At 61.8% G+C, this 55879-nt stretch carries 54 protein-coding genes and 1 tRNA gene (2 of these 55 only partly in view); 33 read left to right on the top strand and 22 right to left on the bottom strand.

Annotation, left to right across the window (positions count from 1 at the left end; all coding sequences use genetic code 11):
- Window positions 1-381: the 3' portion of a nucleotide exchange factor GrpE gene (locus tag DQW77_RS01095; RefSeq protein ID WP_113256307.1), read on the top strand. The gene continues 180 nt to the left of window position 1, outside the view; 381 of the gene's 561 nt are visible here — the last part of the coding sequence; the start codon falls outside the window, past its left edge; the stop codon is at window positions 379-381.
- A 13-nt stretch (window positions 382-394) separates the two neighbouring features.
- Here the strand turns inward: DQW77_RS01095 and mutS are convergent, their stop codons facing one another.
- The gene (mutS, locus tag DQW77_RS01090; protein WP_113256385.1) at window positions 395-3031 is read right to left on the bottom strand and encodes a DNA mismatch repair protein MutS; all 2637 of its coding nucleotides are present in this window, start codon (window positions 3029-3031) and stop codon (window positions 395-397) included.
- A gap of 161 nt (window positions 3032-3192) precedes the next feature.
- Between mutS and DQW77_RS01085 the strand changes: the two genes are divergently transcribed.
- Both DQW77_RS01085 and DQW77_RS01080 read left to right on the top strand, forming a co-directional pair.
- A complete protein-coding gene (locus tag DQW77_RS01085) occupies window positions 3193-5448 on the top strand; it encodes an NADP-dependent malic enzyme (protein WP_113256306.1) in 2256 nt (751 codons plus the stop codon).
- Between the two features lie 31 nt (window positions 5449-5479).
- Window positions 5480-6355, top strand: a complete 876-nt coding sequence (locus DQW77_RS01080) for a ribokinase (protein WP_113256305.1) — start codon at window positions 5480-5482, stop codon at window positions 6353-6355.
- Here DQW77_RS01080 and msrA read toward each other — a convergent pair whose 3' ends face one another.
- Window positions 6356-7018, bottom strand: a complete 663-nt coding sequence (gene msrA / locus DQW77_RS01075) for a peptide-methionine (S)-S-oxide reductase MsrA (protein WP_113256304.1) — start codon at window positions 7016-7018, stop codon at window positions 6356-6358.
- 145 nt (window positions 7019-7163) lie between these two features.
- On the opposite strand from msrA, the gene DQW77_RS01070 reads away from it, so the two are divergent.
- Entirely contained in the window at window positions 7164-8072 is a 909-nt protein-coding gene (locus DQW77_RS01070; protein WP_113256303.1) for a D-amino acid aminotransferase, read from the top strand.
- Entirely contained in the window at window positions 8072-8845 is a 774-nt protein-coding gene (locus DQW77_RS01065) for an HAD family hydrolase (RefSeq protein WP_113256302.1), read from the top strand. The genes DQW77_RS01070 and DQW77_RS01065 overlap by 1 nt, the downstream gene beginning before the upstream one ends.
- On the opposite strand, the gene DQW77_RS01060 is transcribed toward DQW77_RS01065, so the two are convergent.
- Entirely contained in the window at window positions 8781-10007 is a 1227-nt protein-coding gene (locus DQW77_RS01060) for an argininosuccinate synthase (RefSeq protein WP_113256301.1), read from the bottom strand. The two genes, DQW77_RS01065 and DQW77_RS01060, sit on opposite strands and share 65 nt — an antisense overlap.
- A gap of 104 nt (window positions 10008-10111) precedes the next feature.
- Here DQW77_RS01060 and ilvA point away from each other — a divergent pair, with 104 nt between their 5' ends.
- The gene (gene ilvA, locus DQW77_RS01055; RefSeq protein ID WP_113256300.1) at window positions 10112-11350 is read left to right on the top strand and encodes a threonine ammonia-lyase IlvA; all 1239 of its coding nucleotides are present in this window, start codon (window positions 10112-10114) and stop codon (window positions 11348-11350) included.
- 2 nt (window positions 11351-11352) lie between these two features.
- Here ilvA and DQW77_RS01050 read toward each other — a convergent pair whose 3' ends face one another.
- Window positions 11353-11688 carry an Hpt domain-containing protein gene (locus DQW77_RS01050; protein ID WP_258523628.1) on the bottom strand — a complete coding sequence of 112 codons (336 nt, stop codon included), beginning with the start codon at window positions 11686-11688 and terminating at the stop codon, window positions 11353-11355.
- A 181-nt stretch (window positions 11689-11869) separates the two neighbouring features.
- Between DQW77_RS01050 and DQW77_RS01045 the strand changes: the two genes are divergently transcribed.
- The gene (locus DQW77_RS01045; RefSeq protein WP_181711171.1) at window positions 11870-13084 is read left to right on the top strand and encodes a SpoIIE family protein phosphatase; all 1215 of its coding nucleotides are present in this window, start codon (window positions 11870-11872) and stop codon (window positions 13082-13084) included.
- On the opposite strand, the gene DQW77_RS01040 is transcribed toward DQW77_RS01045, so the two are convergent.
- The gene (locus DQW77_RS01040) at window positions 13071-13514 is read right to left on the bottom strand and encodes an NUDIX hydrolase (protein WP_113256383.1); all 444 of its coding nucleotides are present in this window, start codon (window positions 13512-13514) and stop codon (window positions 13071-13073) included. The genes DQW77_RS01045 and DQW77_RS01040 overlap by 14 nt on opposite strands.
- Window positions 13515-13599: 85 nt before the next feature.
- Between DQW77_RS01040 and DQW77_RS01035 the strand changes: the two genes are divergently transcribed.
- The 5 genes from DQW77_RS01035 (at window position 13600) to DQW77_RS01015 (ending at window position 18142) form a co-directional block, all read left to right on the top strand.
- A complete protein-coding gene (locus DQW77_RS01035; protein ID WP_113256298.1) occupies window positions 13600-14616 on the top strand; it encodes an Hsp33 family molecular chaperone HslO in 1017 nt (338 codons plus the stop codon).
- Complete coding sequence (locus DQW77_RS01030) at window positions 14609-15205, top strand: CoA pyrophosphatase (RefSeq protein WP_113256382.1); 597 nt, start codon at window positions 14609-14611, stop codon at window positions 15203-15205. Before DQW77_RS01035 ends, DQW77_RS01030 begins: the two co-directional genes overlap by 8 nt.
- Entirely contained in the window at window positions 15202-16347 is a 1146-nt protein-coding gene (locus DQW77_RS01025; RefSeq protein ID WP_113256297.1) for a CCA tRNA nucleotidyltransferase, read from the top strand. The genes DQW77_RS01030 and DQW77_RS01025 overlap by 4 nt, the downstream gene beginning before the upstream one ends.
- Window positions 16344-17567, top strand: coding sequence for a class I SAM-dependent RNA methyltransferase (locus tag DQW77_RS01020; protein ID WP_113256296.1), 1224 nt, complete (start codon window positions 16344-16346; stop codon window positions 17565-17567). The genes DQW77_RS01025 and DQW77_RS01020 overlap by 4 nt, the downstream gene beginning before the upstream one ends.
- Window positions 17568-17647: 80 nt before the next feature.
- Window positions 17648-18142, top strand: a complete 495-nt coding sequence (locus DQW77_RS01015) for a murein L,D-transpeptidase family protein (protein ID WP_113256295.1) — start codon at window positions 17648-17650, stop codon at window positions 18140-18142.
- Here DQW77_RS01015 and DQW77_RS01010 read toward each other — a convergent pair.
- Window positions 18139-18660 (bottom strand): CAP domain-containing protein, encoded by a 522-nt coding sequence (locus tag DQW77_RS01010; protein ID WP_113256294.1) that lies wholly within the window; start codon window positions 18658-18660, stop codon window positions 18139-18141. The two genes, DQW77_RS01015 and DQW77_RS01010, sit on opposite strands and share 4 nt — an antisense overlap.
- 174 nt (window positions 18661-18834) lie before the next feature.
- Between DQW77_RS01010 and DQW77_RS01005 the strand changes: the two genes are divergently transcribed.
- Window positions 18835-19437, top strand: a complete 603-nt coding sequence (locus tag DQW77_RS01005) for a L,D-transpeptidase (protein ID WP_113256293.1) — start codon at window positions 18835-18837, stop codon at window positions 19435-19437.
- A 141-nt stretch (window positions 19438-19578) separates the two neighbouring features.
- A complete protein-coding gene (locus DQW77_RS01000; protein WP_113256381.1) occupies window positions 19579-19767 on the top strand; it encodes a hypothetical protein in 189 nt (62 codons plus the stop codon).
- Window positions 19768-19845: 78 nt separating this feature from the next.
- On the opposite strand, the gene hemH is transcribed toward DQW77_RS01000, so the two are convergent.
- Window positions 19846-20910, bottom strand: a complete 1065-nt coding sequence (gene hemH, locus DQW77_RS00995; protein WP_113256292.1) for a ferrochelatase — start codon at window positions 20908-20910, stop codon at window positions 19846-19848.
- A 59-nt stretch (window positions 20911-20969) separates the two neighbouring features.
- Window positions 20970-21791 carry a methyltransferase domain-containing protein gene (locus tag DQW77_RS00990; RefSeq protein ID WP_113256291.1) on the bottom strand — a complete coding sequence of 274 codons (822 nt, stop codon included), beginning with the start codon at window positions 21789-21791 and terminating at the stop codon, window positions 20970-20972.
- Window positions 21792-21809: 18 nt separating this feature from the next.
- Between DQW77_RS00990 and DQW77_RS00985 the strand changes: the two genes are divergently transcribed.
- Genes DQW77_RS00985 through DQW77_RS00970 form a run of 4 tightly spaced genes read left to right on the top strand, consistent with a single transcriptional unit; the run spans window position 21810 to window position 24125 of the window.
- Window positions 21810-22547 (top strand): ComF family protein, encoded by a 738-nt coding sequence (locus tag DQW77_RS00985; protein WP_113256290.1) that lies wholly within the window; start codon window positions 21810-21812, stop codon window positions 22545-22547.
- Window positions 22548-22585: 38 nt separating this feature from the next.
- Entirely contained in the window at window positions 22586-22843 is a 258-nt protein-coding gene (gene grxC / locus DQW77_RS00980; RefSeq protein ID WP_113256289.1) for a glutaredoxin 3, read from the top strand.
- A gap of 2 nt (window positions 22844-22845) precedes the next feature.
- Entirely contained in the window at window positions 22846-23679 is an 834-nt protein-coding gene (locus DQW77_RS00975; protein ID WP_113256288.1) for a carbon-nitrogen hydrolase family protein, read from the top strand.
- Window positions 23676-24125, top strand: coding sequence for a MarR family winged helix-turn-helix transcriptional regulator (locus tag DQW77_RS00970; protein WP_113256287.1), 450 nt, complete (start codon window positions 23676-23678; stop codon window positions 24123-24125). Before DQW77_RS00975 ends, DQW77_RS00970 begins: the two co-directional genes overlap by 4 nt.
- A gap of 5 nt (window positions 24126-24130) precedes the next feature.
- Here the strand turns inward: DQW77_RS00970 and ubiG are convergent, their stop codons facing one another.
- Entirely contained in the window at window positions 24131-24880 is a 750-nt protein-coding gene (ubiG, locus tag DQW77_RS00965) for a bifunctional 2-polyprenyl-6-hydroxyphenol methylase/3-demethylubiquinol 3-O-methyltransferase UbiG (protein ID WP_113256286.1), read from the bottom strand.
- A 48-nt stretch (window positions 24881-24928) separates the two neighbouring features.
- Here ubiG and pip point away from each other — a divergent pair, with 48 nt between their 5' ends.
- Entirely contained in the window at window positions 24929-25900 is a 972-nt protein-coding gene (gene pip, locus DQW77_RS00960; RefSeq protein ID WP_113256285.1) for a prolyl aminopeptidase, read from the top strand.
- A gap of 270 nt (window positions 25901-26170) precedes the next feature.
- Window positions 26171-26512, top strand: a complete 342-nt coding sequence (locus tag DQW77_RS00955; protein ID WP_113256284.1) for a DUF2853 family protein — start codon at window positions 26171-26173, stop codon at window positions 26510-26512.
- A gap of 214 nt (window positions 26513-26726) precedes the next feature.
- On the opposite strand, the gene DQW77_RS00950 is transcribed toward DQW77_RS00955, so the two are convergent.
- The 3 genes from DQW77_RS00950 to tsaD are packed head-to-tail and all read right to left on the bottom strand — an operon-like array spanning window position 26727 to window position 29220.
- On the bottom strand, window positions 26727-27140 hold the full coding sequence (locus tag DQW77_RS00950; protein ID WP_113256283.1) for an EVE domain-containing protein: 414 nt from the start codon (window positions 27138-27140) through the stop codon (window positions 26727-26729).
- Window positions 27141-27163: 23 nt separating this feature from the next.
- The gene (locus DQW77_RS00945; RefSeq protein ID WP_113256282.1) at window positions 27164-28123 is read right to left on the bottom strand and encodes an NAD(P)H-dependent glycerol-3-phosphate dehydrogenase; all 960 of its coding nucleotides are present in this window, start codon (window positions 28121-28123) and stop codon (window positions 27164-27166) included.
- Complete coding sequence (tsaD, locus tag DQW77_RS00940; RefSeq protein ID WP_113256281.1) at window positions 28120-29220, bottom strand: tRNA (adenosine(37)-N6)-threonylcarbamoyltransferase complex transferase subunit TsaD; 1101 nt, start codon at window positions 29218-29220, stop codon at window positions 28120-28122. The genes DQW77_RS00945 and tsaD overlap by 4 nt, the downstream gene beginning before the upstream one ends.
- On the opposite strand from tsaD, the gene DQW77_RS00935 reads away from it, so the two are divergent.
- The 4 genes from DQW77_RS00935 to DQW77_RS00920 all read left to right on the top strand — a co-directional run bounded on the left by DQW77_RS00935 (window position 29111) and on the right by DQW77_RS00920 (window position 33200).
- On the top strand, window positions 29111-30028 hold the full coding sequence (locus DQW77_RS00935; protein WP_113256380.1) for a uroporphyrinogen-III synthase: 918 nt from the start codon (window positions 29111-29113) through the stop codon (window positions 30026-30028). The genes tsaD and DQW77_RS00935 overlap by 110 nt on opposite strands.
- Before the next feature lie 249 nt (window positions 30029-30277).
- Window positions 30278-31552 (top strand): COG4223 family protein, encoded by a 1275-nt coding sequence (locus tag DQW77_RS00930; RefSeq protein ID WP_113256280.1) that lies wholly within the window; start codon window positions 30278-30280, stop codon window positions 31550-31552.
- A 19-nt stretch (window positions 31553-31571) separates the two neighbouring features.
- Window positions 31572-33080, top strand: a complete 1509-nt coding sequence (locus DQW77_RS00925) for a heme biosynthesis protein HemY (RefSeq protein ID WP_113256279.1) — start codon at window positions 31572-31574, stop codon at window positions 33078-33080.
- A gap of 44 nt (window positions 33081-33124) precedes the next feature.
- Window positions 33125-33200: transfer RNA gene (locus tag DQW77_RS00920), tRNA-Thr, on the top strand.
- A 73-nt stretch (window positions 33201-33273) separates the two neighbouring features.
- Here DQW77_RS00920 and DQW77_RS00915 read toward each other — a convergent pair.
- Window positions 33274-34449: an MFS transporter gene (locus DQW77_RS00915; RefSeq protein WP_113256278.1), complete on the bottom strand. Its 1176-nt coding sequence runs from the start codon at window positions 34447-34449 to the stop codon at window positions 33274-33276.
- Window positions 34450-34774: 325 nt separating this feature from the next.
- On the opposite strand from DQW77_RS00915, the gene rimP reads away from it, so the two are divergent.
- The 4 genes from rimP to infB are packed head-to-tail and all read left to right on the top strand — an operon-like array spanning window position 34775 to window position 40125.
- Window positions 34775-35350 (top strand): ribosome maturation factor RimP, encoded by a 576-nt coding sequence (rimP, locus tag DQW77_RS00910; RefSeq protein WP_113256277.1) that lies wholly within the window; start codon window positions 34775-34777, stop codon window positions 35348-35350.
- Window positions 35351-35354: 4 nt separating this feature from the next.
- On the top strand, window positions 35355-36977 hold the full coding sequence (gene nusA, locus DQW77_RS00905; protein WP_113256276.1) for a transcription termination factor NusA: 1623 nt from the start codon (window positions 35355-35357) through the stop codon (window positions 36975-36977).
- A gap of 23 nt (window positions 36978-37000) precedes the next feature.
- Window positions 37001-37633 carry an RNA-binding protein gene (locus DQW77_RS00900; protein WP_113256275.1) on the top strand — a complete coding sequence of 211 codons (633 nt, stop codon included), beginning with the start codon at window positions 37001-37003 and terminating at the stop codon, window positions 37631-37633.
- Window positions 37630-40125, top strand: a complete 2496-nt coding sequence (infB, locus tag DQW77_RS00895; RefSeq protein ID WP_113256274.1) for a translation initiation factor IF-2 — start codon at window positions 37630-37632, stop codon at window positions 40123-40125. Before DQW77_RS00900 ends, infB begins: the two co-directional genes overlap by 4 nt.
- A 79-nt stretch (window positions 40126-40204) precedes the next feature.
- Here the strand turns inward: infB and DQW77_RS18435 are convergent, their stop codons facing one another.
- The 4 genes from DQW77_RS18435 to DQW77_RS00880 all read right to left on the bottom strand — a co-directional run bounded on the left by DQW77_RS18435 (window position 40205) and on the right by DQW77_RS00880 (window position 42957).
- On the bottom strand, window positions 40205-40339 hold the full coding sequence (locus DQW77_RS18435; RefSeq protein ID WP_258523627.1) for a hypothetical protein: 135 nt from the start codon (window positions 40337-40339) through the stop codon (window positions 40205-40207).
- Between the two features lie 127 nt (window positions 40340-40466).
- The gene (locus DQW77_RS00890; RefSeq protein ID WP_113256273.1) at window positions 40467-40865 is read right to left on the bottom strand and encodes a (deoxy)nucleoside triphosphate pyrophosphohydrolase; all 399 of its coding nucleotides are present in this window, start codon (window positions 40863-40865) and stop codon (window positions 40467-40469) included.
- Window positions 40862-42091 (bottom strand): bifunctional glutamate N-acetyltransferase/amino-acid acetyltransferase ArgJ, encoded by a 1230-nt coding sequence (gene argJ / locus DQW77_RS00885; protein WP_113256272.1) that lies wholly within the window; start codon window positions 42089-42091, stop codon window positions 40862-40864. The genes DQW77_RS00890 and argJ overlap by 4 nt, the downstream gene beginning before the upstream one ends.
- A gap of 2 nt (window positions 42092-42093) precedes the next feature.
- Window positions 42094-42957, bottom strand: coding sequence for a peptidylprolyl isomerase (locus DQW77_RS00880; RefSeq protein ID WP_113256271.1), 864 nt, complete (start codon window positions 42955-42957; stop codon window positions 42094-42096).
- Between the two features lie 189 nt (window positions 42958-43146).
- Here DQW77_RS00880 and secA point away from each other — a divergent pair, with 189 nt between their 5' ends.
- The 3 genes from secA to DQW77_RS00865 all read left to right on the top strand — a co-directional run bounded on the left by secA (window position 43147) and on the right by DQW77_RS00865 (window position 48617).
- Window positions 43147-45858 carry a preprotein translocase subunit SecA gene (gene secA / locus DQW77_RS00875; RefSeq protein ID WP_113256270.1) on the top strand — a complete coding sequence of 904 codons (2712 nt, stop codon included), beginning with the start codon at window positions 43147-43149 and terminating at the stop codon, window positions 45856-45858.
- Window positions 45859-45983: 125 nt separating this feature from the next.
- Complete coding sequence (locus DQW77_RS00870; RefSeq protein ID WP_258523626.1) at window positions 45984-47048, top strand: hypothetical protein; 1065 nt, start codon at window positions 45984-45986, stop codon at window positions 47046-47048.
- A 24-nt stretch (window positions 47049-47072) separates the two neighbouring features.
- On the top strand, window positions 47073-48617 hold the full coding sequence (locus tag DQW77_RS00865; RefSeq protein WP_113256269.1) for a substrate-binding domain-containing protein: 1545 nt from the start codon (window positions 47073-47075) through the stop codon (window positions 48615-48617).
- 26 nt (window positions 48618-48643) lie between these two features.
- Here DQW77_RS00865 and radC read toward each other — a convergent pair whose 3' ends face one another.
- The 3 genes from radC to dnaK all read right to left on the bottom strand — a co-directional run bounded on the left by radC (window position 48644) and on the right by dnaK (window position 52679).
- Window positions 48644-49405 carry a DNA repair protein RadC gene (radC, locus tag DQW77_RS00860; RefSeq protein WP_113256268.1) on the bottom strand — a complete coding sequence of 254 codons (762 nt, stop codon included), beginning with the start codon at window positions 49403-49405 and terminating at the stop codon, window positions 48644-48646.
- 119 nt (window positions 49406-49524) lie between these two features.
- Window positions 49525-50685: a molecular chaperone DnaJ gene (gene dnaJ, locus DQW77_RS00855; RefSeq protein ID WP_113256267.1), complete on the bottom strand. Its 1161-nt coding sequence runs from the start codon at window positions 50683-50685 to the stop codon at window positions 49525-49527.
- Between the two features lie 77 nt (window positions 50686-50762).
- The gene (gene dnaK, locus DQW77_RS00850; RefSeq protein WP_113256266.1) at window positions 50763-52679 is read right to left on the bottom strand and encodes a molecular chaperone DnaK; all 1917 of its coding nucleotides are present in this window, start codon (window positions 52677-52679) and stop codon (window positions 50763-50765) included.
- Window positions 52680-52886: 207 nt separating this feature from the next.
- On the opposite strand from dnaK, the gene DQW77_RS00845 reads away from it, so the two are divergent.
- The gene (locus DQW77_RS00845) at window positions 52887-53495 is read left to right on the top strand and encodes an alpha-ketoglutarate-dependent dioxygenase AlkB (protein ID WP_113256265.1); all 609 of its coding nucleotides are present in this window, start codon (window positions 52887-52889) and stop codon (window positions 53493-53495) included.
- A gap of 24 nt (window positions 53496-53519) precedes the next feature.
- Here the strand turns inward: DQW77_RS00845 and DQW77_RS00840 are convergent, their stop codons facing one another.
- Both DQW77_RS00840 and DQW77_RS00835 read right to left on the bottom strand, forming a co-directional pair.
- Complete coding sequence (locus tag DQW77_RS00840; RefSeq protein ID WP_113256264.1) at window positions 53520-54224, bottom strand: UTRA domain-containing protein; 705 nt, start codon at window positions 54222-54224, stop codon at window positions 53520-53522.
- Window positions 54221-55585 (bottom strand): formimidoylglutamate deiminase, encoded by a 1365-nt coding sequence (locus tag DQW77_RS00835; protein ID WP_113256263.1) that lies wholly within the window; start codon window positions 55583-55585, stop codon window positions 54221-54223. Before DQW77_RS00835 ends, DQW77_RS00840 begins: the two co-directional genes overlap by 4 nt.
- 81 nt (window positions 55586-55666) lie before the next feature.
- Between DQW77_RS00835 and hutI the strand changes: the two genes are divergently transcribed.
- On the top strand, window positions 55667-55879 hold the 5' end (the start) of the coding sequence (gene hutI, locus DQW77_RS00830; protein ID WP_181711166.1) for an imidazolonepropionase. It continues 981 nt past the right edge of the window; 213 of the gene's 1194 nt are visible here — the first part of the coding sequence; it begins with the start codon at window positions 55667-55669; its stop codon lies beyond the right edge, outside the window.

The following is a 55879-nucleotide window of genomic DNA, read 5'->3' as shown; positions in this document are numbered from 1 at the left end:
AAACGGTCCGAAAAGGATCGCCGCGAAGCCGAAAATTACGGTGGCTCGCGGTTGGCTCGCGACATGCTCCCGGTTTACGACAATCTCAAGCGTGCGCTTGAGGCCGCCACGGACGAGCAACGCGAGGTGTCGGCGGCCTTGATCGAGGGTGTGGATCTGACCATGCGGGAACTGATCAAGGTTTTCAGCAAACACGGTGTCACACCGATTTCACCACAGATCGGGGATCGTTTCGATCCCAAGGAACATGAAGCGATGTTCGAGGCGCCGGTGCCGGGAACCACGGCCGGAGAAATCATCCAGGTCTCCACCGAAGGTTTCATGCTTCATGACCGCATTTTGCGCCCCGCCCAGGTCGGCGTCTCGTCGAACAAGGAGTAGGCCGGCCCGGCGTTCACCCGGATGTGCGTTGAAGGGCCTTGAGTTCGTAGATCAGGTCGAGCGCTTCCCGCGGGCTGAGTTCATCCGGAAGGATGGCCGACAAACGTTCCTCCAGATCCGAGCGCGGTGATGGGGACGGTTGCGGTGGACCGCTCGGGGCAGCGGCAAAAAGCGGCAAGTCGTCGATCAATGCTTCGCGTGCAGTGCCGCCGCCTTCGCGTTCGCCCTTTTCCAGCGCATCCAGAACCACGCGGGCCCTGTCCACAACGGCCGCGGGCAGGCCCGCCAGCTTCGCAACCTGGACGCCGTAGCTTCTGTTGGCCGCCCCGCGCCGAACCTCGTGCAGGAAGATGATGTCTCCATCGTGTTCCTTGACGGTGACGGTGGCGTTCTCCACCCGGTCAAGGCGATCGCGGAGGCTCGTCAATTCGTGGTAATGGGTTGCGAAAAGCGCACGGCACCGGTTCACATCATGCAAATATTCCAACGTGGCCCAGGCTATCGAAAGCCCGTCATAGGTTGCCGTGCCGCGCCCGATCTCGTCAAGGATCACAAGTGCGTGATCGTCCGCCTGGTTTAGAATGGCGGCCGTCTCGACCATTTCCACCATGAAGGTGGATCGGCCCCGGGCCAGATCGTCGGACGCCCCGACCCGGCTGAACAACTGACTGACCAGACCGACACGGGCGGAGCGTGCAGGTACGAAACTCCCGCTTTGTGCCAGAAGGGCAATAAGGGCGTTCTGCCGCAGGAACGTGGATTTTCCTGACATGTTCGGCCCGGTCAGAAGCCAGATATCGGCCTCGCCGCCAAGGTCGGCATCGTTGGCGATGAAACCCGAAGCCCCCTGTGCGCGAAGCGACTGTTCAACCACCGGATGACGCCCCGCCTCGATTGTCAGGGCGCGGCTGCTGTCGACATCGGGTCGGCACCATCCTTCCTGGCGCCCGAGTTCTGCCCAGGCCGCCGCGAGATCGAGCTCGGACAGCGCCATGGCGACAGCGGCCAGTTCAGATTCAATCGCCAGCACGGCGTCACGCAATCGTTCATGAAGCCGCTTTTCGATATCCAGGGCCCGGCCGCCGGCGTTAAGAATCCTGGTTTCCAGCTCACTGAGTTCTCTGGTGGTGAAACGAAGTTGATTCGCCGTAGTCTGACGATGCCGGAATGTCTCGTTCAGGGGCTCCGACAACATTCTCTCGGCATGGGTCGACGTGACCTCGACGAAATAGCCGAGAACATTGTTGTGCTTGATCTTGAGAGACTGAATACCTGTTTCAGTCACGTAATCGCTTTGCATACCCGCAATCACACCGCGGCCCTCGTCACGCAATCGGCGCGCTTCGTCGAGATCCGTATCGTAACCTTCAGCTATGAATCCGCCGTCGCGGATCAAAATCGGGGGCTCCGCCACAAGAGCATCGTCCAGAAGTTCCAGAAGATCTGATTGTCCTGCCCCCGTCAGATCCCCGCACGTCGTCGAAAGCAACTCCGGCAGATCCGTGTAACCGCTCAGGAAACCCGCTGCCTCCGCGGCACCAACCAGTGCGGTGCGCACCGCCGCCAGATCCCGCGGCCCGCCCCGGTCAAGCCCCAGACGTGAAAGCGCGCGTTCGAGATCCGGAACACGACGTAGCGCCTGACGCAGGTCACCGCGCAAACGCTCGGCTCCGGCAAGGAAATCCACTGACTCGAGACGTGCGGAAACGATATCGAGATCCATGGACGGGCTGGAAATCCGGCGCTCCAGAAGCCGCCCCCCACCCGCCGTCAAGGTCCGGTCCACCGCTGCCAAAAGGGAGCCGGCCCGACCCCCGGACAGGGCTTGCGTCAATTCGAGGTTCCGCCGGGTGGCCGCATCTATCTGCATTACTTTCCCGGCCATTTCGCGGACCGGGGGGCGCAACCGCGGGAGGTGGCCCTTCTGAGTGATTTCCAGGTACTCGACGATTGCGCCCATCGCTGCCGTTTCCGCGCGGCCGAAATTTCCAAACGCATCGAGTGTCCCGACACCAAGCAGTTTTGTCAGCCGGTCCTCGCCGGCGGCGCTGTCGAATGCGGAACGGCCGAGCGGCGTCAGCGCGGCGCCGGATTCCGTCACGATATCCGGGAACGGTGCCTCCGCCCCGTCCGGGATGATGACCTCACTCGGCCGCAGGCGCGCAAGTTCGGGCCCAAGACGCGCGGGTGTGATCGGCATGACCCGGAAACTGCCGGTCGAGATATCGACCCACGCCAACGCATGATCCTCGCGTACCTGCGCGAAAGCGCAAAGATAGTTGTGTCGGCGCGCATCAAGTAGAGTTTCCTCGGTCAGTGTGCCGGGCGTGACGAGGCGGACAACCTCCCGGTTGACGACGGATTTTGACCCACGTTTCTTCGCCTCGGCCGGGTCTTCGGTCTGTTCGCACACGGCAACGCGAAACCCCTTGCGGATCAGGGTCAGAAGATAACCCTCTGCCGAATGCACGGGCACCCCGCACATCGCTATATCCTCGCCGTTGTGTTTGCCGCGCTTGGTGAGCGCGATATCCAGCGCCTCGCTTGCCGCGACCGCATCCTCGAAAAACAGCTCGTAGAAATCGCCCATCCGGTAGAACAAAAGCGCATCACGGTACTGCGCCTTGATCTCAAGGTATTGCGCCATCATGGGCGTCACGGCTGATTTTTCGGATGTCACGCGGCCTCCCTCGCTGCCAGCGGACATTACAAACCCTCCGGCTTGCGCGAAAGCCAAAACAGTGTTCCGGTTGAGGCCGTCATCATCCCCCGCTATGGAAAGTAACGACGCAGAACCGAAAGGGCCTTTTCATGGCGAATTCCCGCATCACCCCCGAAGAGGCGCTTGCCTTCCATCTGGAGCCTTCGCCCGGAAAGTGGGAGGTGCAGGCCACCGTGCCCATGACAACGCAGCGGGATCTTAGCCTTGCCTATTCCCCCGGTGTCGCGGTCCCCTGCGAAGCGATCGCGGAAACGCCCGAGGCCGCCTATGACTATACCAACAAGGGCAACCTTGTCGCCGTGATCTCGAACGGCACTGCCGTTCTGGGTCTGGGCAATCTCGGTGCGCTCGGGTCCAAGCCGGTGATGGAAGGCAAGGCGGTCCTGTTCAAGCGCTTCGCGGATGTGAATTCGATCGACATCGAACTTGATACCGAAGATCCCGAGGCGTTCATCAACGCCGTAAAGCTCATGGGGCCCACCTTCGGCGGAATCAACCTTGAGGATATCAAGGCGCCGGAATGTTTCATCATCGAGCAGCAGCTCAAGGAAGTGATGGATATCCCCGTCTTTCATGACGATCAGCATGGCACGGCGGTGATATGTGCGGCGGGTCTGATCAACGCGCTGCACCTGTCGGGCAAGAAGATCGAGGATGTGAAGATCGTGCTCAATGGTGCGGGCGCCGCCGGAATCGCCTGCATAGAACTCCTCAAAGCAATGGGTGCCCGGCACGAGAACTGCATTGCCTGCGACACCAAGGGCGTGATTTGGCAGGGTCGGACGGAGGGCATGAACCAGTGGAAATCCGCCCACGCGATCAAGACCGATCTGCGCACGCTCGAAGAGGCGATGAAGGACGCGGATGTTTTCCTCGGTGTTTCGGTCAAGGGAGCGGTGACCCGGGAAATGGTCGCTTCCATGGCCGAAGACCCGGTGATTTTCGCGATGGCCAACCCCGATCCCGAAATCACCCCGGAAGAGGCCCACGAGGTTCGTGCCGACGCCATCGTCGCCACTGGCCGATCCGATTACCCGAATCAGGTGAACAACGTCCTCGGATTTCCGTACCTGTTTCGCGGAGCGCTGGACGTTCATGCCCGTGCGATCAATGACGAGATGAAGATCGCCTGTGCCGAGGCGCTGGCGAAACTGGCGCGCGAGGATGTGCCGGACGAAGTCGCGATGGCGTATGGACGCAAACTCAGTTTCGGGCGTGACTACATCATTCCCACACCGTTCGACCCGAGGCTGATTCACACCATCCCGCCGTCCGTGGCGCGGGCCGGCATGGATACCGGCGCCGCGCGCCGCCCGATCGTGGACATGGACGCCTACGAAGTGGCGCTCAGGGCGAGGATGGACCCGACCGCCTCGATCCTGCGATCCATCAATGCTCGGGCGCGCAACGCGCAGGCCCGGATGATCTTTGCGGAGGGTGACGATCCACGCGTACTGCGTGCGGCGGTACAGTATCAGCGCCAGGGACTGGGAAAGGCACTGGTCGTCGGGCGCGACACCGACGTCAAGGCCAAGCTCGAGGCGGCCGGCCTGGGCGATGCGGTGCGCGAGTTGGAAATCGTCAATGCCGCCAACACGAGGCATCTGGATACCTACAAGGATCATCTTTATGCCCGCCTGCAACGCAAGGGTCATGACCGGCATGACATTCATCGTCTCGCGGCGCGTGACCGGCATGTATTTTCGGCTCTGATGCTGGCGCATGGTCACGGAGACGGGTTGGTTACCGGAGCAACACGGAAATCCGCGCATGTCATGGAATTGATCAACCACGTGTTCGATGCCGATGCAGAACATGGTGCCGCGGGCGTAACCGCCCTTATGCACAAGGGCCGGATCGTGATGATATCCGATACTCTGGTTCATGAATGGCCCGACGAGGAGAACCTTGCAAACATCGCACAACGTGCCGCGGATGTGGCCCGGCATCTGGGGTTGGAGCCGCGTGTGGCTTTCGTCAGTTTTTCCACCTTCGGTTATCCCCGGTCCGAACGTGCAGAGAAGATGCATCGCGCGCCCCAGGTCCTTGAGGCGCGTGGCGTGGATTTCGAATTCGAGGGCGAGATGACCGTTGATGTCGCCCTTAATACCCGGTCACAAGAGGCTTTTCCGTTTCAGCGGTTGTCCGGACCGGCCAATATATTGATCGTCCCGGCGCGGCACTCCGCGTCGATTTCGGTCAAGCTGATGCAGGAGATGGCCGGCGCCACAGTGATCGGCCCGATTCTTTCCGGTATCGACAAGCCGATCCAGATCTGCTCGTCCACCTCCACGGCAAGCGACATCCTGAACATGGCCGTTCTGGCAGCATGCAAGGTGGGATGAGATCGGACGAAATCCCTCGTGAGGCACAGGCATGATCCTGAACATCGGCTCTATAAACGCTGATTTCGTCTATTCCGTACCGCGGCTCCCGAAACCCGGCGAAACGCTGGCGGCGTCTGGCCGGGCTCTCTATCTGGGCGGTAAAGGGGCCAACATGTCAGTTGCCGCAGCACGCGCCGGGGCGCATGTCCTTCATCTTGGCGCGGTGGGCGCCGACGGCCGGTGGGCTGTTGAAAGGCTCCTGGAGTATGGTGTCGATACCCGCCATGTATCCGAGGTCGCGGAGCCCACCGCGCATGCCATCATCACGGTGGACCCGACCGGCGAGAACATGATTGTCATCTATCCCGGGGCCAACCATGCAATTCCGGAAACCGGTCTCAACCCGGCGTTCGCCCTCGCGAAGCCCGGCGATTGGTTCATAACCCAGAATGAAACCAATCTGCAGGAAGAGGCAGCCATCCGCGCCCGGTCTGCAGGGCTGCGCGTTGCCTATGCCGCCGCCCCGTTTTCTGCCGAGGCGGTCGAGTCCATGACACCGCACCTCGATCTTCTGGTGCTCAACGAGGTCGAGATGGAACAACTGCGTGATGCCACCGGAAAGCAGGCCGGGGATCTTGGTGTTGCGCAGGTCATCGTGACTCTCGGGAAGCGGGGGTGTCGCCTGCATGACCATGCCGACGGGTGGAAAGGACGCGATTTTCCCGCACCCCCTGTAGATCCTGTCGATACCACCGGCGCCGGCGACACATTCACCGGCTACCTGATGGCCGGGCTTGACCGGGGGCAACCGATCGCACAGGCAATCGGACTTGCCAACCAGGCCGCCGCGTTGATGGTCACGCGCCACGGCACCGCGGATGTCATCCCGGATCTGTCCGAGGTCCAGACCATGCGCCGGCCCTGATCAGCTGCCTGCGAAAGGCGCGGCATCCCCCCACAATTCGCGGACGCGGGCATCGCGCCCGCATCCCTTGCGATAGCGTTTGTAGGCGATCTTCTTTTTCACGAACAATCCGACAGATGATGCCAGGATGCGATCGTCGCTCTTGTAGTAATCCTGGTGATACTCACCAACCGGATAGAAAGTGACCGCATCGAGGATCGGTGTCACGATCTCCTGTCCGAGAGCCGCCATCGCGTCGGCCTTCGCAGCCTCCGCGACTCCGCGTTCTGTGGTATTATCAACGAAGACCGCCGATCTGTAACTCGGGCCACGGTCGCAGAACTGTCCGCCATCATCTGTGGGGTCAATGGACCTGAAGAACTTGTTGAGGAGTTCCCGGTAGCTCACGACATCCGGGTCATAGGGAATGCGGACTGCCTCGTAGTGGCCGGTGCCCTTGGCAGGGTAAGTCGGGTTCTCGGTATGGCCGCCGGTGAAACCCGAAACCACATCGCCCACGCCGGGCACGGACTCGAAATCCGCTTCAACGCACCAGAAACAGCCGCCGGCGACTATGAGTTCCCGGCTTTGGTCAGCGATTGCCTGTTGCGCCTTGGCCATGACACCAAGAAGGATCAGTAACGCCAGCAACCAGCTTTGGATATCTTTCCGGGTGATATGCATCGTCCTATTCCTCCGTTGCGTTGATGATGTCACGCCTTCCCTTCACCGCCAAGACAAGGCCGTGTGATGTCACGAAGCGTTGAACCCGGATTACATCTTGGCAAGGGATTTGCAGCCGCATAGCATCGGGTCGAAAGGAAAATACATGACGGACCGGCAAACCACCCACCAATCCGAAGAGGACAGGCGCAACGCAGATATTCTGATCTGGCTGAATGGTGGTCTTGTACCCCGGGACAAGGCGCTGATCAGTGTCTATGACAGCGGTTTCATGCTCGGGGACGGCGTGTGGGAGGGGCTTCGCCTTTATGACGGCACCTGGGCTTTCATTGACGAACATCTCGACCGTCTCTTCGAGGCGGCGAAAGCCATCGATCTGGATATCGGGTTGTCGAGAAGGGACCTGAAAACCGCAATATCAGAGACACAATCGGCCAATGGCATGACAACGGATGCCCATGCCCGTGTAATGGTCACCCGCGGGATCAAATCCCGCCCGTTCCAGCACCCTTCGCTGTCCCGTGAGGGCCCGACCGTGGCGATCATAATGGAACATTCAAGGCCGTTGATCGCCCGGCCCATTCGCCTGGCCACGGTTCCGCACATGCGCGGCCTGCCGATGACGCAGGATCCCAAGTTGAATTCACATTCCAAGCTCAATTGCATCCTGGCTTGCATTGCCGCCGAAAAAGCCGGGGCGGACGAGGCGCTGATGCTCGACGCGCACGGGTTCGTGAACACCACCAATGCCTGCAATTTCTTCATTGTCCGCCGTGGTGCCGTCTGGACCTCGACCGGCGATTACTGCATGAACGGGATCACCCGCCAGAAGGTTATCGACATTTGCCGCGGTAACGGCATCCCGGTGCACGAGCGCAATTACTCCCTCGTCGATACCTACGGCGCTGACGAAGCGTTCCTGACCGGCACGTTCGGTGCCCAGACACCGGTGAGCGCGATTGATGGGCGGCCCATCGGAAGTGAATGGCCGGGTCCGGTAACGGCGCGGATCCAGCGACTTTACAAGGATCTGGTGCACGGGGGTATCACCTGATGCGGATCGCGATGTGGTCCGGCCCCCGCAACCTGTCAACCGCGATGATGTATGCCTTTGGGGCGCGGGAAGACTGTGCCGTGATCGACGAGCCGTTCTATGCCGCCTATCTGGCGGAAACCGCTCTTGAACACCCGATGCGTGACGCGATCATCGCCTCCCGGCCCACCGATCCGGCAAACGTGATCGACCAACTCGTTGGGGCCATTCCGGATGGCAAACCGCATTTTTACCAGAAACACATGACCCAGCACATGATCCCTGCCATGCCCCGGGGCTGGATCAGCGCCGTGACGAACGTGTTCCTGATCCGGCACCCTGCCCGTGTCGCGGCGAGCTTCTCGGCGAAATATGACAATCCGACGCCTGATGATCTCGGTTTCAACCGGCAATTCGAGCTATATGAGCATCTGACGGAACAGGGCCGTGCCCCGATCGTGATCGACTCGGCCGATATCCGCCAGGATCCGCCCGGGATGCTTCGAGCCCTCTGCGAGGCGATCGGCCTGCGATGGGATCCGGCAATGCTGTGCTGGCCAAAGGGGGGTCACAAGGATGATGGCGTCTGGGCGCCTCATTGGTACGGTTCAGTGCACGCCTCCACCGGGTTCGCCCCGCCCGAGGGGGCCCTGCCGGAGCTGACAAAAGACCAAGCGCGACTTGCCCGGCACGCGTTGCCCTTCTACGAGTCACTGCACGCCGTGCGGCTTATTTCCCGAGCCGCCTTTCCCTCGCCGCAAGAAGCTTCAGACGCAGCGCGTTCAACTGAATGAAACCGGCCGCGTCTTTCTGGTCATAGGCTCCGGCGTCGTCCTCGAAGGTTACATGCGCCTCGGAATAGAGGCTGTGATCGGACCACCGTCCGACCGTCCGCGCAGATCCCTTGTACAGCTTCAAACGAACGGTCCCGGTCACGTGCGCCTGGCTGTGGTCGATGGCGGCCTGCAGCATCTCGCGCTCGGGGCTGTACCAGAAACCGTTATAGATCAGCTCCGCATAACGGGGCATAAGTTCGTCCTTGAGGTGCATGGCCCCACGATCCATGGTGATCGACTCGATACCGCGATGCGCTTCCAGAAGGATGGTCCCGCCCGGCGTCTCGTAGATCCCGCGTGATTTCATGCCCACGAAGCGGCCCTCAACCAAGTCCAGCCGCCCGATCCCGTGCTTGCCGCCAAGCTCATTCAGGCGCGTCAGGATCGCCGCCGGACTCAGGGCGTCACCGTCGATACTGATCGCATCGCCCTTTTCGAACCCCACCTCGATGAACTCCGGTGCATCCGGTGCATCTTCGGGATGCGTGGTGCGCTGATAGACGTAATCCGGCGCGTCCTCCGCGGGATCTTCAAGAACCTTGCCCTCGGAAGATGTGTGCAACAGGTTGGCGTCGACTGAAAAAGGCGCCTCGCCACGCTTGTCCTTGGCGATCGGAATCTGGTTCTGCTCGGCAAAATCCAACAGCTTGGTCCGGCTGGTCAGATCCCATTCCCGCCAGGGTGCGATCACCTTGATATCCGGATCAAGGGCATAGGCCGCCAGTTCGAACCGAACCTGGTCATTGCCCTTGCCGGTGGCGCCGTGGGCCACAGCGTCGGCCCCTGTTTGCGCCGCGATTTCCACCAGCCGTTTGGAAATGAGCGGCCGCGCGATCGACGTGCCCAGAAGGTAAAGACCTTCGTAAACGGCATTGGCACGGAACATGGGGAAGACGTACTCGCGAACGAACTCCTCGCGAATGTCCTCGATATAGATGTTTTCGGGTCTGATACCCAGCAATTCCGCCTTCTTGCGCGCCGGCTCCAGCTCCTCACCCTGACCCAGATCGGCAGTGAAGGTGACAACCTCGCAGCCGTATTCGGTCTGCAGCCATTTCAGGATTATCGAGGTATCAAGGCCGCCGGAATAGGCAAGCACGACTTTCTTGGGCGCGGACATCGGGTTCTTCCTCATTCGGATACGGCCCGGCGATTAGCGGGTTTTGCGGGCCGGGGCAAGGAGGGGGCTTGCACAGGGGGTCGACCTGCGCCAGACAATCACGGATGACCGATTTCCCCGAGAAGGCCCGGGCCGCAGAGGCCGCGATGCGCGATGTTTTTGCGGCCACTCCGCTGCAGCGCAATGATCACCTGTCAGAACGGTACGGTGCCGAGATCCTGCTAAAGCGCGAAGATCTGACACCTGTGCGCTCCTACAAGTTGCGCGGGGCGTTCAATGCCATGCGCAAAATACTTGCCCGGACTCCCGACGCGGCGCAGTTCGTCTGCGCCAGTGCCGGCAACCATGCCCAGGGCGTAGCATTCATGTGCCGGCATTTCGGGGTCCGCGGTGTGATCTTCATGCCGGTCACCACCCCTGACCAGAAGATATCAAAAACCCGGAAATTCGGCGGCGATGCGATCGAGATCGTGCTGACCGGCGATTACTTCGACGATACGCTGTCGGCCGCGCAGGGCCATTGCACGGAGATCGGCGGGCATTTCCTGTCGCCCTTCGACGACGAGGACGTTATCGAGGGGCAGGCGTCTGTTGCCGTGGAGATCGAGGCGCAGCTTTCCCGTCCGCCCGATCGAATCGTGATGCCCGTGGGTGGCGGAGGGCTTTCCGCCGGAGTGCGCGGATACCTCGGATCGCGCTGTGACTATACCCTGGCGGAGCCATCGGGCGGTGCGTCTCTGGCGGCGGCGATCACAGCTGGGACACCCGTGCGGCTGGACCGTGTGGACAACTTCGCCGACGGTGCGGCGGTGGCGCAGATCGGCCGGCACACGTTCGCGCGGCTTGGTGACATGCAAGCCGATGATGTGCTGTCGATCGACGAGGACCGATTGTGCACCACGATGCTGGAAATGCTCAATGTCGAGGGCGTGGTCCTGGAACCGGCCGGCGCGCTTTCGGTGGATGCCCTTAAGGATCTGGAAGGAACAATAACGGGTCAGACCGTGGTCTGCGTGACCACCGGCGGCAATTTCGATTTCGAGCGTCTGCCCGAGGTCAAGGAGCGCGCGCAGCGCTATTCCGGCGTCAAGAAATACTTCGTTCTTCGTCTTCCGCAACGTCCCGGTGCGCTGAAGGATTTCCTGAATATCCTCGGACCGCATGACGATATTGCCCGCTTCGAGTATCTCAAGAAATCGGCGCGCAACTTCGGATCGGTCCTAATCGGGATCGAAACCAATGATGCTGCGAATTTCGTGACCCTCGAACAAAAACTTGACGATGCCGGTTTCCAGTATCGCGACATCACCGAGGACGGGGTGCTGGCCGAGTTCCTGATCTGAGGTCAGGACTCTTCGCACAGGCCCAACCCGGCCAGGAAATCGGCGCGCGACCTGGCAAAGCAGCCGCGGATTTCCGCGATGTCCATTGTCCCGGTCCGCTCCCCTTGCTGGCAGAGGCACGACAAGCCGGTGAAGCCGAGGTTCAGCGCACTGCCCTTGAGGAAATGCAGCCCCGCGCGGAGATCCTCCGCCCCGGTCCGGTTCTCCAGGTTCCGCAAGGACTCTTCCACCTCTTCGAGAAAAAGATCGACGATGACCGCAAAATCCTCTTTGCCGGTTGCGGATCTGAGCTCTCTTATCTGGTTCCAGTCGATCATCGCCTCACCGTGTATGCTCATGCCTGATATTCGCCGGGAAGTGTTAAGCACGGGTTGAGGCAATCGATGCGAAAGGGGGCAATTTTAGGATTCACGTCGCATTAACGCTCGCGCGCGTATCCGGGTCGGAACCGAGTGAAAGGGTGTGCGTGTGTCAGTAGCGGTAAAACCAGTCCGTGCACCGGGTCAGGGTCGTGCGGTGATCCGGACGGTCCTTGTCGTGGATGACAGCCGGATGCAGCGCCGGATACTGGCCGCTTCGCTGCGCCGGTGGGGGTTTGCGATTCTCGAAGCCGCTTCCGGTGACGAGGCGCTTGAGATCTGTCGCGCCAATCCGCCGGACCTGGTCCTGAGCGACTGGATGATGCCGGGCATGGACGGCGTGGAATTCTGCCGCCGGTTCCGCCGGATGGATCGGGAAAGCTACGGGTATTTCATCCTTCTGACGTCCAAGAGCGGCAAGGAAGAGATCGCGCACGGCCTTGATGCCGGAGCCGACGATTTCCTGACCAAGCCGGTCAATTCCGGCGAATTGCGCGCGCGCATCGCCGCCGGTGACAGGATCGTCAGGATGGAACGCGAACTGACCGAGAAGAATCGGCTGGTAAGGTCCACGCTGGATGAATTGCGCACACTCTATGACTCGCTCGACAATGACCTGATCGAGGCGAAGAAGCTGCAACAGTCCCTGATGCCGGATCGGTACCGCAATCTGGGTGCGGCGCAGGTATCCCTGATGCTGCGGTCCAGCGGTCATGTCGGCGGGGATCTTGTGGGCATGTTCGACGCCGATGGAACCGGCCTCGGGCTTTTCGGCATCGACGTGTCCGGACACGGGATCAGTTCGGCCCTGATGACCGCGCGGATCGCCGGCTACCTTTCCGCCGCGGCGCCGGATCAGAACGTCGCGCTTCACAGGCTTCGAACCGGCCGATACGTCCTGCGCCCCCCGGCGGAAACCGCCGCCAAGCTGAACCGCCTGATCCTCGACGAGATGGACACGGAGCATTATTTTACTCTTCTCATCGCCGATGTCGACATGGATACCGGTCTCGTGCGCATGGCGCAGGCCGGCCACCCGCACCCGGCCCTGCAAAGGGCCGATGGCACGATCGAATTTCTGGGCACCGGCGGCATGCCGGTGGGACTTCTCGATGAGGCGGAGTTTCAGCAGATCGATTGTGTCATGCGTCCCGGTGACAGGCTGATGATCCATTCCGACGGTATCACCGAATGCGCCGCGCCGGATGGTTCTCTCCTTGGGGATTCCGGGTTGCACGCCATGCTCGACGATCTGCGTGCCACCGGCGGCCCGGCTCTGTTCGACGCCCTTGCATGGCGGTTGGCGCAATTCGCAGCCACCGACACTTTCACGGATGATCTTTCCGCGATCCTGCTGGAATTCAAACCCCGATGACGAAGCGCCCCATGAAATGCCGGTCGCCCGGGTTGCCAAGCTCCCGCACGGCCTCGTCCGGCCTTGACCACATGGCAAGGTGGTCGTCCTCCACCGGCGGTCCCAATTGCGCCACCGGCCGCGCCAGATAGATGGCGCAAAGCTTCTCGGCGTGGAGTCCGTATTCGGGCATGTAGGCGTACCGGCGGAACGCGCCGATCCGTCTTGGTGCCGTGATCCGCCAGCCGGTTTCCTCGTAAACCTCGCGGTGAAGGGCCTGAATTGGCGATTCCCCGGGGTCGATGCCGCCGCCGGGAAGCTGGAGTTCGGGTTGCGTACCGGATTGGAAGGTCAAGAGGACAAGCCCCTCGCGCGGCAGGATCGCATAAACCCCGGGACGGTGTTGATACCGCGCGCCCGCGACCGGCGTGTCACCGAATCGTCTGATCATGCCTTGCGCTCCCGTTCCCTCGGGCGGTTGCTTGCCGCGCCCACGCAGACGCGGTATGCCAGCCCCCGGCAGACGAGGAAACCCCATGACACTGGCACGCAAGATCGCCTGGGACGACACGGTTCTTCCCTTCCAACTGGACAATAGCGATATCCGCGGTCGTGTCGCGCGGCTCGACGGGGTGCTTGATGGTATCCTGAAACAGCATGCCTATCCGGCCAAGGTGGAGGCGCTTGTTGCCGAGATGGCCCTGCTTACCGCGTTGATCGGTCAAACGGTCAAGCTGCGCTGGAAACTGTCCCTTCAGGTGCAGTCCAAGGGCCCGGTTCGGATGATCGCGACCGATTATTTCGCCCCCGAGGCCGAAGGCGAGCCGGCAAAAATCCGTGCCTATGCTGCCTACGACGATGACAGGATCGGCGCCGGTCCCCCGTTCCAGCAGATTGGCGAGGGCTATTTCGCAATTCTCATCGATCAGGGGCGCGGTACGCAGCCCTATCAGGGAATCACCCCGCTGGTGGGGGGCAGCCTGACCGCCTGCGCCGAGTCCTATTTCGCGCAGTCCGAACAGTTGCCCACGCGATTCGCCCATAGTTTCGGCAAGTCGACCGAACGGGGCGGAGAGGAACATTGGCGCGCCGGTGGCGTGATGCTTCAACACATGCCAAAGGCGTCCCCCTTCGCAAAGGGTGATGCCACCGGCGAGGGCGGCTTGTTGCGGCCCGCCGATCTGGTGGAAGGCGAGGACGGTGAAAACTGGTCGCGCGCCAACATGCTTCTGGACACGGTCGAGGATCTTGAACTGATCGGCCCCGCTATCAGCCCTGCCGAGCTTCTCACGCGGCTCTTCCACGAAGAAGCCCCGCGTGTTTTCGACATGCAGCCGGTTCGCTTCGGATGCACCTGTTCCGAGGATCGCGTGCGCCAGAGCCTGTCGATCTATTCGGCCCGCGACATCGCGACGATGACCACGGATGAGGGTACGGTAACCGCTGATTGCCAGTTCTGCGGCGCCCATTACATACTTGATCCGGCAACGCTGGGGTTTGATGCGCCTGATGCTGCGTCCGGCGAATCCGGCTCTTCCGTCGATGATGTCTGATCCGCTGGGCCCGGTCCGGGCGGCCGTCGATGCGGCCCGGACGGCATCGTCGGATTTCGATCTGAATCCGGGTACCTTCCTGCCTTCCGGCCGCAAGCTCAGGCCGGCGGGGGTCCTGGTGGCGTTTCTCGCCCATCCGGATGGCAGCGCGGAGTTGTTTCTGACCATGCGGTCTTCGGCGCTCAAGCATCATCCCGGGCAGATCGCCTTTCCCGGTGGCAAGCAGGACGAGGGCGATGCGGATGTTACCGCCGCCGCGCTGCGCGAGGCGCAAGAGGAAATCGCGCTTGATCCCGCAAACGTGTCGGTGATCGGGCACTTGCCCCCACATGAGACCGTGACAGGCTTTTTCGTTACCCCCGTCGTGGCACAGGTGCGGGTTGATTTCGACCCTGTGCCAGAGGCCGGTGAGGTTGCGGAAGTCTTTCGCGTACCCCTGGACCACATCCTGAATCCCGCGCTTTACCGGGTGGAATCGCGGCGTTGGCGCGGCAGCCGCAGACATTACTATATTGTTCCGTACGGACCCTATTACATCTGGGGAGCCACGGCACGGATCTTGCGTGGAATGGCGGAGGCGAGCCAATGAAGGTTGACGGCGACTGGATTGCAGATCCGGCTGCGCAAGCGGTCTGCCGCAACCTGGAAGAGGCGGGACATCATGCGCTATTCGTCGGTGGCTGCGTGCGCAACGCTCTTCTTGGCATGCCGGTGACCGATATAGATATCGCCACCGACGCCCGCCCCGAAACCGTGATCCGACTGGCGCGGGAATCCGGGCTCAGGGCCGTGCCAACGGGGATCGAACATGGAACTGTCACCGTGGTGGCGGACGGTCGCGGCCACGAGGTCACGACATTCCGTCGTGATGTGGAAACCGACGGCCGCCGGGCCGTGGTGGCCTATGCCGACACCCCTCAGGAGGATGCGCACCGCCGTGATTTCACCATGAACGCCCTTTATGCGCGCCGGGACGGAACCATCCTGGACCCGTTGGGCGGCCTCGCGGACCTGAATGCCCGCCGGGTGCGGTTCATTGATGATCCGGATCAGCGCATCCGCGAGGATTACCTCCGAATCCTGCGCTTCTTTCGGTTTCACGCCTGGTATGGTGCGCCCGGGTCCGGGCTGGATGCCGAGGGGCTGGCGGCGGTGGCCTGTCATGTCGACGGTCTTGCCGGTCTTGCCCGTGAACGTGTCGGCACCGAGATGATCAAGCTTCTGTCCGCACCTGACCCGGCCCCGGCCGTTGCAGCGATGCGTCATGCCTCCGTCCTGTCCCGTATTCTTCCGGGTGCTGACGATGCCGCGCTTGCTCCCCTCGTTCACGAAGAGGTGCAGGCCGGCACGGCGCCGGATCCGATCCGCCGGCTGGCCGCGCTGGGCGGGGCCGAAGCGGCCGCCAGGCTCCGGCTCAGCAAGGTACAGGGTCGCAGGCTGACGCTGCTGCGTGACGCGGTTGGCTCCACGATGCCCCCGGCGGAACTCGGCTACCGTTATGGCGCGCAGGCGGGCATGGATATACTGCTTCTGCGTGCGGCGCTGCTCCGGACACCCGTACCCGCCGGAGCGGCGGCGGAACTGGACCGCGGCGCGGCAGCGATCTTTCCGGTTACCGGCAAGGATCTCATGCCGGATTATTCCGGCCCGGAACTCGGCGCGCGGCTGGCCGAACTGGAACGGCGCTGGATCGAGTCCGATTTCTCCCTCACGCGTGAGGCCCTCCTGTGAGCCGCCATCGAATTGAACGTCTTGGTCATCTGGGTGATGGCATCGCCGAGGGGCCGGTTCACGCCCCGCTGACCTTGCCCGGCGAAACCGTCGAGGGTCGGCTGGAGGGTACGCGCCTCGCCGATATCCGCATCGTTACCCCCTCGTCCAACCGTGTGACGCCGCCTTGTCGTCATTTCCGCGCGTGTGGAGGCTGTCGCCTGCAACATGCCGAAGACGGTTTCGTTGCCGAATGGAAGATGGAGCAGGTTCGTACCGCACTCGCCGCGCAGGGGATCACGGCCGAAATTGCCCGGATCGAGACTTCGCCTCGCGGGTCGCGCCGCCGGGCCACTTTCGCGGCACGCCGCACCAAGAAAGGTGCGATGGCGGGGTTTCATGGCCGTGCCTCCGGGGAGATCACGGAAATTCCCGATTGCACTCTCCTGCACCCGGATCTGATGGCAGCATTGCCCGCGGCGCGGGATCTGGCCCTCGCGGGCGGAAGCCGCAAGGCGGTTCTGGATGTCGCCTCCACGATTTGCGAGAACGGGATCGACATCCGTGCAGAGGGCGGCAAGTCTCTGGACGGTCCGCTTCGCCAGAACCTCGCCGATATTGCCGCAAGGCATGATCTGGCCCGGCTCAGCTGGGCAGACGAGGTGGTCGCTGCCCGGCGCGCACCGGTCCTCAGGATCGGGCGCGCGATGGTCACCCCGCCGCCGGGTGCTTTCCTTCAGGCGACCGCAGAGGGCGCGGCGTCCCTGTTGTCGGAAATGCGGCGAATCACTGATGGGTCGAAACGCGTCGTTGATCTGTTCGCGGGCTGTGGCACTTTCGCCCTGCCGCTTGCCGAAACCGCGCATGTGCATGCGGTCGAGGCCGACGCCGGGATGTTGTCGGCACTTGATCACGGATGGCGCCATGCGCAGGGGCTCAAACCGGTGACATGCGAAAAACGCGATCTTTTCCGTGATCCTCTCACGGCTGCCGAGCTGGCCAATCACGACGCGGCGGTGATCGACCCGCCGCGTGCCGGAGCCGCCGCGCAGACCGCAGAACTGGCAGCGTCGCGTATTTCCACGATCGCCTTTGCGTCCTGCAACCCTGTCACCTTCGCCCGGGACGCGCGGCGGCTTCTGGAGTCGGGATACGTCGCTGGCCCGATCGTGGTGGTGGATCAGTTTCGCTGGTCAGCCCATGTCGAGTTGGTGGCGGAGTTCCGCTACACTCGTGCGTGAGAAGGTGAATTCCGTGCTATGCCGTACCGCGCAAATCAGAGTAGACTAACAGGAAAAATCGTGGCGAGCAGGAACGGACCATGCAGACCTCAAGATTGATCGCGGCCCTTTTGCTGGTTGTCGTGCTTGCCGGGTGCGGATCGAAATTCAAGACCTATGACGGCCCCGAGGTGACGCGCGTTGTCGTCAACAAGGGCGAGCGGCGCATGTATCTTCTGCATCAGCAAGACGTGCTCAAGGCGTACGACGTAGATCTGGGTTTCGCGCCGCTCGGTCATAAGTCGTTCGAGGGGGACGGCCGCACGCCGGAGGGCGAATACCTGATCGACCGCCGCAATCCCAACAGTGAATTTCACCTTTCGCTGGGGATTTCCTACCCCAACGAGGCGGATGTGAAAAAGGCCCGCGCTGCGGGACGCAGCCCCGGAGGCGACATCTTCATTCATGGCAAACCATGGAAATATCGCGGCAGCGGGCCGGATTGGACCGCCGGCTGCATCTCGGTCCGCAACAGAGAGATCGAGGATGTCTACGCCATGGTCACGAACGGGACACCCGTGACGATCAGCCCCTAGCTGCCCATCACCATGGTCCACCAGATCTTGCCGTTGGTTTCCTGATGCCACGCGAAGCCAAGATTCCGCGCTTCCGGCGACAGGATCACGTTTCGGGTGTTTTCGGCCTCCATCCACGCGGCCAGCGTTTCCAGCTCCGTCTCGTAGGTTTCCGAGATCGTCTCGCCCACAAGTTCGCCCTCGTAGCCGACGCGCCGCACCCGGTCTATCGGCGATGACCCGTCAGATCCGAAATGCCACGGCCGATTCTGGATCGCCATGTCGCGCGCATGCGTGGCGGCGGCGGCGTTCAGCTTCGCATTCAGCTCAACCGGCGGACGCCCCGCCGCCTCGCGCAGTGAATTCACGGAATCAAGTACGCGGAACTGGATCTTGCCCTTGTCACCCGGCCTTATCCTGTAGAGCTTGGGAAGCGGCTTGCCATCCGCGCCCATCCGGGTTTCGGTCGGTGCGGGGGCCGTGGTACAGCCCGCGACAGTCAGAAACGCGGCGCAAAGCAGAAACAGAATTCGCGACATCTTCAGGCTCCACCTGATTGGTATTGTTTCCTAAACCCTTACAGGGGCGGCACATGGGTTTCAAACCCGGCGACCGCGCGTTCCCGCCGGTTACGTTTGTTTGAATTGCGATTGCGGCATTTGGGCCATATATTACGCCGCATCAGGCTGGTAACAGGGCATCGGAGACACGAGATGAGCACCAAGATCGGCAAAGGGCTCGACCGCCGCGCGTTTCTCGCGGGGACGGCGGCAGCGATAGGAACCCCGGTCATCGCGCAGGACGTGGATGGCGAAGGAACGGTGGTGATCGAGGAAGAGATCACCAAGAAGGTGCGCCGGAACATTTCCAGTTTCCGGGCGCTTGACTGGCAGCCCTATTTTTCGCACCTCCGCAACGGTGCGATCCTCGTGGACATATCGTCGCGCGCGCTGCACTACTGGTCCGAGGACGAGACGGTTTACAAGCTTTACCCGTCAAGCGTTCCGCTGTCCGAAGAGCTCACGCGCCGCGGCCGCACGCGTGTGATTCGCAAGGTCGAAGGCCCAGATTGGCGGCCGACCCCATCGATGCTCGAACGCAATCCGGACTGGCCGAAATACGTACCGCCGGGGCCTGACAACCCGCTGGGCACCCATGCGCTCTACCTCAGCTGGACATATTACCGGATCCACGGGACGCATGACACGCGCAAGATCGGCCGCCAATCCTCCAATGGTTGCATCGGCCTGTACAATCAGCACATTGCCGAACTCTTCAGTATGGCCAAAGTCGGCACGCAAGTGTTGCTTATTTGACGAAATTCCGGCCAATCATGGGCGGGTATCATCAAGTTGCATTTGCAATGGACAAAGTTTGCTGATTAGAAAACTTTACGAGGTAAGTCTTGGGTGCCTGCCGCCGGCAAACGGCTGCAGGCCAATATCTGGAGGATAAACATGAAAAAACTCGTTCTCGCTGCTGCTCTGACTGGCGCTGCTTCGTTCGCTTCGGCCGGCACCTATGAAGAGCCGGTCATCGAAGCACCCGTTATCGTCGAAGAAACCGAGGCAAGCTCCTCGGCCGCCGGCGTCTGGGTTCCGCTGGTTCTGCTGGCCATCGTTGCCGCAGTCATCGCAGCCGACTGATTTCGACAAATGCCGATTTGGGAAAGGCGGTGGTTTTCCACCGCCTTTTTCGTTGCGTGGTGCGTTTGACCGCGAGGATCAATCAGTCCAGCCGCGGAGGTTTTCCTCCACGATCGCGGACAGCGCCTCGATATGCGCGGGATTGCTGTTGAGGCAGGGTATGTAGGTGAACTCCTCGCCGCCCGCCTCCTCGAAACTTTCGCGGATCTCCTCGTTGATCTCTTCCAGCGTCTCGATGCAGTCGGCCGAAAAGGCCGGAGCCATCACCGCGATCCGCTTCTTGCCTTCCTCCGATGCCAGCCGCGCGACCTCGTCCACGGTATAGGGCTTGAGCCACTCCTCGGGACCAAAGACCGACTGGAAGGTCGTGGTGATCTCGGTATCTTCCCAGCCCAGGCGCTCCTTGAGGAGCCGCGTCGTTTTCTGGCATTGGCAGTGATAGGGGTCGCCCTGCATCAGGTACCGCTGCGGCATGCCGTGATAGGACACGACCAGGATCTCGGGCCGGTTCTCCACCTCGCCATAGGTGTCTTCCACTGATTTCGCGAGGGCCTCGATGTAACGCGGATCGTTGAAATACGGTTCCACGGTGCGCGCCGCGGGCTGCCATGTTTCCTCCATCAGGGCGCGGAAGAACTGATCGTTCGCGGTGGCCGAGGTCGCTCCGGCGTAATGCGGATACAGCGGAAAAAACAGGATCCGGGTGCAGCCGGCCCTGACCATCTCGCGCACCTTGGAACGCGTCGAGGGGTTTCCGTAGCGCATGCAGAAATCAACCATCACCCGATCACCATGCCGTTCCTGCAGCGTTTTTGCCATCGCTGTGCATTGTTCGCGGGTTATCGTCATCAACGGGCTTTCACCCTTGTCCTCGTTCCAGATGGACTTGTAGGCCGCACCGCTGGTGAAGGGGCGCTTGGTGAGGATGATGAGTTGTAGCAGCGGCTGCCATTTCCAGGGGCTGTAGTCGATCACCCTGCGATCCGAGAGAAACTCGTTGAGGTACCGGCGCATGGACCAGTAATCGTAATTGTCGGGCGTGCCGAGGTTGGCCAGCAGAATCCCGATCTTGGCCTTGGGGATCGCCGGGTGGTCCTGCGGCGCATGGACCGGGCGCGCGGCGTCTGTCTGGGTATCCAGCATCTTGGCATCTTTCGTGGAATTCAACGTCAGGCTCCGAAATAAGGGGATCGTGGGTCGCGTCAATCCCTCAGGGGTGTCTCTTGCGTACCGAGAGCGTCGGCCAGCCGTGCCGTCGCGGATCCCGGGCGCAACGGCCGGGGCTGGTTGTCCGCAGGCGACCAGCCGGTCAGGAATATGAGTTCGAATGTTGCGGGGATACGGCCGGCATCGTCGCCATGCGTCTGCTGGTAAAGGTCCGCCGCTCCGTGGAACAGACCCCGTGGGGTAAAATGCCGCGGCCGCGCACTCAGCGCCGAAGACTCTCCCATGGCACGGAGATCATGCATCAGGTGCATGGGTGACTCGTATGAGACCGTCAGGCTGTGTCCATCCGCCACCGGCATCGCGAAACCGGCCCGTTGCAACAGCGCGCCAAGATCCCTGATCTCGCCCATAGGCGCTACCCGCGCCGACAGCCCGCCGCGCAGGTCGGCCTCGGCCTGCGCAAGGCAGGCGCGCAACTCGGCCAGCGTTCCGCCGCCGAACAGGGCCGCCAGAAACAGGCCGTCAGGCTGTAGCGCGCGCCGGGCCTGGATCAGCTGGCCTACCGGATCGTTGGACCAGTGCAGGCACATGGCGTGGATCACCAGATCATGCGCGGCCTCGTCGAGATCCAGAACCTCCTCATCGGCCACAACGTGCGCATCGCCGAAGGCCGAACGCCAGAAATCCGGCCTGTGGCTGATTACGGCGGGCGCATGAAAGGTTTTGTTAACCATCGAGAGGCGATCCTTGATCTCCTCCAAAGCGTGCTCTTCGAGGAACATTACCGGCGCCCGCGCGCTTCGGCGCCGATTCCGCCAAAGCGCGGCATTGTCAGTCAGGAGAAGGGCCTTGGTCATGAGGGGGACATATACGGCATGGGCAAGGTTTTTCAATCGGTGCTGCACATCGTCTATCCGCCGCGCTGCACCGTCTGCGGCACCCATGTGGAAACCGATTTCGCCCTGTGCGGGCCGTGCTGGCGGGACACGCCCTTCATCTCGGGCCTTGTCTGCGATCTTTGCGGGGTTCCACTTCCCGGTGACGCCGACCCGGCGGATACGGTGCCGGTGCATTGCGATACCTGCCTGACGGTCGCCCGGCCCTGGCACCGGGGGCGCGCCGCGATGCTCTATCGTGACAACGGGCGGCGCCTCGTGCTGGCGCTCAAGCACGGGGATCGCCATGATATCGTCCATCCGGCGGCACTCTGGCTTGCGCAGGCCGCGCGTCCGCTTCTGCATCAAGACAGTTTGATCGTCCCGGTTCCCCTGCACTGGACCCGCCTGATCGCTCGGCGCGACAATCAGGCGGCGCTTTTGTCACGGGCGCTTTCCCGTCGGGTCGGCCTGCCGCATTGCCCGGACCTGTTGCAGCGTCCCCATCGAACCAAAAGCCTTGGTGGCCTGAACCGTGCAGCACGGTTTGAAACCCTTGAAGGTGCGATACGCCCCAATCCGCGACGACATGACAGGATCGCCGGCCGGCGCATCCTGATCGTCGACGATGTCATGACATCTGGAGCGACCCTTGCGGCGGCCGCGCGCGCCTGCCTCGGGGCCGGTGCCGCAGAGATTTGCGTTCTGGCACTGGCGCGGGCCGGGCGGGATGCCTAAGTTCCTCCCGACCACTCAAGAAAAACGGAATTGCCCCAATGAACACCGTCGAAGTCTATTCCTCGCCGCTCTGTGGCTTTTGTCACGCGGCCAAGCGCCTGCTCAAGAAGAAATCGGTAAGCTTTTCGGAAATAAACGTGCTGACCAACCCATCCCGCAAGTCCGAGATGATCGACCGCGCCAATGGTGGCCGCACGGTACCGCAGATTTTCATCGGCGGAACGCATGTGGGCGGTTGCGACGAGCTTTATGCGCTCGAACGCGACGGCAAGCTCGATCAGCTTCTGGCGGGCTGACCATGCGTGCGGGCCTCGTTCAGCTCAACAGCGGCGACGACCCGGAGGAAAACCTGCCCGTGACCGCCGGGCTGATCTCCGAGGCCGCGGAAAACGGTGCCGAATTCGTCCTGACACCCGAAGTCACAAATTGCGTTTCCTCCAGCCGAACGCATCAGTCCACCGTGCTTCGACATGAATCCGACGATCCGACGCTGGCGGCCCTCGCGGATCAGGCGGCGGCGCGGGGCATCTGGCTTCTGATCGGGTCTCTGGCTCTCAGGACGGACGATCGCGACGGCCGCTTTGCGAATCGCTCCTTCCTGATTGCGCCCGATGGCGCCATCGTTGCCCGCTACGACAAGATCCACATGTTCGATGTGGCGATTTCCGAGACCGAAACCTACCGCGAATCGGCGGGTTACAGGCCCGGGCGCCGCGCGGTTCTGGCCCGGATGGGCACCTGGGGCGTCGGTCTGAGCGTGTGTTACGATCTGCGTTTTCCGCATCTCTATCGCCGGCTTGCACAGGCCGGCGCGGATATCCTGACCGTGCCCGCCGCGTTTTCGCCGATCTCCGGGGCCGCGCATTGGACCCCCTTGCTGCGCGCCCGCGCGATCGAAACGGGCTGTTACGTCCTGGCCCCGGCACAGGAAGGAACGCACAAGGCAACACGCGGCAGGGCAAGACAAACCTACGGTCACAGTCTTGCCATCAGTCCGTGGGGCGATGTTCTGGCCGAGGCCGGTGACGGCCCCGGCGTGATTTACGTTGATCTGGAGGCCGCGGAAGTGTCAAAAGCACGCAAGCGCATTCCATCCCTCGGCCAGAAAGCCGATTTCGACGGTCCTGAATGAACGACAGCACCAACCAGTCCCTTGCAGTGGCACTTTTCAGCGAGATCATCACCAATGATCAGCTGATCCGTAACCGTCTGAGCCGGGTTCTGCCAAAGGGCATGGAAGTCTCGCATTTCTCGGTGTTGAACCACCTCGCGCGCTCCGGCGAGGAACGTGGCCCGGCCCAACTGGCGCGAAGTTTCCACGTAACCCGCGGTGCGATGACCAACACGCTGAGCAAGCTGGAATGGGCCGGCTACGTGCATATCCGCCCCGACTGGGATGATGCCCGCCGCAAGATGGTGGCGATCAGCCCCGCCGGCCGGCGCGCCCGCGATACGGCCATAGCGGCGATCACGCCGATGATCACCGAAATGGTCGATGTGCTGGGCGAGTCCAAGGTCCGTGCGACGCTTCCCGTCCTGCGCGAGTTGCGTGCCCGTCTGGAACAGGACGCGCCCTGAAACGGTCAGACCCCGGGTTTCACGCTGGCAGTCACGTAATTCACGCTCAGGTCGCGCGCCGAGATGGACCAGGACCATGACACCGGGTTGAAAACGTATCCCTTGCGGTCCACCGGCTCCAGCCCCGCGCTCTCGAGCAGCTTGTAAAGTTCTTCCGGAGTGATGAACTTGCTCCATTCGTGGGTGCCCTTGGGCAGCCAGCGCATCACGTATTCCGCGCCGACGATCGCCATTGCAAAGCTTTTGGTGTTGCGGTTGATCGTCGAGCAAAGGTGCAATCCCCCGGGCCGGACAAGTGCCGCACAGGCCGCCAGATACTCCGCCGGGTCGGGCACGTGTTCGACCACCTCCATGTTGAGCACCACGTCGAATCGCTCGTCCTGTGCCGCCAGCGCCTCGGCGGTGGTATGCCGGTAATCGATCTCCAGACCGGATTGTTCCGCGTGAAGCTGTGCGACCGGAATGTTGCGTTCCGCGGCATCCGCGCCCACCACATCGGCACCCAGCCGCGCCATCGGTTCGCAGAGAAGCCCGCCGCCGCAACCGATATCGAGAACGCGCAGGCCCGCGAAGGGCCGGCTTGTGCCGAGGTCGCGATCGAACTCCGCTGCGATCTGTGCGGTGATGTAATTCAATCGGCAGGGGTTGAGCATGTGCAGCGGCTTGAACTTGCCATTCGGATCCCACCACTCGGCTGCCATGGCCTCGAACTTGGCGATTTCCCCTGCGTCTACCGTGGATCGCGCGGCTTGCATTCTGCTCTCCGTGTGCTCATTTAAACTTGCGCCTTACATAGGACAGTCATGGATAAAATCTCGGGCCAAAAGAGCGCAGTTCAGTTTCTCTATCCCCCGGTCGAACCGTTCGACCGCCAGATGCTGGATGTGGGCGACGGGCACAGCATCTACGTCGAACAATCCGGGCGCAAGGACGGCCTGCCGGTGATCGTGCTGCATGGCGGTCCCGGTGGCGGGTGCAGCCCCGCGATGCGCCGTTACTTCGATCCTGATATCTACCGGATAATCCTTTTCGATCAGCGCGGCTGCGGCCGCTCGCGCCCCCATGCGTCGGTCGAGGCGAACACCACCTGGCATCTTGTGGCCGACATCGAGCGAATTCGCGCTGCCCTTGGCGTGGATCGCTGGATCGTCTTCGGCGGCAGCTGGGGCGCCACCCTCGCGCTTCTTTATGCACAGGCGCATCCCGGTCCGGTCCGGCATCTCGTGCTGCGCGGCGTGTTCACCATGACCGCGGCCGAACTGGATTGGTTCTATTCCGGCGGCGCGGCAAGGTTCTGGCCGGAGACCTGGCAACGGTTCATTGATCCGATTCCCGAGGACGAGCGCGGCGACCTGATCGCAGCCTACAATCGTCGGCTGTTCAGCGGCGATCTTTCGGTCGAGATCCGCCATGCCAAGGCATGGTCCGCCTGGGAAAACGCGTTGGCGGCGGTACAGTCCACGGGCGTCGGCGGGGATAGCCCGCCGGATTACGCCAGGGCCTTCGCGCGGCTGGAAAACCACTATTTCATAAATGCCGGGTTCCTGCGCCGGGACGATCAGATCTTGCAGGATATGGATCGGATCCGGGACATTCCCGGCACCATTGTCCAGGGACGCTATGACATGATTTGCCCACCCGCCACCGCGCATCGCCTCGCGCAATGCTGGCCGGCCTGCGATCTGCGTATCGTTCCGGTCGCCGGGCACGCCTTGTCGGAACCTGGAATCAGCGCTGATCTTGTCCGGGTCATGCAGAGGCTTGCCAGCGGGTGACCTTAGCGGTGGGGGTCTTGCAATCCCTGATCTCCCGGCCGGTACACGCGCCGCGGTAAAGGCCCTTCTTGGCAAGAGCCTGAAAAACGGCGTGTTGCGTGATGGAAGGCCGCCGTTGACATCCATGTTCTCGTGTCGGCGGCGCTGTTTTTTCGAAAACGGACTGGTTTTTCTTTGTGATGCAAGCCGAAATGGGTAACGTTCCATGGCACCCCGGAACGGCCGCAAGATCATTATCCGGGACAGAAAATTGAAAAGGGGAGAAATATTATGGGAAAACGCGACGACCTCATCGCGCAGTACGCGGATGACCTTCGTAACAAATGCGGCATCGTGCCCGACATGGATTTGCTTACGAAAGTGACGATCGGTTGCGGTCCGGCGATCTACAATGCCGACGCGTCCACCGTCGCCGCCGGCCAGCCCGGAGAGATCGAGACAGTAAAGCAGAATTTTCTGATCAAGAAGCTGGGCCTCGCGGACGGGCCGCATCTCACGGATGCCATAAACCAGGTGATCGAAACCTATGGCCGGTCCGAGCGCAACAAGTACCGCGCGGTTGTCTACTACATGCTTACCAAGCATTTCGGCAAGGAAGCCGTCTACGGCTGACACCGGCCCGGCCCGTGCGAATTGACTCTTATTTTCCGGACTCGGGATTTGTCCGGTGGCCGGGTTTCGCGTATCGTCATGGGGAACGGCCAGTAGGGCCGAAACTTTACCGATACACGTGTGGTGCGTAGGGAGCACGTGGGGCAACGGGGGGTTTCGGTCTTGGCCGGTGCCCTCCGTTGATGTTTCGCACGCTGCCCCGGCCGCGCGGGGGTCAGAGCCCCGCCATCTCACAGACGATACCCCATTCCTCTTTTGTGACCGGCTGAACCGAAAGCCGTGAATTCCGTACAAGGATCATCCCGGAAAGGCGCGGATCAGCCTTGATCATGTCAAGTGTGACAGGGGTAACTGCAGTAGAAAGTGCCTTGATATCAACGCATTCCCAACGTGGATCGTCTGTTGTGCTGTCAGGATGGGCTTCGGCGATGATTTCGACGGTTCCGACGACCGCCTTTTCCTTCTGGCTGTGATAAAAGAACCCCTGGTCCCCCACTGTCATCTCACGCATGAAATTCCGTGCCTGATAGTTCCTCACACCGTCCCATTCTTCACCCTCGGCTCCTTTCCTGACCTGGTCATCCCAGCTCCATGTCGAGGGTTCGGATTTGAAAAGCCAGTACCGCATTGCGATTGCGCCCTTTCCTTCTTTTACTCCTGCCGGAGGGGCCTTGACAGGAGATTGTCCATTGCTTCCTCGATACCCAGGTCGCCATCGACCAACCGCGTGACCACATCGGTAATCGGCATCTCGATGTCCAGTTTCGCGGCCTTGCGCGCCACTGCCTGCGCCGTTGACGCCCCTTCCACTGTCACACCCTTCTCAAAGGGTTGCCCCCGGCCGATTGCCATTCCATAACGCAGGTTGCGCGATTGTTCCGACGTGCAGGTCAGGGCCAGATCCCCGAAGCCCGAAAGCCCAGCGAGCGTCTCGGCCCGCGCCCCGCAGGCCAGTGCCATCCGGCTCATTTCCGCATAACCGCGGGTCATCAGGGCGGCCCGGGCGCTTTCGCCCAGCCTGGCCCCCATCACCACGCCGCACGCAATCGCCATTACGTTCTTGAGGGCGCCACCAAGCTCGGCACCGGTCGTGTCCGTGGTCCGGTAAATCCTGATGTTCCGGGTGGTCAATTCCTCTTGCAGGGTTCGGCCGACTGTCTCGTCGGCGCACGCGAGGGTCAGGGCCGTTGGCAGACCCCGGGCTATATCCGATGCGAAACTCGGGCCGGTCAGGATCGCCGGTACCGCCCCTGGCACGGTTTCGTTCACGATTTCGACGGGGCCGCGCCCGGTTCCCAGATCCACCCCCTTGCAGCAGGCCACGAGGCGTTTTCCGTCAAGGGCGTCCGCCCAAACCTCCAGGGCGTTCTGGAGTTTCTGCATCGGTACCGCCAACAGGATGGTCCCGCCTTGCGCGGCCATTTCCTTGTCGGAGGTCACCCGCAGGCCATCCGGGAGCGGTATTCCCCCGAGGCGACTCTTGTTCTGCCGTTCCCTGGCCATTTCCTCGGCATGATCGGTGTTCCGAGCCCAGAGGATGACCGGCCCCTGTTGTGCCTGTGAAATTGCCAGTGCGGTGCCGAACGCGCCTGCCCCGATGACCGATATCATGCCTTTGCACCCTTCTTGCCCGTGCCCAGCATCGCCGGGCTTATTTGATCCAGCGGCCAGCGCGGCCGTGCGGCCAGGGTCAGGTCGTCGCGCGCGCCCGTCGCGAGGAGCTCACCGCCGGCATAGGCGATCATCGCGGCATTGTCGGTGCAAAGCTGGACGGGAGGCGCGACAAATGCGGCGCTCCTTTGGTTCGCGATGGTGTTCAGCCCGTCCCGAACCGCGGCGTTGGCCGCCACGCCACCGGCCACGGCCAGGACCGGGCGCGCAGCAGATTCGGCAAGGTAAAGGTCAAGCGCGCGGCGCGTCTTTTCCACCAGGACGTCGCTCAGTGCAGCCTGAAAGGCGGCGCAAAGATCCGCCCTGTCTTCGCGCCGCAGCCCGCCCTGCTCCGAGACAAGCTCGTTCCGTGCCCGCAGGAGTGCCGTCTTCAGGCCGGAAAAGGACATGTCGCATCCCGGGCGGTCAAGCATGGGGCGAGGAAACCTGAAACGGCGGGGATTTCCGAGGCGCGCCTCGGTTTCGATGGATGGTCCGCCGGGCTGCGGCAACCCCAGAAGGCGGGCACATTTGTCGAACGCTTCGCCGGGGGCATCGTCGATCGTGCCGCCGATCCGCGTGAAACTGTCGCAACCCCGGACGATCAGGAACTGGCAATGTCCGCCCGAAACCAGCAGCACGAGATACGGGTATTCCACATCATCGGTCAGCCGTGGGGTAAGCGCGTGACCGGCAAGGTGGTTGACCCCGATCAGCGGGAGATCGGCGCCGGCGGCGATACCCTTCGCACACATCACCCCTGAAATCACGCCGCCGATCAGCCCCGGACCGGCCGTGACGGCGACGGCGTCAATACCGCCAAGATCAAGGCCGGCCGCCGCGAGCGCCTCGGTGACCACGATGTCCAGCTTTTCCGCGTGGGCGCGGGCGGCCAGTTCGGGCACCACACCGCCATAGGCCGCATGCAGGTTTCCCTGACCGTAGACGATGTTCGAGAGGATTTCGGCCCCGCCCTTGCCGTCCCCCATGTGCAGAACGGCTGCCGCGGTATCGTCACAGCTGCTTTCGAGACCGAGAATCGTTCCTGGTGCCTGCATGGGGAGCCGCCCGTTGCGTGAAACCTGTGGTGCAGGTAACACCACGGGGCCGGCTATAACAACTGCGGACGCGCCGATGACGCCCAGGATCATCATTACCCGCCCCGATCCGGCCGGTTCCGCATTCGCGGATCAGGTCCGGAAGTCCCTTGGACAGAGCCAGCCGATTCTGCATTCCCCGCTGATGAGGATCGTGCAGGACGGGACACTTCCGGACCTGTCGGAAATCCGCGCGCTGATTGTCACGTCAGGGAACGGTTTGGCGGCGCTCGCGGCAGGCACGTCGCGGCGCGACATTCCATGCTTCGCCGTGGGTGATTCCACGGCGGCGTCCGCGCGCGAGGCTGGATTCCGGGTGATCTCGGCCGCCGGAGATGCGGACGCATTGGTTTCCATGATCCTGCAGAATGGTTGTGCGGGACCATTTTTGCATGTGCGAGGAGAACATGCCGCGGGGGATGTCGCCGCGCGGCTTTCCTGCGCGGGCCGCGAGACGCGCGAAGCCGTGCTTTATTGCCAGGTGCCCATGGCGCCCTCAGCAGAGCTGAGAGGCCTGCTTGAAGGTCGAAGCCCGGTTGTCATTCCGTTTTTTTCGCCACGGTCGGTACAGCTGTTCTTCGAGATCCGGCCAATTCGCGCTCCAGTGGTCGGTATTGCCATAAGCCCCAGGGCCGCCGCGGCGATCCCTGAAGAGCATGTTCGTCTGATCATGGTGGCCGAACGACCGGATGCCGAAGCCATGCTGGCGTCACTGCCGGGTGCCATTGCCGCGGCCAAGCAGCTTGAGGGTGGAAATGGGGCAAAGTAAGGTCAGATGAAGGGAACCCGGGCGACAGATTCGGAAAGGTTGTAAACCGTGGCAGCAAACAAGAAATCCACAACTGGATCTCGCAAGAAGACGGGTGGATCCCGCTCAGGTCCGGCAAAGGGCAAATCCGGCTCTGGAGTTACGAAGAAATCCGAAGGCGCAACTCCGCCGGAAGAGGCCGAATCGCCACAGGAGGATAGCGCGGAGGCGGTCACGCCCGGGGAGTCGGATACCGTTTCAGGTCAGGACATGACGGGCGAACCAAGGGACAGCGGTGGCGCCGAGACCGAAATCGAGGAAGAAACAACCGTTGAGGCGGCTCAGGACAGCGCCGGTTCCGAAGATCCAGGTGACCCTGCAGATGTGTCCTCGGACGGGTCAGATGCGGTTTCAACTTCCGCGGAAGCGGATGAAGATCCCGTGAGGCACGGGACCGACACCGGCGGATTACCCGGTGATGAAACGCTCGAGTCCGATTTCGCAGCGGGTACTTCAGCGCCGCCCGCCTCGGAAACCGCGCATACCGAAAATCAGCACCCTGTCCATGTCCGGTCAGGCCCGGGGTTGTGGCCACTTGTGCTGGTCGGGGCATTCGCGGCGGCAATCGGAACCGCCGCGACCTATTTCCTTCTCCCGGCCGCCGGCCCTGCCCCGGAAGCCGTGCAGTTTCGCGAAACGGTCGAGGCGCGGTTCGCGCGGCAAGCCAATGCCCTGGATGAGCTTGAAGCGCGGATTCCGGATGATGGAAATGATGCGGATCTCGGCCCGTTGCGTGAGCAACAGGATGCGCTGAAGGCGCAGGTCTCCGACCTGGGCCGACGTCTTGACGAGATACGGGTTTCCACCCAGGGACTGCGGGAGCGGATTACGGCGCTTGAGGACAGACCGGCCGGTGCAACGGCACCTTCGTCCGAAGGGCTCTCCGAATTGCGTGAGCGGATAGCGGCGTTGCAGGCCGAGATCGCAACACAGCGTGAGGAGGTTGCGACCATTGCCGAGGAGCAGGCGGCCCAGGAGGAGCGCGAAAGGCAGTCGGCGAATGCAGCATTGCGCCGCGCGGCGCTGACCCGGATTCAAACGGCATTGGATACCGGAAGCAGCTTTGATCCGGCCCTTGCCGATCTGGAGGCGACCGGACAGGAGGTGCCGCCCGGCCTAGCGGATGTTGCCGGAAGCGGTGTCGCATCGCTTTCCGATCTGCGGGAATCCTTCCCGCCCGCCGCGCGATCAGCGCTGGCCGCCGCCCGGGGAGCCGGTGGAGAGGGAACGGGGGAGGGATTGATGGCGCTTCTGCGCGAGCAACTTGGCGCCCGATCCCTGGAACCCAGGGAAGGCAGTGATGCGGACGCGATCCTCTCGCGGGCCGAGGCGGCCTTGCAGGAAGGACGCCTCAATGACGCTCTCGCGGAAATCGAGATGTTGCCCGAGGCCGGACGGGCAGAGTTGTCGGGCTGGGTGGCGCGGGCGCGTGCCCGGCTGGATGCCGTCGCGGCCGCCGAGAAGCTGGCCAGCGATTTGAATTGAAACCGAGAGGGCACAATCAATGCTTTGGGCAATCATAAAGATCGTTGTTTTCGTGGCTCTCGTTTCGGCTGCTGCCTTCGGTGCCGGCCACCTGCTTGAACTGGAGGGCGGTGTCCGGATCGTCATGGCGGGACAGGAGTTCAATCTGACGCCGCTGATTTCCGTTGTCGCGCTTGTGCTTCTTGTTCTCGTCGTGTGGCTCTTTCTGAAACTCGCCGCACTTGTGATCGCGGTTCTCAAGTTCATCAATGGTGATGAAACGGCTATTTCCCGTTATTTCGACAAGAACCGCCAGGAAAAGGGATACAAGGCGCTTTCCGAAGGCTTGATGGCGCTGGCATCCGGTGAAGGCGACACGGCGATGTCCAGGGCAAGCCGCGCGGAACGTTACCTGCGCAAGCCCGATCTGACCAATCTCATCACCGCGCAGGCCGCCGAGATGTCAGGCGACAAGCAGAAGGCCGAGGCCGTCTACAAGCGGTTGTTGAAAGACGAGAAGACGCGCTTTGTCGGTGTGCGCGGCATCCTCAGGCAGAAACTTTCCGATGGTGATACCGAAACAGCGCTCAAGCTGGCTGAGAAGGCGTTTCGCATCAAGCCCGCGCATGAGGAAATCCAGGATACGCTCCTGCAGCTCCAGACTCAAAGCGAGGATTGGGCCGGAGCGCGCGAAACCCTGAACGCCAAGTTGAAGCATGGCAATATGCCGCGTGATGTCCATCGTCGGCGCGAGGCCGTGCTGGCCCTCTCGGAAGCGCGTGATGTGGCCGATGATTCGAAGGGGATCGAGGCGCGTGAAGCCGCGATAGAGGCGAACCGGTTGTCGCCCGACCTGGTGCCCGCGGCGGTGATGGCAGCGCACGGTTATATTGATCAGGGGTCCAAGCGGTATGCATCAAGGGTGATCCGGAAGGCATGGGAGGCGCAACCGCATCCGGATCTCGCCCGCGTGTTTGCCGAGATCGAACCCGAAGAGACGCCCTCGGCACGGCTCAAGCGGTTTGGCAAGCTGATCAAGGTGCACCCGGATCATCGCGAAACACGGTTGCTCGAAGCGGAACTTCACATCGCCGCTGAAGATTTTCCGTCCGCACGCCGCGCAATCGGCAATCTGCCCGAAGAAGATCCGGATTCCTGGGTTCTGACGATCATGGCAGCCGTGGAGCGCGGCGAGGGGTTTTCCGACGAGGTGGTCAAGGGATGGCTCGCGCGGGCCCTGTCGGCGCCCCGCGGTCCGCAATGGGTTTGTGACAACTGCCATCACATTCATGTCGAGTGGGCGCCTGTCTGTGAAAACTGTCACGCGTTTGATACGTTGCGCTGGCGTGAACCGCCACGATCCAGCGTGTCGATGCCGACCGGCATGGAGATGCTGCCGCTGATCGTGGGCTCCATCGAAGATCGGCGCGAGGAGGCGCTTGATGATCCCGGCAACGGGGAGGATGCTTCGGACGCGTCCCTGGTGACCGATGCCGAAATCGTCGAGGAGGAAGCCCCCGGCGATGCGGATGAGCAAGGCCGAAAATAGGGCTTTTCCCCGATTGTGACCGGTGCTAAGAGCGCTTTCCACAGGCCGGTGTAGCTCAGCTGGTAGAGCACGTCATTCGTAATGATGGGGTCGTAGGTTCGAGTCCTATCACCGGCACCATTTTCCTGCAGAATCCTGACCGGGCGGAAATTGCGGCATTGGCCTTGCCCTGATTGTCCGGGGTGCCCGTCGGTCATCCGGCGATTTTTCTGTCCTGGATATGGCGGCGTCGGATGGCCAGGGCTGTTACCAATGAAATGGTGGCTGTCGCGACGAACATCGGCGCGGCGCCGAAACTGTCCGAAATGAATCCCGCGCCGACAGGCCCCAGAACACTGCCCCCTGTGACGGCCACAAGCGCGGTTGTGAAGCTGAGGGAAGGAAGATTGGGAAACAGACGTTCCGACCATAATGCAAGGATCGCACTCATCATCATCACGAACCCGCCCTGAAGGCAGGCGGACAGAAGCACGCCCGTCCACGAGGTGGGTGCCAACGCGACCAGGACAAGCGAGAGCGCCGAGGCAAGCATCAAGAGCCTGAGCAGCCGGGGCAGGCCGGCCAGCTCCACGCAGCGTCCAGTGGTCAGGCCCACGAGTCCGAAGAGACCGAAGCTGACGAAAATGATTGCCGGTGACATATCGGGCTGAAGCTGAGGCAGGCCTCCGGACTGCTTGATCCTGTCGGCAGCGAACGAAATGTAGATCGCGGTGGTCACTCCGAAAGACAGAGATATCGCATAAAGGGGCATCGCGGACCGGCGCAGCAGAACCGCCCAGGGCAGGATGGAGACGGGACCGGGACTGCCGGCAACATCCCTCAGCGCGCCAAGATTTCCAATGAATGCCGCGGCGCTGGCAATCGCGAAGGCGGCCCAAGCGACACGCCAAGACAGGTCGCTCCCGCCCACGGCGAATGCCGTTGCGCCGGCCGCGGCGATGCCGAGGCTTGTTCCGGTGCTGATGATCGAGAGTGCGGCGGGCCTTGCGCCATCCTGCACCTGACGGTGTACCGCATTGTTGAAAGGCGCCCAGGCGAAACCGGCGCTGGTCATCGCGAGGAAGACGCCGGTGGCAAGCACCGGAAGGCTGGTGGCCGCCGCGATCATCCCCATTCCGAGTGTTGCGGAAAACAGGCCCATAAGGACCGGCAGTCTCGGTCCGCCCGCGGCTGTTGCGCCATAGGCCGATATCAGACCGAACAGCATTCCCAGAAATCCCAAGCCCGAGATGAGACCGGCGGTTCCCGATGACAGGGAAAACACCGTCTTGAATTCGGGCAGGAACAGACCGAATCCCATGCGGGCCGGTCCATATGTTATCGCGGTTGCGGTGAACCCCGCAGCCGCCAATTTCCAGAACGAACACATGCCCTCTATCTGGAGGTTTCGCTTCAGGTCACAAGGGAACTTACCTGCGACATACAATGCAGTGTTCGAGTGTCGTCGCTTGTCCGGTCAAGCGTATGAATGGAGGCCTCATTCCGGCGCATGTCTCGCGCCCTTTTCTCTTTCTTTCGGATCCCGGCGTGACCGGAACACGACCGGGTAATTCGGACACCAAGCGGATATTGCTCTTGCAGACTCGCGGCACAGGTCATATATGCCCATCAACAGCGGCGCCACCGGGTCCACACCGGCAGGCACCACCGGATAGGTAAACGGGCCGCGCGCCCGTTTTTTTGTGTTTGGGAACATGAGCAACGATCTAATCGCCAAAGCCGCGATCGACCGCCGTCTGGCCGAGATCATCACCCCTGTCATCGAGGACATGGGGTATGAACTGGTGCGCGTCCGGCTGATGGGCGGCAAGACCCAGACCCTGCAGATCATGGCGGAGCGACAGGACGGGGGTATAGAGGTGGATGAATGCGCCGAGATATCCAACGCCGTAAGTGCGGTTCTGGATGTCGAGGATCCGATCCTCGATGGCTACACGCTGGAGGTTTCGTCCCCCGGTATCGACCGCCCGCTGACCCGGCCCAAGGATTTCGAGACCTTCGAGGGGTATGAGGCCAAGCTGGAAACGGCCGAGCTTATCGGTGGGCGCAAGCGCTTCAAGGGTGTCCTGGCAGGCGTGGACGGCACAGAAGTCCTGATAAACGTGGATGAAGGCACGATCGGGCTGGAATTCGAGTGGCTGAACGATGCCAAGCTGGTGCTGACAGATGACCTGATCCGCGACATGCTGAAGGCGCGCAAGGATGCCGGCACAGTGGACGAGAGCGAATTCGACAAGATAGAGACCGAGACCGGTTCCGAGGAGGACTGAAATTATGGCGATCACCTCTGCCAACCAGCTTGAACTTCTGCAGACGGCCGAAGCCGTCGCGCGGGAAAAACTGATCGACCCCGCGCTGGTGGTCGAGGCAATGGAGGAAAGCCTCGCCCGGGCGGCCAAGAGCCGTTATGGCGCCGAGATGGACATTCGTGTCAGCATCGACCGCAAGACAGGGCGGGCGACGTTCACCCGCGTGCGCACGGTGGTCGAGGATGACGAGCTGGAAAATTACCAGGCCGAGATGACCGTTGAACAGGCGAAACAGTACATGGACGATCCCAAGGTGGGTGACGAATTCGTGGAAGAGGTTCCGCCGGTGGAGATGGGCCGGATCGCCGCGCAATCCGCCAAGCAGGTGATCCTGCAGAAGGTCCGCGAAGCCGAGCGCGACCGCCAGTACGAGGAATTCAAGGATCGTGCGGGCACGATCATCAACGGGATCGTCAAACGCGAGGAATACGGCAACGTCATCGTGGATGTGGGCCGCAGCGAGGCGATCCTGCGCCGCAACGAGAAGATCGGGCGCGAAAGCTATCGCCCCAATGACCGCATCCGCTGTTATATCAAGGACGTGCGACGCGAGGCCCGCGGCCCGCAGATTTTCCTGAGCCGCACGGCGCCCGAGTTCATGGCCGAACTTTTCAAGATGGAGGTGCCCGAGATCTACGACGGCATCATCGAGATCAAGGCAGTGGCACGTGACCCGGGAAGCCGCGCCAAGATCGCGGTGATTTCCTATGACGGGTCGATCGACCCCGTCGGCGCCTGTGTCGGCATGCGTGGCAGCCGGGTGCAGGCAGTCGTGAACGAGTTGCAGGGCGAAAAGATCGACATCATTCCCTGGAACGAGGATCAGCCGACCTTCCTCGTAAACGCCTTGCAGCCCGCCGAAGTCACCAAGGTGGTGCTCGACGAGGATGCCGGAAAGATTGACGTTGTCGTACCCGAGGATCAGCTTTCACTGGCCATTGGACGGCGCGGACAGAACGTGCGCCTCGCCAGCCAACTGACCGGGCTGGATATCGACATCATGACCGAGGCCGAGGACAGCGAGCGCCGCCAGAAGGAATTCGAGGAGCGCACGAAGCTGTTCATGGACACGCTCGACCTTGACGAGTTCTTTGCCCAGCTTTTGGTGTCCGAGGGTTTCACCAACCTCGAGGAGGTGGCATATGTCGAACTGGACGAACTGCTGGTGATCGATGGTGTCGACGAGGATACCGCCCAGGAGCTTCAGGCGCGGGCGCGCGACATTCTCGAGGCCCAGGCGCGCGAGGCAATGGAAAAGGCCCGCGAGCTTGGTGTCGAGGACAGCCTTGTTGAATTCGAGGGCCTGAGCCCCCAAATGATCCTGGCATTGGCCGAGGACGACGTGAAATCGCTTGAGGATTTTGCGACCTGCGCGGATTGGGAACTGGCCGGAGGCTGGACCGTCGTGGACGGTGAGCGAGTAAAGGACGACGGTATCCTGGAACCCTTTGATGTGTCTCTGGAAGAGGCGCAGAACATGGTTATGACCGCTCGTGTAATGCTGGGCTGGGTGGATCCGGATGACTTGCTGGGAAGTGATCCGGAATCTACCGAAGAAGACGCGCAAACGCAGGAGGCCGGGGCCTGATCCCAGGCCCCGCGTGTAGGCGGATGGGTCGCGGCGGGCACCCCAAGGATCGATCGGGCGGTCCCGAGCGCAAATGCATCGCGACGGGAAAGGTGCGACCCACGCACGAGCTTTTGCGATTTGTGATCGGACCGGACGGTCAGGCGGTGCCGGATATGCTTGAAAAGCTTCCTGGGCGGGGGATATGGGTATCAGCGGAACGCGCGGCGCTTGAACGGGCGGTAAACAAGGGACTGTTCTCAAGGGCGGCGCGGCAAAAGATCAAGGCGCCTTGCGATCTTTGCGATACTGTCGAGGCGCAGCTCGCGCAGCGGGTGGTCAATCTGATCAGTCTGGCGCGCAAGGGCGGCGCGGCGGTGTCGGGGTATGAGAAGGTCAAGGCGTGGCTCGCCGGGGACGAGGCCGAAGTTCTGATTCAGGCCAGCGACGGTTCCGGGCGTGGAAAATCGAAATTGAGCACGCCCTATGGTGGAAACTTCGTCGGGTGGCTCACATCGGCCGAGATCGGCCAGGCCTTCGGGCGACAATCGGCAGTGCATGCGGCACTGCGCGCTGGAGGTTTGGCGCAACGTGTTGTAGAGGAGGCGGCAAGGCTGAAAGGCCTGCGCGTCTCGCACGGCGGTGATGCCGCCGGAAAGGAAAGTGGAACCACATGAGCGACAACGACGGAAAGAAGACTTTGGGTGTGCGTGGCGGTCCCCGTTCCGGGAACGTGAAGCAGAGCTTCAGCCACGGCCGGACCAAGAACGTCGTGGTGGAAACCAAGCGGAAGCGTGTCGTGAAACCCGGACAGGGTGCCGCGGGCGGCGCGCCCGGCGGCGGTGGCAAAAGCGCGCGTTCCTCGGATCCCAGCAAGCGGCCCGCCGGCATTTCCGACAGTGAGATGGAACGCCGGATGAAGGCGCTTCAGGCAGCAAAGGCGCGAGAGAACGAGGAGGCCGAACAGCGCGAATCCGAAGAGCGCAAGCGTGAGGAAGAGCGGCAGCGCCGTCGCGAGGAGGTCGAAGCCAAGGAACGCGAACAGCGCGAGGCCGAGGAACGTGCCAAGGCCAAGGCCGAAGAAGAGGCCCGCAAGAAGCGGGAGGCCGAAGAACGGGAAGCCGCCAAGCAACGCGGGGCAGAAGCAGCGGCAGCGCCTCCGGCAGAACCGCAGCAACCCGCCCGGCCGCAGCCGGCGCGCAAGCAGGACAAGGACCGTGATCAGCAGCGCCAGCAGCCACGTGGCAAGGGCAAGGGCGAAGATGGACGTCGCTCGGGAAAACTGACGCTGAACCAGGCGCTTTCGGGCGGCGAAGGTGGGCGCCAGAAATCCATGGCGGCGATGAAACGCAAGCAGGAGCGCGCGCGCCAGAAGGCGATGGGCGGCCAGCAGGAACGCGAAAAGATCATTCGCGACGTTCAATTGCCGGAAACGATTGTCGTTTCCGAACTTGCCAACCGCATGGCCGAACGCGTGGGCGACGTGGTCAAGGCGCTGATGACAAACGGCATGATGGTTACGCAGAACCAGTCGATTGACGCCGATACCGCCGAGCTGATCATCGAGGAGTTCGGCCACCGTGTGGTGCGCGTGAGCGATGCCGACGTCGAGGACGTGATTGACCAGATCGAGGACAAACCGGAAGATATGGAGGCGCGTCCGCCGGTGATCACAATCATGGGGCATGTCGACCACGGCAAGACCTCGCTTCTCGACGCGATTCGCAACGCGAAGGTCGTGGCCGGCGAGGCCGGCGGCATCACCCAGCACATTGGTGCCTACCAGGTGAAGACGGATGGCGGAACGATCCTGACCTTCCTCGACACGCCGGGACACGCGGCCTTCACCAGCATGCGCGCGCGGGGCGCCCATGTGACGGATATCGTCGTTCTCGTTGTTGCCGCTGATGACGCGGTGATGCCGCAGACGATCGAGGCCATCAATCACGCCAAGGCCGCTGAAGTGCCGATGATCATCGCGATCAACAAGGTCGACAAGCCCGAGGCGAATCCGGACAAGGTCCGTACCGACCTGTTGCAGCACGAAGTGATCGTCGAGGCGATGTCGGGTGATGTGCAGGATGTCGAGGTTTCCGCCCAGACGGGGCAAGGTCTGGATGACCTTCTGGAATCGATCGCTCTCCAGTCCGAGATCCTGGAGCTTGAGGCGAATCCGAACCGTGCCGCCGAGGGTGCGGTGATCGAGGCACAGCTTGACGTTGGCCGTGGGCCGGTGGCGACGGTTCTCGTTCAGAAGGGCACCCTCCGGCAGGGCGACATCTTTGTTGTCGGGGAGCAGTACGGCAAGGTTCGTGCGCTCATCAACGACCATGGCGAGCGTGTGAACGAGGCCGGCCCATCGGTGCCTGTCGAAGTCCTGGGACTTAACGGCACTCCGGAGGCCGGTGATGTCCTGAACGTCGTCGGCACCGAGGCGCAGGCACGCGAAATTGCCGAGTACCGCAAGGAAAAGGCCAAGGAAAAGCGTGCCGCGGCCGGTGCAGGAACCTCCCTGGAGCAACTTCTTGCCAAGGCCAAGGAAGACGAGAACCTCAAGGAAATGCCGATCGTGGTCAAGGCCGACGTTCAAGGATCTGCCGAGGCGATCGTCCAGGCGATGGAAAAGATCGGCAACGAAGAGGTTCGCGTGCGCGTGCTGCACTCGGGCGTTGGCGCGATCACTGAATCGGATATCGGGCTTGCCGAGGCCTCAGGGGCGCCGGTCTTCGGCTTTAACGTGCGGGCCAACGCACCGGCGCGCAACAGCGCCAACCAGAAGGGTGTGGAAATTCGTTACTACTCGGTCATTTATGATCTTGTGGATGACGTGAAGGCCGCGGCTTCGGGCCTTCTTGGCGCCGAGATCCGCGAAAAGTTCATCGGCTATGCCGAGATCAGAGAAGTCTTCAAGGTCTCCGGCGTCGGCAAGGTTGCCGGCTGTCTGGTTACCGAGGGGATCGCGCGCCGGTCGGCCGGGGTGCGGTTGCTGCGCGATGACGTGGTGGTACACGAGGGCACGCTCAAGACTCTGAAGCGTTTCAAGGATGAAGTTTCCGAAGTTCAGTCCGGTCAGGAATGCGGCATGGCGTTCGAGAACTATGAGGATATCCGCCAGGGTGACGTCATCGAGATCTTCGAGCGCGAAGAGCATACCCGCACTCTGGATTGAATGGGTACGGAACCCGGGAAAACAAAAGGGGGCGGCTTGGACCGCCCCCAAGAACTTTCAATGTCGCGCGTTTGTCGTGTCAGGCAGCAGCCTTGACAGGTACGCCCGAATACAACTTCTTGCCGACACGTACCTGAACCCGGCCATCCGGCAGATCACGAACGAAAATTCCCTGCACCGAAATGCAGCTTCCCAATATGACAGTACGCAGCATCGACAACCCCCTGCAGCAATCCCTGACAATAATTGTATCCATTTGGTCGACAATGTCAAAGTAGTGATTCTTCCGTTGCAGTTTCCTGCTGACATCGGAAGAATTTACAGTGGTTCGAAGGCAGCGATCACAGCCAATCGCGCAGGATCGGAATGATTGGCAGGTCGGCAGGCGGCATGGGATAGGATTTCAAATCGGTTGGACGTACCCATTTCAGCACCTGATTCTCCCGGGGAGCGGGGATACCCCCCCATTTCCGGCAGGCGAACAGTGGCATGAGAAGGTGGAACTCGGGGTACCGATGGCTTGCGAAGGTCAGCGGGGCCAGACAGCTTTCCCAGGTTCCGATGCCAAGTTCTTCGTCAAGTTCCCGAATCAAGGCCGCCTCGGGGCTTTCGTCCGGTTCCACCTTGCCGCCCGGAAACTCCCATAGGCCGGCCATCGGCTTGCCTTCAGGGCGTTGCGCCAGCAGCACGCGACCATCGCCATCAATCAGCGCAACCGCCGAGACAAGGACCGTTTTCATGAGCGGTAATCGGCGTTTATGTCGATATAGCCGTGGGTCAGATCACAGGTCCATACGCGCGCCGTACCGCCGCCGAGGCCCAGATCGACATGCAAGGTCACCTCGGGGTTCTTCATGTAGGCGGCGGCGCGGGTTTCGTCGTAATCCGGGCTGACCCACCCTTCACGGGCGACAAGGATATCTCCGAACCAGATCGACAGCGTGTCCCTGTCAGCCCGCGCACCGGATTTTCCGACAGCCATCACAACGCGGCCCCAGTTCGGATCTTCGCCCGCAATGGCGGTCTTGACGAGGGGCGAGTTGGCGATCGCCTTGGCATGAACGTGTGCATCGGCGTCGCTGGCGGCACCGGTAACGGACACTTCGACGAACTTCGTTGCGCCCTCTCCATCCCGGACAACCTGATGGGCCAGATCCATCATGACCTGGCGCAGCATGCTCATGAATCCGATATTGGCATCCGTTATGCGAATGCCCGAAGCGCCCGTCGCGGCAACGAGCAAAGTGTCGGATGTCGATGTGTCACTGTCTACCGTTATGCAATTGAATGTCGTGCGGTTGAGGGCCGAGACCATCGTTTGCAGCACTGGCTGCTCGATGGCCGCGTCGGTGAAAATATAAACCAGCATGGTCGCCATGTTTGGCGCGATCATGCCTGATCCCTTGGCGATGCCGGCAATCCGCACGGTCTGGCCGTCCACGTCGACGGTGCCCGCCGCGCCCTTCGCGAAGGTGTCGGTTGTCTTGATCGCATGCGCGGCCGCCTCGAGTCCGGCAGGATCCAGTCTTGTGGCCATTCCACCGACAACCGCACAAATTCGATCATGCGGCAGGGGTTCCCCGATGACCCCTGTCGAGGACGAAAAAACCCGCCCTTCCGGGAGGTTCAGGGTGTCTGCAACCGCTTTTGTAACGGCGGCCGTCGCGTTCGCGCCGTTGCGGCCGGTGAACGCGTTCGCGTTGCCGGAGTTGACGATGATCGCCGCCCCGTCATCGGAGTTACCGCCGAGCTTGGCCTGACAGTCCAGCACCGGTGCGGAACGCGTGGCGGATCGCGTGAACACTCCGGCGATGGCGGTTCCGGGCGCCAGCTTTGCCAGCATCACGTCGTCGCGGCCGGAATATCGCACCCCGGCTTCGGCTGTGGCAAAGCTGACGCCTCCGATCACGGGCAGATCGGGAAAGGCATCCGGCGCGAGAGGCGACCGTGGCAACGGCGCGCTCACGGTCAGTTTTCCAGCAAATCGAACTGGCTGATGAGCGCCGGGTCAATCTCGCCGTCTCCGATCTGGTCAATATCCGCCGGTTCCCGAAGTTCCGCGACATGAGCCTCGATGGCGGTTTCGCGAATCTGCTGTTCCAGGTCGGCGCGCACCTCGCCCAGCTCGGGCGTTTCCTGCATCCGGGTTTCGTTCAGGCGGATCACGTGCCAGCCGAACTGTGTCTTGACCGGGTCCGAGATGGTGCCGGGCTCGAGGTCCGCGACGGCCTCTTCAAAGGGTGCAACCATGGTGCCGGTTGCGAACCAGCCCAGATCACCGCCACCGGCGCTGGACGGACCGGTGGAATGTTCCTTTGCCAGTGCAGCGAAATCGGCACCATCGCGAAGCTCTTCGATCAGGCTTGCGGCCTCCTCCTCGGTCTCGACCAGAATGTGCGCGGCCTTGTATTCGGTTTTCTGGTCGGCATTCGCGTATTGCGCTTCATAGGCGTCCTGCACCGCTTCTTCGGTGACCGCACGTTCGGCCACCCCGGCAAGGATTTCACTGGAGACGGTCGCGCGGCGCTCGTTCTCGAGCATCAGCTGGCCACGCCTGGAAATCTCTCCCTCGAAAGATTGGGAAAGCAATGTCTGCTGGACAAGTTGATTGAGGATTCCGTCAAACAGCACTTCGGGTGGCAACTGATCGTATTGTTGTGGCAGGCTCGAACGCAGGGCGATCATGTGGCCGAGCGTGATGTCGGTTCCGTCGACAGTCGCCACTACCGTATCGGCATCGGGCGTCGACTCATCCTGCGCGTTTGCGGGGAGCGCGGCGAAGGCGAGCGCGGCAATCGCCGTGACCGGAAGTGATTTCAGGCGTTCGAGCATGGTGATTTCCTTTGCAGATGCTGCTTTGCTGGGCGCGCGGGTGCGCGACGTTGACACTCTGACGGCTGCCCCTTACATCGCCATAGGATCAAGGCGTGCCTGCCATATTGCGCCCGTTGTAGGGCTGCATTGGAAACGGGGCAAGCAATTGCCTTTCACGGAAAGTCAAAAGACCGGATCGGATAGTAAATGCTGGGTATTGGAACCGTCGCCCGTAAGGTGTTTGGCACGCCGAACGACCGCAAGATCAAGGCGACACGGCCGACCGTCGCGAAGATCAATGCGCTGGAGCCGGAAACCGCGGCACTTTCCGATGCGCAATTGAAAGAGAAAACCGTCGAATTCCGGGACAGGATAACACAGGGTGAAAGCCTTGATGCCCTTCTCCCCGAGGCGTTTGCCGTCTGCCGCGAGGCTGCCCGCCGGGCCCTTGGCCTGCGGGCCTTCGACGTGCAGTTGATGGGGGGGATTTTCCTGCACCAAGGCAATATCAGCGAGATGAAGACCGGTGAAGGCAAGACCCTTGTTGCGACCTTCCCGGCCTATCTGCATGCGCTGACCGGGAAGGGCGTGCATATCGTCACCGTGAACGATTACCTCGCCCGGCGCGATGCGGACTGGATGGGCAAGGTCTATGGCGCGCTCGGGATGACAACGGGGGTGGTGTATCCGCAGCAACCGGAGGACGAGAAAAAAGCCGCGTACGCGGCCGATATCACATACGCGACCAACAACGAGCTGGGTTTCGATTATCTTCGCGACAACATGAAATCCGAGTTGAGCGAAATGAATCAGCGCGGTCACAATTTTGCGATCGTTGACGAGGTCGACAGCATCCTGATCGACGAGGCGCGCACGCCGCTGATCATATCGGGGCCTGCACAGGACCGCAGCGACCTCTACGTTACGATCGACAAGCTGATCCCGGAACTTTCCGAAGAGCATTACACGATCGACGAGAAAACCAAGAACGTGACCTTCACCGACGAGGGCAACGAATTTCTCGAGGAAGTGCTGCACGAAAAGGAAATCCTGCCGACGGAACAATCGCTTTACGATCCCGAAAGCACGACCATCGTGCATCATGTCAATCAGGGGCTCCGGGCGCACAAGCTGTTCCAGAAGGACAAGGACTATATCGTCCGGAATGGCGAGGTAGTGCTGATTGACGAGTTCACCGGCCGCATGATGCCCGGCCGGCGGCTTTCGGAAGGCCTGCACCAGGCGATCGAGGCCAAGGAAGGCTGCGAGATTCGCCCCGAGAACGTCACGCTGGCACAGGTGACGTTCCAGAACTATTTCCGCCTTTACGAAACGCTGTCCGGCATGACCGGAACCGCGGTGACCGAGGCCGAGGAATTCATGGAAATTTACGGTCTCGGCGTTGTCGAGGTGCCGACCAACATGCCGATCGCGCGGGTGGACGAGGATGACGCTGTCTACCGCACCACACATGACAAGCTCAACGCGATCATCGAATCGATCCGCGTGGCCCATGAAAAGGGTCAGCCCATCCTTGTCGGCACGACTTCCATCGACAAGTCGGAAATGCTGAGCAACCTCCTGGAGAACGCGGGAATCAAACATAACGTTCTTAACGCCAGACAGCATGAGAAGGAGGCACAGATCATCGCCGAGGCGGGCAAGCTGGGCGCGGTGACAATCGCCACGAACATGGCCGGCCGGGGGACGGACATACAACTTGGCGGGAATGTGGAACTGAAGGTGATCGAGGCGCTTGACGCCGATCCCGATGCTGATCCCGAGGAACTGCGCAAGCGGATCGAGGCCGAGCACTCCGACGAGAAGAAAAAGGTTCTGGAGGCGGGTGGCCTCTTTGTCCTGGCGTCCGAGCGCCATGAAAGCCGCCGGATCGACAATCAGTTGCGTGGTCGTTCGGGCCGGCAGGGCGATCCCGGGCGGACGGCGTTCTTCCTGTGTCTGGAGGATGATCTCATGCGCATCTTCGGGTCTGACAGGCTTGAAAAAGTTCTGTCGGGCCTCGGGATGAAAGAAGGCGAGGCGATCATTCACCCGTGGGTCAACAAATCCCTCGAACGGGCCCAGGCCAAGGTGGAAGCCCGCAATTTCGATATCCGCAAGCAGCTTCTGAAGTTCGATGACGTGATGAACGAGCAGCGCAAGGTGATCTTCAAACAACGGCTGGACATCATGAAGGCCGATGATTTGTCCGAGATCGTTCAGGACATGCGCAACGAGGTGATCGACGACATGATCGATACCCACATGCCCCCCAAGACCTATGCCGATCAGTGGGACACGGAAGGGCTGCACAAGGCCGTGACAGAGACATTGAACATGGACCTTCCTGTCGCGGACTGGGCCGAGGAGGAAGGCGTTGACGACGAACAGATCGGCGAAAGGCTGGAGGATGCCGCCGACGAGATGATGGCGCAGAAGGCGGCCCAGTTCGGTGCCGAGAACATGCGCATGATCGAAAAGCAGGTTCTTTTGCAGACGATAGATTCGAAGTGGCGCGATCACCTTCTGACCCTTGAGCACCTGCGCAGCGTTGTTGGCTTTCGCGGCTATGCACAGCGCGACCCTCTCAATGAATACAAGACCGAGGCGTTCCAGCTTTTCGAATCGATGCTCGACAGCCTGCGCCAGGAAGTGACCCAGAAACTTGCCCAGATTCGTCCGATGACGGAGGAGGAGCGCGAAGCGATGATGCAGGAGATGGAGCAGCAACGCATCGCGATGGAGCAGGAGACCGAAGCGAAGCATCCGGGCGATGCCACTGGATCGCCGGTTGCCGATTCGTCACCCGAGGGTTTCGTGGAATCGGATCCGACGACATGGGGCAATCCCGGGCGTAACGCGCAATGCCCGTGCGGGTCGGGCAAAAAGTTCAAGCATTGCCATGGCAAGGTTGCCTGACCCGTTTGGCCGGCTTTTGCCTTGATGTGGCCCGAATGACTCCGTTTTGGTGCCACAGCGCAGCCGTTTTCCGGAAATAGCCTTCTCCCAGCCTGATGAACGGGCGGGAGGGCATTATGTCAAAAATGAGACTGGCGGCTATTTCCGGGGGCACCTTGGCATGCGCCATGGGAATCGGCCATTTCATGCAGATCGGCGGTGGGCCTGACGTGACATCGGCGCCGGTGGTAAGCGCGCAGAGCGTTGTAGAAGGTGCTGCCATCGAGGCCGAGGTGGAAAAACCGGACGTGACGGACGCGGAAGCACCGGACGCTGCGGCACTTGCCGCGCCCGAGGCCCCGCGCACCGAGGACATGACACTATCGGAAATCGAGCTGACTTCGGCACTGCCAAGGCCACCGGCGAGCCGCGGAATTCCTGCGCCTCTTCCGTCTCCCCCGCTCACCCGCGTGGCTCTGGAGGATGCGCCGATATCCGACCCTCCTCCCGAAGAGCCTACACCGAATTTCGCCTGCGAATATGACATGCAAGCGGAAACAGTTGCCGCCGCAATGGTCAGGCTGACGCTGACTGTGCCCTGCATGACGAACGAGCGGTTCACGTTGCATCATAATGGCATGATGTTCACCGGTGCGACCGACCTTTCCGGAACAAGCGAAATGCTGGTTCCGGCCCTGTCGAAAAAATCCGTGTTCATCGCGGCCTTCGCGAATGGCGAGGGGGCCGTTGCCAACGCCGAAGTAACATCCCTTGAATATTATGATCGCGTGGTTGTGCAGTGGAAAGGTGCCAGTGGCCTGCAGATTCATGCGCTTGAATATGGTGCGGGATATGAGGACGAGGGCCATGTCTGGGCGGAAGCGAGCCGTGACATGTCGGTTGCCGCGCGCGGGAATGGCGGTTTTCTGACCCGCCTTGGCGATCCCGAGATGGCCGAACCGTTGATGGCGGAGGTCTATACATTTCCCAGTGGAATCGCGAAACGTGACGGAGCAGTGAGCATCCGTGTCGAAGCCGAAGTGACACGGGAAAACTGTGACCGCGATGTCGAGGCACAAGCCATAGATCTGGCCGAGAATGGAAAACTTCAAGCGCAGGACCTCGTGCTTTCAATGCCCGGCTGCAATGCCGTCGGTGATTATCTGGTGTTGAAAAACCTGGTCGAAGACCTGAGTATCGCGCGCAACTGATGTGTGGCGACCGGGGGTCACTCGATGAAATTTCTGTGTGTGGCGTTTCTGGCCGCACTTATGACCGTGGGCGCCGAGGCCGTCGCGCAGGATGTCACGCTGACCTCGCGCGACGGAGATGTCGAAATCTCCGGAAACCTTCTGGGTTACGATGGTGAGTTCTATCGGGTGGACACCATTTATGGTGAATTGACGGTCGATGGCTCGGGTGTTCTGTGCGACGGTCCGGGGTGCCCCAATCTCGAAGATTTCGTTGCAGAAGCAAGATTTTCCGGTGCGCCGACGGTTGGCCGTGTGCTCATGCCCGCGTTGATCGAGGCGTTCGCACTGCGCAACGGGATGGAATTGCGGCGCGACGCTGCAGGGGACGACCGGCTTATCTATGTCCTTTCGGATCGCGAGACCGGACAGACACGCGGCCGCTTCATATTCCGGCTGACCAATTCGGACGAAGGATTTGCCGATCTTCTTGCAAACGAGGCCGATATCGTCATGTCCATTCGTGAGGTCCGAGAGGACGAGATGCGGCGTGCGCAGGATGCCGGGCTCGGAGACCTGAGCGATGGACGGCGCAGCCTTGTTCTGGCCCTGGATGCCTTGGTGCCGATCGTTGCGGCGGATAATCCCGTTGTCGGCATTTCAATCCGCAACCTTGTGAAGGTGCTGACCGGAAAGATCGACAACTGGTCCGGACTTGGCGGCGTCGATGCTCCGATCGATCTGCATCTGCACGATCCGCAGTCAGGGTTGGGACAGGTGATGCAAAAACATCTTTTGCGCGGCGAGGATACAGCGCAAGCGGAGCTTCATGCAGATCCGGCGGAGCTCGGCCGTAGCGTGGCGAAAAATCCTTTCGCAATCGGAGTAACAAGCCGGTCCATATCGGGATTGGCGCGGGCGTTGGCGCTTGAGGGGGCCTGCGGGTTTTCCGTGCGCGCAACCCGTTGGTCGATCAAGACCGAGGATTACCCCCTCACGGCGCCGGTTTTCCTTTACCTTCCGGCACGGCGTTTTCCGAAACTGGTGCGAGAGTTTCTGGCGTTCAGCAGAAACCGTTCAGCGCAGCTGGTGATCCGGCGCGCCGGGTACGTGGATCAGCAGCCGGAGGAAATTGCCATCTCCGCACAGGGAGAACGCTTTGCGAACGCGATCCTGAGGGCGGGTGACGAGGTGACGCTGAAGGATCTGAAAACGATGGTTCAGACATTGGCACCCCTCCAACGGCTGACCACGACTTTCCGATTCGAACCGGGCTCGGCACGCCCCGATGCGCAATCACGGGCCAATATAGGCCGGCTGGCCCGCGCGCTGGAAACGGGAGAGTATGACGAACGCCGCCTGGTTTTCGCGGGGTTCAGCGACGGGGAGGGCCCGGCGCAGGCCAATCGACGAATTGCCCGGCGCCGGGCCGATACCGTGCGCAAGGCCGTGATCGATGCCACCGAGACGGCAGACCTGTCGCGCGTCGATCTGGAAACGGCGGGATTCGGCGAGGCGATGCCTATGGCTTGCGACGATAGCGATTGGGGCCGCAGCGCCAACAGACGGGTCGAAATCTGGGTCAGGTAGCAGCGGGTACACGGATTGAAACGGTGTCAGAGAAATCCCCGCGCGCGAAAGCTGATCTCGCAGGATCGACCGATTATTATATGATCATGGAGTTCGATCCCGAGAGTTCTGGCGGCGTCGCGGATCTGGCCTGTCATATCAATATCCGCGGATGAAGGCGTGGGATCACCTGACGGGTGGTTGTGAACCAGTATCAAGGCGCTCGCGTTGTGTTCGAGGGCGCGTTTGACAACCTCGCGCGGATAGACCGGAACATGATCCACCGTGCCCTGCGCCTGCTCCTCATCGGCTATGAGAACGTTCTTGCGGTCAAGAAAGAAGACGCGGAATTGTTCGGTCTCGCGGTGGGCCATGGTGGTATGGCAATAATCCAGCAATGCATCCCAGGATGATATTACCTGCCTTTGCAGCACGCGAGCGCGCGACAGGCGATGCGATGCGGCCTCTACGATCTTGAGTTCTGTTGCCACGGCCTCACCCACGCCAGCAACCTCCAGAAGGCGCGGCAGCGGCGCCGAGATCACCGCGTTGAAATCGCCGAAGACTTCCAGCAGTTGGCGGGCGAGCGGTTTCATGTCCTGCCGGGGCACGGCACGGAACAGGACCAGTTCCAGCAACTCGTAATCCGGCATCGCGGTTGCGCCGCCGGAAAGGAACCGATCCCGCAGCCGTTTCCGGTGGTCGCGGATATAGGAGGGCTGCTTGACGGTTTCGGGCCGCTTGGACGCCGGTGCAGTGCCCGCGAAAAGTGGCAGTGACGCATCGGAAAATGAACGTGAGCCGACCATGCCGGGAGGATGCCGCAGGAGCGTTAGGGAATGGTTAACGCATCCCGGACGGAGGCCCGTGACGTCCCGAGTGTTTGCGGGCGGCTGGTGTGGCCGGACATCAGCCGCCGCAATGCCGGTCAGCCCTTCATGCTGTCCCAGAAATTCTTGACCGATTTGAAGAAGCTCTTGCTTTCGGGATTATTGTCTTCAGACTCCGCCTCGAACTCGCGCAGCAATTCCTTCTGCCGCGAGGTGAGGTTGACCGGTGTCTCGACAGCGAGTTCGATGAACATGTCGCCCCGTCCACCGCCCCGCAGGGCCGGCATGCCCTTGTTGCGCAGTCGCATCTGACGGCCCGATTGGCTGCCGGACGGGATTTTCACGCGGGCGCGTCCACCGTCGATTGTGGGCACTTCGATGTCACCACCAAGAGCTGCGGACGCCATCGAGACGGGAACAGTGCAGAAGAGGTTGATTTCATCCCGCTCGAAAAGTTTGTGCTTCTCGACCTCGATGAAGATGTAGAGATCGCCCGGTGGTCCACCGCGCATCCCGGCCTCACCCTCGCCGGAAAGGCGGATGCGGGTGCCGGTTTCGACACCGGCTGGAATGTTCACGTTGAGGGCACGATCCTTTTCAACCCGGCCCTGGCCGCCGCAGCTTCCACAGGGGTTCTTGATGATCTGACCAAGGCCCGAGCAGGTGGGGCAGGTGCGCTCGACAGTGAAGAAACCCTGCTGGGCGCGCACCTTGCCCATACCTGAACATGTGGGGCAAGTGGCCGGTTCGGCCCCGCCCTCGGCCCCTGATCCGCTGCAGGCCTCACAGGGCACCGACGTGGGTACGTTGATGGTTTTCTGAAGTCCGGTGAACGCTTCTTCCAGGGTGACGCGCATGTTGTAGCGCAAGTCCGACCCGCGCGCGGCGCGCCTGCCGCCACCGCCCGCCCGGGCACCCATGAAATCGCCGAAGAGATCGTCGAACACGTCCGAGAAAGCGCTGGCGAAATCACCCTGTCCGCCACCCATGCCGGCGCCGGGCCGCGGGCCACCGCCACCACCGCCCATACCACCTTCGAAAGCCGCATGGCCGAACCGGTCATAGGCGGCTTTCTTTTCCGCATCCTTGAGCACGTCGTAGGCTTCACCGGCTTCCTTGAATTCGGTCTCGGCCTCCGGGTTTTCCTTGTTGCGGTCGGGGTGAAGTTCCTTCGCCTTCTTGCGGTAGGCTTTCTTGATATCCTCCGCCGAGGCGCCCCGGGATACGCCCAGAACGTCGTAATAATCGCGCTTGGCCATCGGGTTCTCCTATACTCGGAACGGCAAGGGCCGGCCCGGTTTACGGACCGGCCCCGCAGATGCCGTCAGCGGGGCGCTTACGCGCGCTTGTCGTCGTCGAGATCCTCGAAATCGGCATCCACAATATCGTCGTCACCCTGGGCCGAAGACCCCTCATCGGCAGATGCCGGGCCGTCATCGGCTTCTTCCTGGCTGGACTTGTAGATCGCTTCGCCAAGTTTCATGGCCGCATCGGTCACGTTCTGGATGCCGGATTTGATCTTTTCGGCGTCGTCGCCGTCAAGCTCGTCCTTGAGCGCCGCGACTGCAAGTTCGATAGCCTCCACGGTGGTCGGATCGACCTTGTCCGAATGCTCTTCGAGCGACTTCTCGGTCGAGTGGATAAGGCTTTCGGCCTGGTTCCGCGCATCGACGAGTTCACGCCGCTTCTTGTCGGCTTCGGCGTTTTCCTCGGCATCCTTGACCATCTTCTCGATATCATCTTCGGACAACCCGCCGGAGGCCTGGATGGTGATCTTCTGTTCCTTGCCGGTCCCCTTGTCCTTGGCCGAAACGGAGACAATGCCATTGGCGTCGATGTCGAATGTCACCTCGATCTGGGGCATGCCGCGCGGGGCCGGCGGAATATCCTCAAGGTTGAACTGGCCGAGCATCTTGTTGTCAGACGCCATTTCGCGTTCACCCTGGAAGACCCGGATCGTCACGGCGCTCTGGTTGTCCTCGGCGGTCGAGAATATCTGGCTCTTGTTGGTCGGGATCGTCGTGTTGCGGTCGATCAGGCGCGTGAACACACCGCCCAACGTTTCGATTCCGAGGCTGAGCGGAGTCACGTCCAGCAGAACGACATCCTTGACGTCCCCCTGAAGCACGCCGGCCTGAATGGCGGCGCCCATCGCGACCACCTCGTCGGGGTTGACGCCCTTGTGGGGCTCCTTGCCAAAGAACTTGGTCACTTCTTCCACAACCTTGGGCATACGGGTCATGCCGCCGACAAGAACGATCTCGTCAACGTCACCCGGTGACATGCCGGCATCCTTGAGAGCGGCTTGGCAGGGCTTCATCGAGGATTTGATCAGGTCACCCACCAGGCTTTCGAGTTTCGCGCGGGTCAGTTTCATGACCATGTGCAGCGGCGAGCCGTCAGACCCCATCGAGATGAACGGTTGGTTGATCTCGGTCTGGCTGGAGCTGGAAAGCTCGATCTTGGCCTTTTCGGCAGCTTCCTTGAGCCGCTGGAGCGCCATCTTGTCCTTGGTCAGGTCAACCCCGTGCTCCTTCTTGAACTCTTCGGCAAGGTAATTGACGATCCGCATGTCGAAATCCTCACCACCCAGGAACGTGTCCCCGTTGGTGGCCTTGACCTCGAAGAGGCCGTCGTCAATTTCCAGGATCGTCACGTCGAAAGTGCCGCCACCAAGGTCGTAGACCGCAATGGTGTGGGTGTTTTCCTTGTCGAGCCCGTAGGCGAGCGCCGCCGCCGTCGGTTCGTTGATGATGCGCAGCACTTCAAGACCGGCGATCTTTCCGGCGTCCTTGGTGGCCTGACGCTGGGCATCGTTGAAGTAGGCGGGAACGGTGATGACGGCCTGCGTGACCTCTTCGCCAAGGTAGCTTTCGGCCGTTTCCTTCATCTTGCCGAGAATGAAGGCCGAGATCTGGCTGGGGCTGTACTTGTCGCCCTTGGCCTCGACCCAGGCGTCGCCGTTGCCACCGTCGATGACCTTGAACGGCATGTTCTTGTTGTCCCGCGCCAGATCGGCATCGTCGTAGCGGCGCCCGATCAGGCGCTTGACACCGAAAATGGTGTTTTCCGGGTTGGTCACGGCCTGGCGTTTCGCCGGTTGGCCGACAAGGCGTTCGTCATCCGTGAAGGCGACGATGGAAGGTGTCGTGCGCGATCCTTCGGCGTTCTCGATCACGCGCGCCTGGCTTCCGTCCATGATGGCGATGCAGCTATTCGTGGTTCCGAGGTCAATGCCTATGACTTTGGACATGTTTTCGATCCCTTTCTGTTCAGGCGATGGTGCGGGCCGCGGACCCGTTCCGGCATCCGCCCCCGATATATTTACGGCGCCCCTTGAAAGGCGCCGTCTTTCGAGGGGTATATAGGGAGGGGCGTCAGGGGCTGCAAGCCAATGCGCGGAAGCGATTGTACAATTTCGTGGCAAATAGGTAACGGCCCGTGGTGAAAGAGGGTTTTGATGGTGGAACCGACGCTGACCGTTCGCGGTGTGGAGATTTTCCAGGAGTACCTTGATCGCCCGGCACAGCAGGCTCTCCTGGAGGAGTTGCGCGAAGCCGCGAGCCAGGCGCCCCTCTTCGTGCCCGAGACGCCACGGGGCCGGCGCATGTCGGTGCGCATGACCGCGGCGGGCAAATATGGCTGGGTCTCGGACAGGCGCGGATACAGGTACGAGCCGCGTCACCCGGCCGGCGGGGAATGGCCGTCCATACCGGCCCGGGTGCTGGAGATATGGCAGGCCGTTACCGGGCTGGAACGGGAACCCGATTGCTGCTTGATCAACCATTATGCCGAAGGAGCGCGGATGGGTCTTCACCAGGATCGAGACGAGGCGGATTTCGGCTGGCCGGTCCTGTCGGTGTCGCTGGGTGATGACGCCCTTTTCCGGATCGGCAACACCGAGCGTGGCGGGCGCACCGAATCGGTCTGGCTGAAATCCGGGGATGTCGCCGTGATGGGGGGCGAGGCCCGCCTCGTGCATCACGGGGTGGATCGTATCCGGCCCGGAAGTTCCAGCCTGCTGCCTAACGGAGGCCGGATCAACCTTACGCTGCGCGTGGTGGACTGAAACGGGCAGGCGGGCCGCCGCTCGTCAGATCGTTGTTCGGATACTGTGACCGGGCGCGTAGGAAAGACGCACGGCCGTGATCGCACGGGCGCCGTCCCACGTGGTTCTCTCGATCACGAAGAGCGGCGCCCCGTCCGATGCATCAAGTCGCAACGCGGGCTCGCCATCCGCGGCCATCGCGGCGAAACAGATGTCGCCATGAGTGTAGGGCGCATTGGTCAGAAGCCATTCGTTGGCACTGACATCGCGAAAATCCTGTTGTGCGGCCCCGGGAACGGTGTCGGTGTTTATCCAACGGTCCTCATGCACGAAAGGCGCGCCATCGGCCGTGTGCAGGGCCGCAACATGCAAAAGCGGCGTGCCCGCGGCCAGCCCCATTGCCGCAGCGGCCCAGAGCGGGGCAGGGGCCGATTCCAGGCGCGTGATCCGTTCGTAGCCATAGCTCCGGCCACGTTCCTCTATCTCCAGCCTGATCACGGGCACGTTCACGGTGGCTTTGCTGACCGGATGAAGGGCTACTCGCGTTCCGGCCTTTCGCCGCCGTTCCAGCAGGCCGGACTCCGCCAGCGCCTGAAGCGCACGGTTGACGGTCGCGCGGGCACAGCCGAATTCCCGTGCGAGATCGGCCTCGTTGGGGATCACCTCGCCGGGTTCCCATTCACGGGCATGGATACGGCGCAGCACTTCCTGCTGTATCGATTGCCAGCTTCTGAACGTACCGGCGTTCACAACGCATCCCGCAATGGCTTCATTGCCTCCCGGTAACGGCGAAGGATGGTATCGCGGTGGATATGTGCGCCATCCCGCACCATGTGCCTGCCCGCGGCCCAGACATCGCGGACCAGGGAATCGTCGCCGGCGAATATCCAGCAATCAAGTGCCGTGTCGTCGCGGCGACCCTCGAGGTCCATATGATCGCTGTCCAGGGCCAGCAGATCGGCCTGAAGCCCTGCTGCAATGACTCCGGTCTCGCGTCCGGCGGCGATGGCGCCACCTTCGCACACCGCGTCGAATATCCTGCGTCCGGTACTTCGGTCGGCCGTGGCTAGGGCCGCGCGGCTTCCGTCACGCAGTCGCTGTGAATACTCAAGCGTGCGCAGCTCCTCGGTGAGTGAGATGCGGATATTCGAATCCGACCCGATGGCGATGCGACCGCCCGCAGACATCCAGCGCACCCCGTCAAAGATACCGTCGCCAAGGCTGGACTCGGTGATCGGGCAAAGACCGGCGACCGCGCCTGTGGCGGCAAGTCCCTCGGTTTCTCGCGGCTCCATCTGGGTGCAATGGATCAGGCACCACTTCGCGTCCACCTTCACATTCTCCAGAAGCCATTCGACCGGGCGACGCCCGAGGGCATGGCGAACCTCCTCGACCTCGGCCACCTGTTCGGCAAGGTGCATGTGCACGGGTCCGCCACCGGCCAGCGCAGGCGTCGCTGCCAGCGCCTCGGGGGGAATCGCCCGCAGGCTGTGGGGTGCAACACCGATCGCGGCATCGCCGGGCAGGGCACCGATTGCCTTGCGGGAGTCCTCGACCAGCCGTGCGAAACGATCGGTATCGTTGCCGAACCGGATCTGACCCGGCCCAAGTGGACGGCGATCGCAACCGCCGAACTGATAATGCACCGGAAGAAGGGTAAGACCGATGCCGGTCAAGTCGGTGGCGGCAGCCACACGTTCGGCCATTTCGGCAAGGCGGTCGTAGGGCCGGCCGCCGGGCCTGTGGTGCAGATAGTGGAATTCCACATTGGTCGCATAACCCGCTTCCAGCATTTCCATCTGAACCAACGCGGTGATCGCCTCGGCGTCTTCGGGGCCAAGGTGATCCAGGAAACGGAACATGAGCTGCCGCCATGTCCAGAAACTGTCCTGCGGGTCGGGGCCGCGCGCTTCGGTTAGGCCGGCCATGGCCCGCTGAAAAGCGTGGGAGTGCGCATTGACGGGCGCAGGCAGGAGAAGCCCGACAAGGTGCCCGCCGGGTGCCGCGTGGGGTGTGACAGTGGCGATACGCCCATCGTTGCCGATCTCGACGCGCACGTCGCTTGCCCAGCCGGACGGCAGCAAAGCGCGCGAGGCCCAGATTGTCTTCATCGAGATTTCCCATCTTGACAGAAAATTATGTATATACATAATAAAGCCGATATCGACCCGCGATCAAGGAATTTGTCTGGAATGCTGCTGAAAAACGCGACACTGGCCACAATGTGCCGCGGCACCCCCTATGGCCTGATTCCGAACGGGGTTATCCTTATCGAGGACGGGCTGATCCGCTGGGTCGGGCCTGAAAAAGATCTGCCGGCGGGTCTGGACCTAGCGGCCGGTGAGGATCTCGAAGGGCGGCTGATCACGCCGGCACCAATCGATTGCCACACTCACATCGTGCAT

Source organism: Roseovarius sp. TE539, from assembly GCF_003298505.1.
Classification (GTDB): domain Bacteria; phylum Pseudomonadota; class Alphaproteobacteria; order Rhodobacterales; family Rhodobacteraceae; genus Roseovarius.
This window is presented reverse-complemented; position numbering and strand designations above follow the sequence as displayed.

What these genes read in the sequence shown, in the direction of transcription:
- pip (WP_113256285.1), top strand. Translation starts at nt 24,929, where the DNA reads ATGGATAAAATCTCGGGCCAAAAGAGCGCAGTTCAGTTTCTCTATCCC.
- DQW77_RS01080 (WP_113256305.1), top strand. Translation starts at nt 5,480, where the DNA reads ATGATCCTGAACATCGGCTCTATAAACGCTGATTTCGTCTATTCCGTA.
- DQW77_RS01000 (WP_113256381.1), top strand. Translation starts at nt 19,579, where the DNA reads ATGAAAAAACTCGTTCTCGCTGCTGCTCTGACTGGCGCTGCTTCGTTC.
- nusA (WP_113256276.1), top strand. Translation starts at nt 35,355, where the DNA reads ATGGCGATCACCTCTGCCAACCAGCTTGAACTTCTGCAGACGGCCGAA.
- msrA (WP_113256304.1), bottom strand. Translation starts at nt 7,018, where the DNA reads ATGCATATCACCCGGAAAGATATCCAAAGCTGGTTGCTGGCGTTACTG.
- DQW77_RS01060 (WP_113256301.1), bottom strand. Translation starts at nt 10,007, where the DNA reads ATGTCCGCGCCCAAGAAAGTCGTGCTTGCCTATTCCGGCGGCCTTGAT.
- DQW77_RS00955 (WP_113256284.1), top strand. Translation starts at nt 26,171, where the DNA reads ATGGGAAAACGCGACGACCTCATCGCGCAGTACGCGGATGACCTTCGT.
- DQW77_RS00925 (WP_113256279.1), top strand. Translation starts at nt 31,572, where the DNA reads ATGCTTTGGGCAATCATAAAGATCGTTGTTTTCGTGGCTCTCGTTTCG.
- DQW77_RS00950 (WP_113256283.1), bottom strand. Translation starts at nt 27,140, where the DNA reads ATGCGGTACTGGCTTTTCAAATCCGAACCCTCGACATGGAGCTGGGAT.
- DQW77_RS01015 (WP_113256295.1), top strand. Translation starts at nt 17,648, where the DNA reads ATGCAGACCTCAAGATTGATCGCGGCCCTTTTGCTGGTTGTCGTGCTT.
- secA (WP_113256270.1), top strand. Translation starts at nt 43,147, where the DNA reads ATGCTGGGTATTGGAACCGTCGCCCGTAAGGTGTTTGGCACGCCGAAC.
- tsaD (WP_113256281.1), bottom strand. Translation starts at nt 29,220, where the DNA reads ATGCAGGCACCAGGAACGATTCTCGGTCTCGAAAGCAGCTGTGACGAT.
- DQW77_RS00870 (WP_258523626.1), top strand. Translation starts at nt 45,984, where the DNA reads ATGAGACTGGCGGCTATTTCCGGGGGCACCTTGGCATGCGCCATGGGA.
- radC (WP_113256268.1), bottom strand. Translation starts at nt 49,405, where the DNA reads ATGGTCGGCTCACGTTCATTTTCCGATGCGTCACTGCCACTTTTCGCG.
- DQW77_RS01070 (WP_113256303.1), top strand. Translation starts at nt 7,164, where the DNA reads ATGACGGACCGGCAAACCACCCACCAATCCGAAGAGGACAGGCGCAAC.
- dnaJ (WP_113256267.1), bottom strand. Translation starts at nt 50,685, where the DNA reads ATGGCCAAGCGCGATTATTACGACGTTCTGGGCGTATCCCGGGGCGCC.
- DQW77_RS00985 (WP_113256290.1), top strand. Translation starts at nt 21,810, where the DNA reads ATGGGCAAGGTTTTTCAATCGGTGCTGCACATCGTCTATCCGCCGCGC.
- DQW77_RS00930 (WP_113256280.1), top strand. Translation starts at nt 30,278, where the DNA reads ATGACGGGCGAACCAAGGGACAGCGGTGGCGCCGAGACCGAAATCGAG.
- infB (WP_113256274.1), top strand. Translation starts at nt 37,630, where the DNA reads ATGAGCGACAACGACGGAAAGAAGACTTTGGGTGTGCGTGGCGGTCCC.
- ubiG (WP_113256286.1), bottom strand. Translation starts at nt 24,880, where the DNA reads ATGCAAGCCGCGCGATCCACGGTAGACGCAGGGGAAATCGCCAAGTTC.
- DQW77_RS00990 (WP_113256291.1), bottom strand. Translation starts at nt 21,791, where the DNA reads ATGACCAAGGCCCTTCTCCTGACTGACAATGCCGCGCTTTGGCGGAAT.
- DQW77_RS01030 (WP_113256382.1), top strand. Translation starts at nt 14,609, where the DNA reads ATGTCTGATCCGCTGGGCCCGGTCCGGGCGGCCGTCGATGCGGCCCGG.
- DQW77_RS18435 (WP_258523627.1), bottom strand. Translation starts at nt 40,339, where the DNA reads ATGCTGCGTACTGTCATATTGGGAAGCTGCATTTCGGTGCAGGGAATT.
- ilvA (WP_113256300.1), top strand. Translation starts at nt 10,112, where the DNA reads ATGACCGATTTCCCCGAGAAGGCCCGGGCCGCAGAGGCCGCGATGCGC.
- DQW77_RS00880 (WP_113256271.1), bottom strand. Translation starts at nt 42,957, where the DNA reads ATGCTCGAACGCCTGAAATCACTTCCGGTCACGGCGATTGCCGCGCTC.
- DQW77_RS00970 (WP_113256287.1), top strand. Translation starts at nt 23,676, where the DNA reads ATGAACGACAGCACCAACCAGTCCCTTGCAGTGGCACTTTTCAGCGAG.
- DQW77_RS01035 (WP_113256298.1), top strand. Translation starts at nt 13,600, where the DNA reads ATGACACTGGCACGCAAGATCGCCTGGGACGACACGGTTCTTCCCTTC.
- mutS (WP_113256385.1), bottom strand. Translation starts at nt 3,031, where the DNA reads ATGATGGCGCAATACCTTGAGATCAAGGCGCAGTACCGTGATGCGCTT.
- DQW77_RS00915 (WP_113256278.1), bottom strand. Translation starts at nt 34,449, where the DNA reads ATGTGTTCGTTCTGGAAATTGGCGGCTGCGGGGTTCACCGCAACCGCG.
- DQW77_RS01025 (WP_113256297.1), top strand. Translation starts at nt 15,202, where the DNA reads ATGAAGGTTGACGGCGACTGGATTGCAGATCCGGCTGCGCAAGCGGTC.
- DQW77_RS01065 (WP_113256302.1), top strand. Translation starts at nt 8,072, where the DNA reads ATGCGGATCGCGATGTGGTCCGGCCCCCGCAACCTGTCAACCGCGATG.
- grxC (WP_113256289.1), top strand. Translation starts at nt 22,586, where the DNA reads ATGAACACCGTCGAAGTCTATTCCTCGCCGCTCTGTGGCTTTTGTCAC.
- dnaK (WP_113256266.1), bottom strand. Translation starts at nt 52,679, where the DNA reads ATGTCCAAAGTCATAGGCATTGACCTCGGAACCACGAATAGCTGCATC.
- DQW77_RS01050 (WP_258523628.1), bottom strand. Translation starts at nt 11,688, where the DNA reads ATGAGCATACACGGTGAGGCGATGATCGACTGGAACCAGATAAGAGAG.
- DQW77_RS00865 (WP_113256269.1), top strand. Translation starts at nt 47,073, where the DNA reads ATGAAATTTCTGTGTGTGGCGTTTCTGGCCGCACTTATGACCGTGGGC.
- DQW77_RS01085 (WP_113256306.1), top strand. Translation starts at nt 3,193, where the DNA reads ATGGCGAATTCCCGCATCACCCCCGAAGAGGCGCTTGCCTTCCATCTG.
- DQW77_RS01010 (WP_113256294.1), bottom strand. Translation starts at nt 18,660, where the DNA reads ATGTCGCGAATTCTGTTTCTGCTTTGCGCCGCGTTTCTGACTGTCGCG.
- DQW77_RS01040 (WP_113256383.1), bottom strand. Translation starts at nt 13,514, where the DNA reads ATGATCAGACGATTCGGTGACACGCCGGTCGCGGGCGCGCGGTATCAA.
- DQW77_RS00890 (WP_113256273.1), bottom strand. Translation starts at nt 40,865, where the DNA reads ATGAAAACGGTCCTTGTCTCGGCGGTTGCGCTGATTGATGGCGATGGT.
- DQW77_RS00900 (WP_113256275.1), top strand. Translation starts at nt 37,001, where the DNA reads ATGGGTCGCGGCGGGCACCCCAAGGATCGATCGGGCGGTCCCGAGCGC.
- DQW77_RS00975 (WP_113256288.1), top strand. Translation starts at nt 22,846, where the DNA reads ATGCGTGCGGGCCTCGTTCAGCTCAACAGCGGCGACGACCCGGAGGAA.
- DQW77_RS00945 (WP_113256282.1), bottom strand. Translation starts at nt 28,123, where the DNA reads ATGATATCGGTCATCGGGGCAGGCGCGTTCGGCACCGCACTGGCAATT.
- DQW77_RS00845 (WP_113256265.1), top strand. Translation starts at nt 52,887, where the DNA reads ATGGTGGAACCGACGCTGACCGTTCGCGGTGTGGAGATTTTCCAGGAG.
- hemH (WP_113256292.1), bottom strand. Translation starts at nt 20,910, where the DNA reads ATGCTGGATACCCAGACAGACGCCGCGCGCCCGGTCCATGCGCCGCAG.
- DQW77_RS00835 (WP_113256263.1), bottom strand. Translation starts at nt 55,585, where the DNA reads ATGAAGACAATCTGGGCCTCGCGCGCTTTGCTGCCGTCCGGCTGGGCA.
- rimP (WP_113256277.1), top strand. Translation starts at nt 34,775, where the DNA reads ATGAGCAACGATCTAATCGCCAAAGCCGCGATCGACCGCCGTCTGGCC.
- DQW77_RS00935 (WP_113256380.1), top strand. Translation starts at nt 29,111, where the DNA reads ATGTTCGAGAGGATTTCGGCCCCGCCCTTGCCGTCCCCCATGTGCAGA.
- DQW77_RS01005 (WP_113256293.1), top strand. Translation starts at nt 18,835, where the DNA reads ATGAGCACCAAGATCGGCAAAGGGCTCGACCGCCGCGCGTTTCTCGCG.